The sequence below is a fragment of the Janthinobacterium sp. SUN176 genome, from assembly GCF_030587335.1.
GTDB classification, from domain to species: domain Bacteria; phylum Pseudomonadota; class Gammaproteobacteria; order Burkholderiales; family Burkholderiaceae_D; genus Janthinobacterium; species Janthinobacterium kumbetense.
The window spans coordinates 282,250-339,920 of sequence record NZ_JAPWIA010000002.1; the positions used below are offsets into that span (position 1 = coordinate 282,250).

Annotated in this window: 46 protein-coding genes and 1 tRNA gene (2 of these 47 only partly in view); 33 read left to right on the forward strand and 14 right to left on the reverse strand. The window is 62.6% G+C overall.

The annotated features are described in order from the left end of the window. The 3 genes from minD to metE form a co-directional block, all read right to left on the reverse strand. Positions 1-192: the beginning of a septum site-determining protein MinD gene (gene minD / locus O3299_RS20530; protein WP_034783730.1), read on the reverse strand. 624 nt of this gene lie to the left of the window's left edge; 192 of the gene's 816 nt are visible here — the first part of the coding sequence; the start codon lies at positions 190-192; its stop codon lies beyond the left edge, outside the window. 37 nt (positions 193-229) lie between these two features. After that, positions 230-979 carry a septum site-determining protein MinC gene (gene minC, locus O3299_RS20535; protein WP_251349518.1) on the reverse strand — a complete coding sequence of 250 codons (750 nt, stop codon included), beginning with the start codon at positions 977-979 and terminating at the stop codon, positions 230-232. Positions 980-1,335: 356 nt separating this feature from the next. Beyond that, positions 1,336-3,657, reverse strand: coding sequence for a 5-methyltetrahydropteroyltriglutamate--homocysteine S-methyltransferase (metE, locus tag O3299_RS20540; protein WP_305063091.1), 2,322 nt, complete (start codon positions 3,655-3,657; stop codon positions 1,336-1,338). Positions 3,658-3,775: 118 nt separating this feature from the next. Between metE and O3299_RS20545 the strand changes: the two genes are divergently transcribed. The 5 genes from O3299_RS20545 to O3299_RS20565 all read left to right on the forward strand — a co-directional run bounded on the left by O3299_RS20545 (position 3,776) and on the right by O3299_RS20565 (position 9,184). Continuing rightward, positions 3,776-4,684, forward strand: a complete 909-nt coding sequence (locus tag O3299_RS20545) for a LysR family transcriptional regulator (protein ID WP_305053726.1) — start codon at positions 3,776-3,778, stop codon at positions 4,682-4,684. A 128-nt stretch (positions 4,685-4,812) separates the two neighbouring features. Continuing rightward, positions 4,813-5,298, forward strand: a complete 486-nt coding sequence (gene phaP / locus O3299_RS20550) for a TIGR01841 family phasin (RefSeq protein ID WP_034783725.1) — start codon at positions 4,813-4,815, stop codon at positions 5,296-5,298. A gap of 213 nt (positions 5,299-5,511) precedes the next feature. After that, on the forward strand, positions 5,512-6,690 hold the full coding sequence (locus tag O3299_RS20555) for an acetyl-CoA C-acetyltransferase (protein WP_034783723.1): 1,179 nt from the start codon (positions 5,512-5,514) through the stop codon (positions 6,688-6,690). A 211-nt stretch (positions 6,691-6,901) separates the two neighbouring features. Then, positions 6,902-7,642, forward strand: coding sequence for an acetoacetyl-CoA reductase (phbB, locus tag O3299_RS20560; RefSeq protein ID WP_035823615.1), 741 nt, complete (start codon positions 6,902-6,904; stop codon positions 7,640-7,642). A gap of 117 nt (positions 7,643-7,759) precedes the next feature. Then, positions 7,760-9,184, forward strand: coding sequence for a hypothetical protein (locus tag O3299_RS20565; protein WP_305063092.1), 1,425 nt, complete (start codon positions 7,760-7,762; stop codon positions 9,182-9,184). On the opposite strand, the gene O3299_RS20570 is transcribed toward O3299_RS20565, so the two are convergent. Next, entirely contained in the window at positions 9,121-9,741 is a 621-nt protein-coding gene (locus tag O3299_RS20570; RefSeq protein ID WP_257218786.1) for a LysE family translocator, read from the reverse strand. The genes O3299_RS20565 and O3299_RS20570 overlap by 64 nt on opposite strands. A gap of 153 nt (positions 9,742-9,894) precedes the next feature. On the opposite strand from O3299_RS20570, the gene O3299_RS20575 reads away from it, so the two are divergent. The 4 genes from O3299_RS20575 (at position 9,895) to O3299_RS20590 (ending at position 12,463) form a co-directional block, all read left to right on the forward strand. Next, a complete protein-coding gene (locus tag O3299_RS20575) occupies positions 9,895-10,377 on the forward strand; it encodes an Lrp/AsnC family transcriptional regulator (protein ID WP_034752896.1) in 483 nt (160 codons plus the stop codon). A 78-nt stretch (positions 10,378-10,455) separates the two neighbouring features. Next, a complete protein-coding gene (gene pip, locus O3299_RS20580) occupies positions 10,456-11,412 on the forward strand; it encodes a prolyl aminopeptidase (RefSeq protein WP_099665875.1) in 957 nt (318 codons plus the stop codon). Positions 11,413-11,524: 112 nt separating this feature from the next. After that, a complete protein-coding gene (locus O3299_RS20585) occupies positions 11,525-11,965 on the forward strand; it encodes a DUF2721 domain-containing protein (protein ID WP_034783716.1) in 441 nt (146 codons plus the stop codon). Positions 11,966-12,007: 42 nt separating this feature from the next. Beyond that, positions 12,008-12,463 carry a hypothetical protein gene (locus tag O3299_RS20590; protein ID WP_251349513.1) on the forward strand — a complete coding sequence of 152 codons (456 nt, stop codon included), beginning with the start codon at positions 12,008-12,010 and terminating at the stop codon, positions 12,461-12,463. Between the two features lie 127 nt (positions 12,464-12,590). Here O3299_RS20590 and O3299_RS20595 read toward each other — a convergent pair whose 3' ends face one another. Beyond that, complete coding sequence (locus tag O3299_RS20595; RefSeq protein WP_289899628.1) at positions 12,591-13,172, reverse strand: SRPBCC family protein; 582 nt, start codon at positions 13,170-13,172, stop codon at positions 12,591-12,593. Positions 13,173-13,332: 160 nt separating this feature from the next. Between O3299_RS20595 and O3299_RS20600 the strand changes: the two genes are divergently transcribed. After that, on the forward strand, positions 13,333-15,378 hold the full coding sequence (locus O3299_RS20600; protein ID WP_305063093.1) for an NADPH-dependent 2,4-dienoyl-CoA reductase: 2,046 nt from the start codon (positions 13,333-13,335) through the stop codon (positions 15,376-15,378). Positions 15,379-15,435: 57 nt separating this feature from the next. Here the strand turns inward: O3299_RS20600 and ybaL are convergent, their stop codons facing one another. The 3 genes from ybaL to O3299_RS20615 all read right to left on the reverse strand — a co-directional run bounded on the left by ybaL (position 15,436) and on the right by O3299_RS20615 (position 20,110). Beyond that, entirely contained in the window at positions 15,436-17,148 is a 1,713-nt protein-coding gene (ybaL, locus tag O3299_RS20605) for a YbaL family putative K(+) efflux transporter (RefSeq protein WP_176381492.1), read from the reverse strand. A gap of 210 nt (positions 17,149-17,358) precedes the next feature. Beyond that, positions 17,359-18,480, reverse strand: coding sequence for a beta-ketoacyl-ACP synthase III (locus tag O3299_RS20610; RefSeq protein WP_289912507.1), 1,122 nt, complete (start codon positions 18,478-18,480; stop codon positions 17,359-17,361). A 187-nt stretch (positions 18,481-18,667) separates the two neighbouring features. Then, entirely contained in the window at positions 18,668-20,110 is a 1,443-nt protein-coding gene (locus tag O3299_RS20615) for a S41 family peptidase (RefSeq protein ID WP_099665870.1), read from the reverse strand. A 324-nt stretch (positions 20,111-20,434) separates the two neighbouring features. On the opposite strand from O3299_RS20615, the gene O3299_RS20620 reads away from it, so the two are divergent. The 3 genes from O3299_RS20620 (at position 20,435) to O3299_RS20630 (ending at position 25,512) form a co-directional block, all read left to right on the forward strand. After that, positions 20,435-21,022, forward strand: coding sequence for a hypothetical protein (locus tag O3299_RS20620; protein ID WP_305053729.1), 588 nt, complete (start codon positions 20,435-20,437; stop codon positions 21,020-21,022). Between the two features lie 153 nt (positions 21,023-21,175). Next, positions 21,176-23,248, forward strand: coding sequence for a M13 family metallopeptidase (locus O3299_RS20625; RefSeq protein WP_305053730.1), 2,073 nt, complete (start codon positions 21,176-21,178; stop codon positions 23,246-23,248). 188 nt (positions 23,249-23,436) lie between these two features. Beyond that, positions 23,437-25,512 (forward strand): M13 family metallopeptidase, encoded by a 2,076-nt coding sequence (locus O3299_RS20630; protein WP_305053731.1) that lies wholly within the window; start codon positions 23,437-23,439, stop codon positions 25,510-25,512. Between the two features lie 137 nt (positions 25,513-25,649). Here the strand turns inward: O3299_RS20630 and O3299_RS20635 are convergent, their stop codons facing one another. Continuing rightward, complete coding sequence (locus O3299_RS20635) at positions 25,650-26,213, reverse strand: cytochrome c5 family protein (protein ID WP_099665866.1); 564 nt, start codon at positions 26,211-26,213, stop codon at positions 25,650-25,652. 199 nt (positions 26,214-26,412) lie between these two features. Here O3299_RS20635 and O3299_RS20640 point away from each other — a divergent pair. After that, positions 26,413-26,488 (forward strand) — tRNA-Arg (locus O3299_RS20640). Between the two features lie 107 nt (positions 26,489-26,595). Here O3299_RS20640 and O3299_RS20645 read toward each other — a convergent pair. Continuing rightward, positions 26,596-27,273, reverse strand: a complete 678-nt coding sequence (locus O3299_RS20645; RefSeq protein ID WP_099665865.1) for a type 1 glutamine amidotransferase domain-containing protein — start codon at positions 27,271-27,273, stop codon at positions 26,596-26,598. 298 nt (positions 27,274-27,571) lie between these two features. On the opposite strand from O3299_RS20645, the gene O3299_RS20650 reads away from it, so the two are divergent. The 17 genes from O3299_RS20650 (at position 27,572) to O3299_RS20730 (ending at position 51,119) form a co-directional block, all read left to right on the forward strand. Further along, positions 27,572-30,229 carry a TonB-dependent receptor gene (locus O3299_RS20650; RefSeq protein WP_305063094.1) on the forward strand — a complete coding sequence of 886 codons (2,658 nt, stop codon included), beginning with the start codon at positions 27,572-27,574 and terminating at the stop codon, positions 30,227-30,229. Between the two features lie 109 nt (positions 30,230-30,338). Further along, positions 30,339-31,691, forward strand: a complete 1,353-nt coding sequence (locus tag O3299_RS20655) for an MFS transporter (protein WP_289905915.1) — start codon at positions 30,339-30,341, stop codon at positions 31,689-31,691. A 24-nt stretch (positions 31,692-31,715) separates the two neighbouring features. Then, on the forward strand, positions 31,716-32,663 hold the full coding sequence (locus O3299_RS20660; protein ID WP_305063095.1) for a glycoside hydrolase family 43 protein: 948 nt from the start codon (positions 31,716-31,718) through the stop codon (positions 32,661-32,663). 17 nt (positions 32,664-32,680) lie between these two features. Further along, positions 32,681-33,751 (forward strand): aldose epimerase family protein, encoded by a 1,071-nt coding sequence (locus O3299_RS20665; RefSeq protein ID WP_305063096.1) that lies wholly within the window; start codon positions 32,681-32,683, stop codon positions 33,749-33,751. Positions 33,752-33,947: 196 nt separating this feature from the next. Beyond that, positions 33,948-35,690 carry an IlvD/Edd family dehydratase gene (locus O3299_RS20670; protein ID WP_305063097.1) on the forward strand — a complete coding sequence of 581 codons (1,743 nt, stop codon included), beginning with the start codon at positions 33,948-33,950 and terminating at the stop codon, positions 35,688-35,690. Positions 35,691-35,702: 12 nt separating this feature from the next. Continuing rightward, positions 35,703-36,695 (forward strand): AraD1 family protein, encoded by a 993-nt coding sequence (gene araD1 / locus O3299_RS20675; RefSeq protein ID WP_305063098.1) that lies wholly within the window; start codon positions 35,703-35,705, stop codon positions 36,693-36,695. Beyond that, positions 36,692-38,269, forward strand: coding sequence for an aldehyde dehydrogenase (NADP(+)) (locus tag O3299_RS20680; protein ID WP_305063099.1), 1,578 nt, complete (start codon positions 36,692-36,694; stop codon positions 38,267-38,269). The genes araD1 and O3299_RS20680 overlap by 4 nt, the downstream gene beginning before the upstream one ends. An 86-nt stretch (positions 38,270-38,355) precedes the next feature. Continuing rightward, positions 38,356-39,123, forward strand: coding sequence for an SDR family NAD(P)-dependent oxidoreductase (locus tag O3299_RS20685; protein WP_099665858.1), 768 nt, complete (start codon positions 38,356-38,358; stop codon positions 39,121-39,123). 223 nt (positions 39,124-39,346) lie between these two features. Next, on the forward strand, positions 39,347-40,897 hold the full coding sequence (locus tag O3299_RS20690; protein ID WP_305053753.1) for an alpha-N-arabinofuranosidase: 1,551 nt from the start codon (positions 39,347-39,349) through the stop codon (positions 40,895-40,897). A gap of 68 nt (positions 40,898-40,965) precedes the next feature. Further along, the gene (locus O3299_RS20695) at positions 40,966-42,000 is read left to right on the forward strand and encodes an arabinan endo-1,5-alpha-L-arabinosidase (protein WP_305053754.1); all 1,035 of its coding nucleotides are present in this window, start codon (positions 40,966-40,968) and stop codon (positions 41,998-42,000) included. A gap of 9 nt (positions 42,001-42,009) precedes the next feature. Continuing rightward, on the forward strand, positions 42,010-44,367 hold the full coding sequence (locus tag O3299_RS20700; RefSeq protein WP_305063100.1) for a beta-L-arabinofuranosidase domain-containing protein: 2,358 nt from the start codon (positions 42,010-42,012) through the stop codon (positions 44,365-44,367). Positions 44,368-44,529: 162 nt separating this feature from the next. Beyond that, positions 44,530-45,504 (forward strand): ABC transporter substrate-binding protein, encoded by a 975-nt coding sequence (locus O3299_RS20705; protein WP_077398584.1) that lies wholly within the window; start codon positions 44,530-44,532, stop codon positions 45,502-45,504. Between the two features lie 9 nt (positions 45,505-45,513). Next, the gene (locus O3299_RS20710) at positions 45,514-47,055 is read left to right on the forward strand and encodes a sugar ABC transporter ATP-binding protein (RefSeq protein WP_305063101.1); all 1,542 of its coding nucleotides are present in this window, start codon (positions 45,514-45,516) and stop codon (positions 47,053-47,055) included. Between the two features lie 47 nt (positions 47,056-47,102). Then, the gene (locus O3299_RS20715; RefSeq protein WP_289906101.1) at positions 47,103-48,134 is read left to right on the forward strand and encodes an ABC transporter permease; all 1,032 of its coding nucleotides are present in this window, start codon (positions 47,103-47,105) and stop codon (positions 48,132-48,134) included. After that, positions 48,131-49,105 (forward strand): galactofuranose ABC transporter, permease protein YjfF, encoded by a 975-nt coding sequence (yjfF, locus tag O3299_RS20720; protein WP_070279994.1) that lies wholly within the window; start codon positions 48,131-48,133, stop codon positions 49,103-49,105. Before O3299_RS20715 ends, yjfF begins: the two co-directional genes overlap by 4 nt. A gap of 4 nt (positions 49,106-49,109) precedes the next feature. Then, positions 49,110-50,084, forward strand: a complete 975-nt coding sequence (locus O3299_RS20725) for a glycoside hydrolase family 43 protein (protein ID WP_151092107.1) — start codon at positions 49,110-49,112, stop codon at positions 50,082-50,084. A gap of 93 nt (positions 50,085-50,177) precedes the next feature. Continuing rightward, complete coding sequence (locus O3299_RS20730; protein ID WP_034752932.1) at positions 50,178-51,119, forward strand: LysR family transcriptional regulator; 942 nt, start codon at positions 50,178-50,180, stop codon at positions 51,117-51,119. 211 nt (positions 51,120-51,330) lie between these two features. On the opposite strand, the gene O3299_RS20735 is transcribed toward O3299_RS20730, so the two are convergent. The 4 genes from O3299_RS20735 to O3299_RS20750 form a co-directional block, all read right to left on the reverse strand. Continuing rightward, on the reverse strand, positions 51,331-52,596 hold the full coding sequence (locus tag O3299_RS20735; protein ID WP_305053757.1) for a DUF6445 family protein: 1,266 nt from the start codon (positions 52,594-52,596) through the stop codon (positions 51,331-51,333). A 46-nt stretch (positions 52,597-52,642) separates the two neighbouring features. After that, positions 52,643-53,374: a hypothetical protein gene (locus O3299_RS20740; RefSeq protein WP_305063102.1), complete on the reverse strand. Its 732-nt coding sequence runs from the start codon at positions 53,372-53,374 to the stop codon at positions 52,643-52,645. Between the two features lie 175 nt (positions 53,375-53,549). Then, positions 53,550-54,374 (reverse strand): hypothetical protein, encoded by an 825-nt coding sequence (locus O3299_RS20745; RefSeq protein ID WP_305063103.1) that lies wholly within the window; start codon positions 54,372-54,374, stop codon positions 53,550-53,552. Between the two features lie 85 nt (positions 54,375-54,459). After that, a complete protein-coding gene (locus O3299_RS20750) occupies positions 54,460-55,836 on the reverse strand; it encodes a caspase family protein (protein WP_305063104.1) in 1,377 nt (458 codons plus the stop codon). A 187-nt stretch (positions 55,837-56,023) separates the two neighbouring features. On the opposite strand from O3299_RS20750, the gene O3299_RS20755 reads away from it, so the two are divergent. Together O3299_RS20755 and O3299_RS20760 are read left to right on the forward strand one after the other, a co-directional pair. Then, a complete protein-coding gene (locus O3299_RS20755) occupies positions 56,024-56,788 on the forward strand; it encodes a hypothetical protein (protein ID WP_305063105.1) in 765 nt (254 codons plus the stop codon). Beyond that, positions 56,785-57,671, forward strand: the 5' portion of a protein-coding gene (locus tag O3299_RS20760; protein ID WP_305063106.1) for a hypothetical protein. 148 nt of this gene lie beyond the right edge of the window; 887 of the gene's 1,035 nt are visible here — the first part of the coding sequence; it begins with the start codon at positions 56,785-56,787; its stop codon lies off the right edge, out of view. The genes O3299_RS20755 and O3299_RS20760 overlap by 4 nt, the downstream gene beginning before the upstream one ends.

Sequence of the window (57,671 nt, forward strand, 5' to 3'; positions counted from 1 at the left end):
GATCACATTGATCAGGTCGTAGACGACGCGGCGCTCGCAACCCATGATCAGGTCGAGGTTACGCAGGCCCACGTCGAAGTCGAGCACGGCTGTCTTGTGGCCGCGCATGGCCAGGCCAGTGGAAAAACTGGCGCTAGAGGTCGTCTTGCCGACACCGCCCTTGCCGGACGTCACAACAATAATTCTTGCCACAAATAATCCTTTTCAGATATCTCTTGAATTGTGCAGCTTAAGAGCGGTTCACGGGAGTGACCGGATTGACAGAGTGTATATCGATTCTGTCTCCAGCCAAACGAATTTGCGCGGGTCCGCGCGCCATTTCTGGGGGGAAACCATCTTCGAACGTGCGGTACACGCCGGCGATCGAGACCAGTTCCGGTTCCATGGCCAGCGCGAAGATGCGCGCCTGGGCATTGCCCGAGGCGCCAGCCAGCGCGCGGCCGTACAGCGAGGAATATACGTGGATGCTGCCGTCGGCGATGATTTCGGCGCCATTGTTGACGACGGCGGTGATGATCAGGTCGCAGCCGCGCGCATAGATGCGCTGGCCGGCGCGCACGGGCGTGTCGATCACCATCACCTGGGCGTCGGCGCCCGACTGGGCGGCGGCAGTGGGGGTATCCTTGGGACCATCCTTGGGCGGCGCATCGTCGCGCGTCTTGCCGCTGTCGAGGCTCAAGCCTTGCGCCAGGATGGCGTCATGCATGTCGGCCGGCGCATTGCGCACGGCCACGGCATTCAAACGGTATTTTTTCAGCAGGGCCACGAGGGCGGCCCAGTCGATGGGCACGCTGCCGGGCGGCAAGGCCGCCACGTCCAGCACGGCCAGGTCGTCCTCGAAAAAGTCCGCCACGCCTCCCGTCATGTCGCGCAAGGCGGCATCGAGTGCCTGCGTATCGGCGCTATGCAGAATGGCGGAGACGGCAACGACGGTGGAAATCTTGATTTCGATAGGCTTCTGCGACGGGCTTTTGGACATAAACATTTATCAAAGTGAAACTGCGGCAGGCCAGATGTTCCGTACGGCAACAATGGGAGCAGTAAATTTCTTGCATTCTACTGCAAAAAAATCGGCATCAGGGGCCTGGCGCGTGCTATTCCGCAGGGCAACACCTACTTCATGTCAAAAAAAACGGACGGCGCCCCGGAAAACCGGTGCGCCACCCTGAAAGCAGCCGAGAATGCGGCTTGAGTCCGCCTATCAAAACCTGCTGCGCGTCGTAATTTGCGCTCTGCGATGCTCACTGTACCTTCGTACAGTTGCGCTTCTCAACCACAACTTTCTTCCGCTCGCTACGGTTTTGTCAGGCCTTGCATGATCTTGTCATATTTTCATCACGCCGCGCGCATCTGCCGTGCCGCCGCCACCATGTTTTGCAAGGCCGCCTCCGTTTCCGCCCAGCCCCGCGTCTTCAAGCCGCAGTCCGGGTTGACCCATAAATGCGCCGGAGGAATGACGGCGCTGGCCTTTTGCAGCAATGTCACCATGTCGAGGGTCGAGGGGATGCGCGGCGAGTGGATGTCGTACACGCCGGGGCCGATTTCGTTCGGATACTGGAACTGGCCAAAGCCCGCCAGCAGCGCCATGTCCGAGCGGCTCGTCTCTATCGTGATGACGTCGGCATCCATGGCGGCGATCTGCGGCAGGATGTCGTTGAACTGCGCATAGCACATGTGGGTGTGGATCTGCGTCGTGTCGCCAACGACGCAGGCGGCGATGCGGAAGGCGCGCGTGGCCCAGTCCAGGTAGGCGTCCCACTGGCCGCGGCGCAGCGGCAAGCCTTCGCGCAGGGCCGGCTCGTCGATCTGGATGATGCCGATGCCGGCCCCTTCCAGGTCGGCTACTTCGTCGCGCATGGCCAGGGCGATCTGCAGCGCCGTGGCGGCGCGCGGCTGGTCGTCGCGCACGAACGACCATTGCAATATCGTCACCGGACCCGTCAGCATGCCTTTCATCGGTTTATCGGTCAGGCTTTGCGCGTGCACCGTCCAGGCCACCGTCATGGCGGCCGGGCGCTGCACGTCGCCGTAGATGACGGGCGGCTTGACGCAGCGCGAGCCGTACGATTGCACCCAGCCGTGGCGCGTGAAGACAAAACCGTCCAATTGTTCGCCGAAGTATTCGACCATGTCGTTGCGTTCCGCTTCGCCATGCACGAGCACGTCCAGGCCCAGCGCTTCCTGGCGCCCCACGGCGTGGGCGATTTCGGCGCGCATCTGCCGTTCATACTCGGCGCTCGCCAGTTCGCCCCGCTTGTGGCTGGCGCGGGCGGCGCGGATGGCCGGCGTCTGCGGGAAGGAACCGATGGTCGTCGTGGGGAAATCGGGCAGTTGCAAACGCGCGCGCTGCATGGCCTGGCGCTGCGGGAAGCTGGAATCGCGGCGGTCGATGGTGGGCGTGAGCGCTTGCAGGCGCTGCGCCACTTGCGGGCGGTGCACGCGGGGACTGGCACGGCGGCCGGCGATAGCCAGGCGAGACGCGGCCAGCGCGGCATCATCGGGACGGCCTGCGAGCGCGCCCTTGAGGACGGCGATTTCGGACAGTTTTTCCGTGGCGAACGCCAGCCAGGTCTTGATTTCGCTATCGAGCTCCGTCTCGGCCGCCAGGCTGAACGGCACGTGCAGCAGGGAGCACGACGGCGCCAGCCACAGGTGGCCGTTGCGTTTGGCCGCCAGCGGCTGCAGCACGGCCAGGGCAGCGTCGAGGTCGGTGCGCCAGATATTGCGCCCGTCGACGATACCGACCGACAAGACTTTATGCGCGGGCAGCCAGTCCGTCACGCTGATCAATTCATGCGGCGCGCGGATGCCGTCCACGTGCAGGCCGGCCACGGGCAGGCGGCACGTCAGGCTGAGGTTTTCTTCCAGCGGCGAGAAATACGTGGCCAGCAGGATATTCACGCCCACCTGGTTCAACTGCCAATACGTGCTTTCGAAGGCGCTGCGCCACGCATTGGGCAAGTCCAGGCCCAGGATCGGTTCGTCGAGCTGCACCCACGTCACGCCTTGCCGCTTCAGGCGGTCGAGCAGGGCGCCGTAGACGGGCAGCAATTGTTCCAGCAGGGCCAGGCGGTCGAAGCTTGACTTGCCGGGCGTCTTTTCCTTGCCCAGCCAGAGGAAGGTGAGGGGGCCGATCAGGGCCGCCTTGACCGGGTGGCCCAGCGCCTGCGCCTCGGCCACTTCCGCCAGCAGGCGCTCGCAAGCGAGCGAAAAGCGGGTGTGGGGCGACAGTTCGGGCACCAGGTAATGGTAATTGGTGTCAAACCACTTGGTCATTTCCAGCGCGGCAGTGCCTGCGGCGTGTGCATGGTGCGCGTGGCCGCAGCCGGCATGGGCGGCGTGCGTGTCTGCGCCGCGCGCCATGGTGAAATAGCGCGCCAGCGGCGATTGCTCTGGCGCAAAGTGGAAACGGGCCGGTTCGCAGCCCAATAGCTGGATATGGTTGGCGACCTGGTCGTAAAAGGCGAAGTCGCCCACGGTGACGTAATCGAGGCCGGCGTCGCGCTGCTGGGCCCAGTGGCGCGCGCGCAGTTGCCGGCCCGTCGCTTCCAAGTCCGCCTCGGACAGCTCGCCACGCCAGTGGCTTTCCAGCGCCAGTTTCAGTTCGCGCGCGGCGCCGATACGGGGAAAGCCAAGGACGTGGGTACGAATGGTCATGATGTCATCGAGATTTAATGTGAATGCGCTAGAGTGTGCGGCAACTTGATCTATAATCAAAACGAAACATTTTGCCGAATAACATGAAAATAATTCACGCACAGAATCCATTTCTCCGATGCTAGAAATCCGTCACCTGCGCACCTTGAGTGCCCTGCGTTCGTCCGGCAGCCTGGTGCGCGCTGCGCAGCTGCTCAACCTGACCCAGTCGGCCCTGTCGCATCAGATCCGTTTGCTCGAAGAGCGCTACAAGGCGCCATTGTTCGAGCGCAAGTCGATGCCGATCGCGTTTACGGCCACGGGCAGCCGGCTCTTGGCCCTGGCCGACAAGCTGCTGCCCGAGATCGAACTGGCCGAGCGCGACGTGGCGCGCCTGTCGCAGGGCGACAAGGGGCAGTTGCGCGTGGCGCTCGAATGCCATACCTGTTTCGATTGGCTCATGCCCGTGATGGATGCGTTTCGCCAGCGCTGGCCGGAAGTGGAAATCGACCTGGTCTCCGGCTTTCACAGCGAACCGGCGGACTTGCTGCGCTCGGGCGAGGCGGACCTGGTGATCGGTTCGCCATATGGCCCCGATTTCACCGTGTTTCCCCTGTTCCGCTTTGAAATGCTGGTGGTGATGGCGCAGAAGCACCGGCTGCAGGCGCAGCGCCGGCTGGTGGCGGCCGACTTTACGGGTGAAACATTAATTACCTATCCCGTGCCGGAAGAGCGTATCGACCTGATCCGCGAAGTGCTGCGCCCCGCCGGCATCGCGTTTGAACGCCGCACGGCGGAATTGACGGTCGCCGTGCTGCAACTGGTGGCGAGCCGGCGCGGCATTGCCGCCTTGCCGAACTGGGCCATCAAGAATTACGTCGATTACGATTATGTGGTGGCGCGCCCGGTGGGCGAGCACGGCTTGTGGAGCGACCTGTATGTCTCCGTGCCTGATCATCTGCAGGACAAGGCGTATGTGCGTGATTTCGTCAGCGTGATACGCGAGCAGTGCGCAGCCTCGCTGGACGGTATCAAGTTGTTGTCCTGATCAACGTTGAGTTGGAAACAAACCAACAGCAAAGCTTGATAAATATCAAGGTTCAGCAATGAACCACCGCTTACAGTTGAGTACTGTGCGGCGCAACATGCACCGCCATCAAATTGGAGAGGAACACTATGTTTTCATTTTCCGAGCAATGGGCACTGGCCGGCAAGGCCCTGGTGGAAGCACAATTGATCAGCGCGCAAGCGTATGCCCAGGCCGCTGTCGACAGCGGCGCCAGCGTGCTGGACTTGCAGATCGATGCGGCCCGCGCGGCGCTGGCCGCCGCTACGGTGGCAGGCAATCAGCTGCTGTCCGTGAAGGATCCGCAAGCGCTGCTGGAACTGTCGCGCACGCAGTCGCAACTGGCCATCGAACGCATCGGTGCATATGGCCGCCAGGCAAAGGATGTTGCCCAAGAAACCCAAGAGAAATTCGACACTGTGACAAAGGGTGAGTTTGCTGCATCGCGTCAAAAATTTGGCGAGCTGGTGCAGGTGGTAAAGCAAACGCCTGTGCCCCTGATTATTCCCTTCAATAATTTTCTAAAAACCACTTTCGGCGGCGCCGATGAAGGGTATGATAAAAATAAAAATACGCGTCCTGCTCGCCAGGCGTAAGCGTGTTGCGGCCCGGCAGCGGCTATCCGCCGCGCCAGGCCGCCCGCCGCCACCGCAAGCAGGCTGTCATCGCCGCCGCCTGCGGTGCGGCGCTGGAACTGCGGCGCGTGCCGCGCTAGAATGAAACGCAGCTTGCTGTGTCTTCCCGGATACTCATTGGATTGTATTAACACCTTGACCTTGGCCCTCGTGGCCTGCTTATCGGAGAAATAAATGGATGATGTCGTAATCGTGGCCGCCGGCCGTACCGCAGTCGGCAAATTCGGTGGCAGTCTGGCCAAGATTCCTGCGTCCGAACTGGGCGCGCATGTAATCAAGGGCTTGCTGGCACAAACCGGCATCGACCCGAACCTGATCGGGGAAGCGATCCTGGGCCAGGTGCTGACGGCTGCCGTCGGCCAGAACGCCGCGCGCCAGGCCGTCATCAAGGCCGGCCTGCCGAGCAGCATCCCGGCATTCACCATCAACAAGGTATGCGGCAGCGGCTTGAAGGCCACGCACCTGGCGGCGCAAGCGATCAAGTGCGGCGACGCCAACATCATCATCGCCGGCGGCCAGGAAAACATGAGCGCTTCGCCGCACGCGATGAACGGCTCGCGCGACGGTTTCCGTATGGGCGACTTCAAGATGATCGACACCATGATCGTCGACGGCCTGTGGGACGTGTACAACCAGTACCACATGGGCATCACGGCGGAAAACGTCGCCAAGAAATACGAAGTGACGCGCGCCGAGCAGGATGAATTCGCGCTGCAGTCGCAACTGAAAGCGGAAGCTGCGCAAAAAGCGGGCAAGTTCAAGGATGAAATCCTGCCGCTGGAAATCGCCAATAAAAAAGGCACGGTCGTCTTCGATAGCGACGAATACATCAAGCCCGGTTCGACCCTGGAATCGCTGGCTGGCCTGCGCCCCGCGTTCGCCAAGGATGGCACCGTCACGGCCGGCAACGCGTCCGGCCTGAACGATGGCGCCGCCGCCGTGATCATGATGTCGGCCTCGCAAGCGAAAGAACTGGGCTTGAAGCCGCTGGCGCGCATCAAGGCCTACGCTTCGTCGGGTCTGGACCCGGCCGTCATGGGCATGGGCCCCGTCTCCGCATCGCGCCTGTGCCTGAAAAAAGCCGGCTGGACGCATGAAGAACTGGACTTGATGGAAATCAACGAAGCGTTTGCCGCGCAAGCGATTGCCGTCAACAAGGAAATGGGCTGGGATACCAGCAAGATCAACGTGAACGGCGGCGCGATTGCCATCGGCCACCCGATCGGCGCGTCCGGCGCGCGCATCCTGGTCACCCTGATCCACGAAATGATACGCCGCGACGCCAAGAAAGGCCTGGCCGCACTGTGCATCGGCGGCGGCATGGGCGTCGCCCTGGCCATCGAGCGCGACTAAGTAGCTGGCACCGCACCCAAGCTACTGCGCGGCGTGCTTTGCGGCCTGCGATGCTCACCGTGCTAGAGCACGGTTGCGCTTCTTAGCCACAAATCATCGCCGCTCGCTACGCTTGGGTGCGATGCGGTACGCCGCTGTCATGCGGCGGTTTTGGGCTGCTTTATTTAAATAATTAACTTTTTAGCAACAGAACGACACTGAGGGGATGAAAATGGCAAGAGTTGCATTGGTAACTGGTGGCATGGGTGGTCTGGGCGAAGCGGTGTGTTTCAAGCTGGCGGCGCTCGGCTATCGCGTGGTGACCACATATTCCCCAGGCAATCCGAAGGTCGCGGAATGGCTGGCGACGACCAAGGACATGGGCTACGACTTCAAGGCGTATCCGTGCGACGTGGCCGACTACGATTCGGCGGCGGCCTGCGTGGCGGCCGTGGAAGCGGAAATCGGTCCTGTCGACGTGCTGGTGAATAACGCCGGCATCACGCGCGACATGACGTTCAAGAAGATGGACAAGCCGAACTGGGACGCCGTGATGGGCACCAACCTCGATTCCGTCTTCAACATGACCAAGCCGGTCTGCGATGGCATGGTGGAACGCGGCTGGGGCCGCATCATCAATATCTCGTCCGTGAATGGCCAGAAGGGCGCCTTCGGCCAGACCAACTATTCGGCCGCGAAAGCCGGCATGCATGGTTTCACCAAGTCGCTGGCGCTGGAAGTGGCGCGCAAGAACGTCACCGTCAACACCATCTCGCCAGGCTACATCGGCACCAAGATGGTCATGGCGATTCCGCAGGAAGTGCTCGACAGCAAAATCATCCCGCAAATTCCGATGGCGCGCCTGGGCAAGCCGGAAGAAGTGGCCGGCCTGGTCGCTTACCTGGCTTCCGATGAAGCAGCCTTCGTCACGGGCGCCAATATCTCGATCAACGGCGGCCAGCACATGTCGTAATCGTTGTTGAGGTAAAACAAAAAGACAGCTGCGGCTGTCTTTTTTTATGCTTGCAAGCAAAACAAGGGAATCGCCGGATTTGCCTTAAAATCAGTATTTCTCCACTGCATCATCTCCATGACCCTAGTTCCCGCCTTGCGCCGCGCCAGCGTGGCCGCCATCCTTTTCCTCGGCGCCAGCGCGGTCCAGGCCAGCGTCGCGTTCCACGTCACGGTGGTGACCGAACGTGTCGTCAAACCCGGCGTGAAAACCAGCCTGCCCGCGCGCGCGACGCAGGAAAGCGATGTCGTGCTGGGCCCCCATTACCTGAGCGTGCGCGATGGCATGAGCTTGTCCATGTTCGATTTTGCCACGCGCCGCCGCTACCTCATCGATACGGCGGCGGGAACCTATGACGGTTATTCGCTGTTCGACGCCGTCGGTTTTCGCGCCATCGAGTTGCGCCACCGGCAGGGCATCGCCAGCATCTTGCAGGCCGGCAAGCTGGAACAGCATGCGACCTTGCCCGTGTATGAAGAGCAGGCTTTATCGGTGCAGGCGGCCAGGCGGCGCGGCGCGCTGACCCCCCAAGTGCTCGACGGCGCCGTGCTGTGGTCGCTCGACGGGCAGCCCCTGCTGCGCCTGGGGATAGCAGGCAGCCCTGTCAGCGGCGCCGATGCGACGGCGTTTGCCCAGTTCCTGCGCTATACCTGGGGCGGCCACCCGCTGGTGCTGAAGATGCTGGCCGATGGCAAGCGCATTCCCGCCGACTTTACCTTGCATTACCAGGAGGTGGGCGGCACGGCCACGCGCCATTTCCGCATCGGCGCCATGACGGCGGGGGCGCCCGCCACGTATTCCCTGGACGCTTACCGGCCACGCCCGCTGGCGGCTGACGCGTCGCCGCTCGAGCGCGTGCTGGCGCAGGCGGCGCTGTTGCCGCCGCTGAGCCCGCAGGCGCATCCGGCGTTGCGCACCGAGGCGGAGCGCCTGTTTGCGGCAGAAAAACCCTTCGAGGCTTTCTTGACCTTGCTGGAAGACCATTTTTCCACGGGCGCGCTGGTGGACAAACTGACGCCCCAGCAGCAGCGGGCCATGCAGGAGTGCCAGCCCATCCACGACTTGACGCGCGCGCTGCTGGCCAAGGATAAAGAGGGCGTCGCGGCCGCGCTGGCCGCCGTGCAGGAAGCCAGGACGCAAACGGGGATGCAGCAGCCCGTCCTGGCCCTGTTCGAAGGCAATTTGCGCGCCAAGCTGGGCCAATGGCCGGAAGCGACGGCCCTGTATCTGCAAGTGTTGCAAGCCAAGCCGCACATGGCGGCCGTGTACCAGGACCTGGGCGACGCCTTGCTGGCGCAATTCGATGCGCCGAATGCCTGGCGCAGCTGGGATGCGGGCCGGGCCATGGCGCCAGGTCTGCGGCAATTTCGCAAGGTCAACGACTTTGAGCGCAGCCTGCTGGCCGATTACCCGGCCTTCTTCACGGATGCGATGGCCGATCAGCCCAGCACCAGCCGCCCGGCCAGCAGCACGAACACGGCAGGCAGCACGAACTTGCCGTAAGGCGAAGGCTTGCCGCGCAGGCGGCGCGCCAGGCGCGCGGCCAGCACGGCGTACAGGGCGTCGAACAGCAGGCCCACCAGCACCAGGACGGCGCCCAGGCGCAGGTATTGCATGCCGACCTGCTCGCTGCCGACGACGAATTGCGGCAGGAACATGCTGCAAAACAGCAGTGCCTTCGGATTGAGCAGATTCGTCAGGAAGCCGCGCACCAGGCTGGCGCGGGCGCCATGCGCCGTGGCGGGAGCGGCCGCTTCCTGTGCCGTTTTGCTTGACAGGGCCGACTGCAGCAGGCGCAGCGCCAGGTACAGCAGGTAGGCGGCGCCCGCCCATTTGACCCATTGCAAGGCTTGCGGATGCGTCACCATCAGCGCCGCCAGGCCCGCGCCCGACAGCGCCACGTGGACGGCGCGCGCGCCGGCGATGCCCACGGCCGTCACCAGCGCCGCGGCCACGCCGCGCGCCGCGCCCGTCGCCAGCACCAGCGCCATGTCGGGGCCCGGTAATAAAAAGGCGCCGGCCAGTGCCAGCAGGTACATCAGGAAGGTAGAATCGGACATGGCTCGGTCGAAAAGAAAAGCGGGAGCATGCACACGGTGCGGCCTGCTCGCCGGGTCCCATTATGTTCTTGCAGCGATGAAATGTGCTTGCTTTTCCTGCCCTGCATGCCCTAGTATTCGGGTAGATTCCACTCGTATAAAAACAAAAAATAGATGAAAATTTCAGAAGTTAGCCTCGACGCCACCGATTTGCAGATACTCAGGCTGTTGCAGGATGAAGGACGGCTGTCGAATGCGCGCCTGGCCGAGCGCTTGAAACTGAGCGAAACCCCCGTCTGGCGCCGCTTGCGCCGCCTGGAAGAGGAAGGTTTCATTACCGGCTACCAGGCTTTGCTTAACCGCAAGAAGCTGGGCATCGGCCTGGTGGCGTTCGTGCGGGTCGTGTTTGCCAACCATGGCGGCGAACAGCCGTCGCAGTTCGAGCAGGCGATCGCGACGATTCCCGAGATCTTGTCGTGCCACAATGTGGCGGGTGAAGCCGATTATTTCCTGCAAGTGGTGGCGCGCGACCTGGAAGCGTATGGCGAATTCGTCTCGACCGTGCTGCGCCGCCTGCCCGGCGTGGCGGAAATCCAGTCCAGCTTGTCGATGCGCGAAATCAAGTCGTCGAACCGCCTGCCCTTGCTGCTGGCCTGAGGCGCCGGCGGCGCACTATAATTGGAACAGTTGCCAGGACTCGTGCCTGGCGCCCCGACTGCCATTCTGAGGACCGCCATGCCCGATTCTTTGTCCCCCCTGTTTCCCGTCCTGTCGCCAAACCGGCACGGCATGCTGGCGGTCGATGACATCCACACCATTTATTGGGAAGAGTGCGGCAACCCCGACGGCATTCCCGTGCTGTTCCTGCACGGCGGCCCCGGCGCGGGCCTGTCGCCGCAGCACCGCCGCTTTTTTGACCCGCAGCGCTACCGCGTGATCCTGTTCGACCAGCGCGGCGCGGGCAAGTCCACGCCGCTGGGCGAATGGCGCAACAATACGACGCAGCTGCTGATCGCCGATATCGAACGCTTGCGCGTCCAGTTCGGCATCGACCAATGGCTGGTGTTTGGCGGCTCGTGGGGTTCGACCCTGGCGCTCGCGTATGGCCAGGCGCATCCCGAGGCTTGCCTCGGTTTCGTGCTGCGCGGCATTTTCCTGTGCACGCAGGCGGAAATCGACTGGTTCATCGAGGGCGTGCGCTGGTTCTATCCGGAACTGTATGCGGAATTCGCCGCGCCTATTCCCGCAGAGGAACGGGGCGACTTGCTGGCGGCCTACGTGAAACGCATCCTCAGCAGCGATCCCGCCGTGTACTGGCCCGCCGCGCGCGCCTGGAGCCGCTTCGAAGGCCGCCGCGTCTACCTGATGCCGCAGCCGGAAGATGCGCCGAACGATGCGCTCGACCTGGGCGTGGGCCGGCTCGAATCGCACTACATGGCCAACCTCGGCTTCTTCGAGGAAGACCAGCTGATCCGCAACATGGCGCGCATTGCGCATTTGCCGGCCGTCATCGTGCAAGGCCGCTACGACGCCATCTGCCCGCCGCTGTCGGCCTACCGCCTGCAGCAAGCCTGGCCGGGCGCGCAGCTGGAAATGATCCCGGATGCGGGCCATGGCGCACTCGAGCACGGCATCGCTTCGGCGCTGGTGCGCGCCACCGAGCGCTTCGTGCCGGGGCGCGGTTTCGCATGACGCCAGAGCCCGCCGGTTGGCAAAGCGGCCAGCCGGCGTGCGCCACCTGCTACACTATGGCCTGTGCTGGCGCCACGGTCGGGCGCCGGTGTGAACCTACGACTTTTTATCCATGAACATACAGATCGGCGACATCGGCCATATCATCCAGCTGGCGATTGCGCCGGTTTTCCTGTTGACCGGTATCGGCACCATGCTGGTGGTGCTGACCAACCGCCTGGGCCGCATCATCGACCGCACGCGCGTGCTGGAAGACCGGCTCGACATCGGCTATAACGATTTCTATATGGATGAGCTAGATACCTTGTATCGGCGTACCCATCTGATCAATTACTCGATTTCGCTCAGCACGGCGTGCGGTTTCTTCGTCTGCGTCATCATCGCCATGCTGTTTTTGGGCGATATTCTGAACCTGACCCTGGACAAATACATCGCGGCCTTCTTTGTGCTGGCTGTGATTTGCCTGATCGGCTGTTTTATTTATTTACTGCGCGAAATTTATCTGGCCGCGACGGCCCAGCGCATCCGGCGCCATATCCGCCCGCCACGTTAAGCGGCGCGCCGGTTTACCCTACTATTGAAGAACGAGTCCAGCATGCACGATTACAAACGTCCCCCCACCCTGCACCGCTACGGCCAGCGCAGCGAACTCGAGCTGGCGCTGAGCCTGGGCCAGTTCCGCCTGATGCCTGCGGGCAATTGTTTGACCCTGAGCTTTTCCCAAGTGTGGGACAAGCAACTGTTCGACCTGTTCGCCCCGGCCGACGCCTGTTTGATCATCCACAATACGGAAGAATTCGGCGAACGCCTGCATCGCGCCGTGCAGCGCACCTTGCCCAGCTGGGCCGGCATCGACGGCCTGGTCGAGTATGGCCAGCGCGCCGCCCTGGGTGCCGCCTTCACCAAGACGCGCGCCGAAGCGTTGGAACAGGAATGGCTGTTCGCCTGGCGCTCGATGCAGCCGCAGGCGAGCCTGAATCCCGTCACGGTAAAGCTGGGCAGCCTGGAAAACTTCGCGGAAATCCGCGACCGCGACACCTATTTGGCCTGATTTTTTAACACCGGATGAAACCGTAGCGAGCGGATGGGAGTTGTAGCTGAGCAGCGGAGCTGTGCTTTAGCACAGTGAGCAGCGGAGGCTGCAAATCGCGACGCGCAGTAGGTTTTGTCCGGTGTCGTTATCCGGATTTATCGGCGTACTGGCTGTCGATGCGTGCGAGCACGGCCGCCATCATGCGCTCGATATCGCCGCGTATCATGGTCGTGCCCAGCATGCCGGGCACATAGAAGCCCGGCATCAGCCGGCTGGAAAAGACGATGCGCGTGCCGCCCGTCTCGGGGATGGGGTACAGATTCCAGCGCGATTCGTAATGCCGCATGTCGCCGGAGATCAGGGCGATGTCGATGGCCGTGAACGGCGTTTCCGTGGCCCGCACCACCAGGTGGATGGGGTGGTTCATGAACAGGAAGCGCGCCATGCCCTGCTGTTCGATGATGACTTCATTGCCGTTGCGCGACAGCACGCGGCAGGAACTCAGGTCCGGCACGAATTCATGCATGCGCTCGTAGGTGGTCAGGGTCTTCCAGACGGACGCCGGCGGCGCCTGCACGCTGCCGCTGGCATCGACTTCATACATGCGCTGCCCGTCGACCTCGATGCGCTTGACGTCGACTTTGAGCTTGTCCAGGCGTATCGCCTGCGCCAGCGCGGTAGCGGGGACGGCGCACAGCATCAGCAGGCAAAGGAAGAGTCGCGTCATGCACCTAGCCTACGGGAAACTTGCGCCCGGCACAAGCTGTACGCATCGCCGGCCCGTGCGCCGGGCGATTTAGAACTCCCGGTCTAGAGAAATACGCTGCGGCGAGCGGCAATGCTTGCTACCGTACGGCCTGCATACCACCTCTACCGGACCGATCACCATGACTGCCTATCCCCACCTGCTGGCCCCGTTCGACCTGGGTTTTACCTCTTTGCGCAACCGAGTCATCATGGGGTCCATGCATACGGGCCTGGAAGACCGGTTTTATCATTATGGCAAGCTCGCCGCGTTTTACCGCGAACGGGCACGGGGCGGCGTGGGCCTGATCGTCACGGGCGGCATCTCGCCGAACCGCCAGGGCTGGCTGCTGCCGTTCGGCGGCACGCTCAATTTCCTCGGCGACGTGCCGAACCACCGCAAGGTGACGCGCGCCGTGCACGAGGAGGGCGGCAAGATCGTCATGCAGATCCTGCATGCGGGCCGCTATGGCTATCAGCCGTTCGTCGTCTCGGCGTCGGCGAAGAAATCGCCGATCTCGCCATTCCGCCCCCGTCCCCTGAGCGAACGGGGCATCGAGCGCACCATCTGCGACTACGTGCGCTGCGCGCGCCTGGCGCAAAAGGCTGGCTATGACGGCATCGAAGTGATGGGCAGCGAAGGATACCTGTTGAACCAGTTCCTGTGCGCGCGCACGAACCTGCGCCAGGACCGCTGGGGCGGCAGCATCGAAAACCGCATGCGCCTGCCCGTGGACATCGTGCGCCGCATCCGCGCCGCCGTGGGCCCCAACTTCATCATCATGTACCGCCATTCCCTGCTCGACCTGGTCGAGGGCGGCAATACCTGGGATGACGTGGTGACGGTGGCCAAGGCCCTGGAGCACGCGGGCGTGACGATTCTCAATACGGGCTTCGGCTGGCATGAGGCGAGGGTGCCCACCATCGTCACCTCCGTGCCGCGCGCCGCCTTCGCCTCCGTGGCGGGCCGGCTGCGCCGCGAAGTCGGCATTCCCGTGGTGGCGTCGAACCGCATCAACATGCCGCACGAAGCGAATGCCATCCTGGAGCGGGGCGACTGCGACCTGGTGTCGATGGCGCGCCCGTTCCTGGCCGACCCCCATTTTGTCGCCAAGGCCGCCTCCGGGCGCACGGACGAGATCAACACCTGCATCGGCTGCAACCAGGCGTGCCTGGACCACACCTTCGCCAACAAGCGCGCCAGCTGCCTGGTCAACCCGCGCGCCTGCCATGAAACGGAACTCGTGTACGCGAAAAAGGCCGTGCCGCGCCGGGTGGCCGTCGTCGGCGCCGGCCCGGCCGGCCTGTCCGCCGCCTGCGTGGCGGCCGAATGCGGGCACGAGGTGACCCTGTTCGACAGCAGCGACAGCGTGGGCGGCCAGTTCAAGGTGGCCATGCAAATTCCCGGCAAGGAAGAATTCACGGAAACCATCCGCTATTTTGCCCGCCGGCTGGCGCTGCTGGAAGTCAAGCTGCGCCTGGGCCAGCGCGTCACGCGCGAGCAATTGCTGGCCGGCGGCTATGACGACGTCATCGTCGCCACCGGCATCAAGGTGCGCCTGCCAGCCATTCCCGGCATCGACCACCCGAAAGTGCTGTCGTATCTGGATGTGCTGCAAAGCAAGAAGCCTGTCGGCGCGCGCGTGGCCATCATCGGCGCGGGCGGTATCGGCTTCGACGTGGGCGAATACCTGCTGCACGACCCGGCGCACCCGCTGCCGCTGCCCGTGGCTACCTGGGCGGGCGAGTGGGGCGTGGACCTGGATGCGGCCACCGGCGGCGGCCTGGTGCCGCCCGTGGCGCCTGCGCCCGTGCGGCAAATCTTCCTGTTGCAGCGCAAGACGTCGAAAGTGGGCGCGGGACTGGGCAAGACGTCGGGCTGGGTGCACCGCGCGGCGCTGGCGAGAAACGGCGTGGCCATGCTGGCCGGCGTGAGCTATGACAAGATCGACGAGCAGGGCTTGCACATCACCGTGGGCGGCGAGCAGCGCCTGCTGGCGGTGGACAACGTGGTCATCTGCGCGGGCCAGGACAGCTTGACGGAGCTCATGCCGGACATGGACAAGGATGGCAAGCCGCTGGCGACGGGCGGCCCCCGCTTCCATAAGATCGGCGGCGCCGCGCTGGCGGCCGAACTCGACGCCAAGCGGGCGATACGGGAAGGCGCGGAACTGGCCGCCAGCCTGTAAAAAGAAAGCCTGCCGGCTGGGGAGCGGGCAGGCTTGCTGGACGGAAATGGCGCCGGCTTAATGCCCGCCATGCCCCTTCTTCGCCGCATCAAAACTCTGCAGCACGTGCTCGGCCATGCCATTGGCCAGTTCGTGCTCGCCGATGAACACCTTGCCCGCGTTTTCCGCGCGCAGCAATTCCGCCTCTTCCTCGCTGTGCGTGCGCACCACCGTCATGATGTTCGGGTTCAGCGCGCGCGCCGTCTCGATCATGGCGCGCACGTGGAAGGTGTCCGGCGTGGCGATGACGAGCATGGTGGCGTGCGTGATGTGCGCCTGGATCAGCACGGCCGGTTCGCCCGCATTGCCGGCCACGGCCGGAATGCCCTGCTTGCGCAGCTGGTCGACGATTTCGCGGTTTTCCTCGGCCACGACAAAGTGGATGCCCCGTTCCATCAGGGCGGCAGCGATGCGCCGGCCCACGCGGCCATAGCCGACGAGGACGATCTGGCCCGACAGTTTTTCCTGCGGCACTGTCATCGGCAGCTCGGCCAGCGGGTCGGTGGTGCGTTCGAACTTGCGCGCGAAATCGCTGTTGCTCATCACGCGCAGCAGCGGCTTGGCCATGCTGAACACGAGCGGATTCAAGGCGATGGACAGGATGGCGCCGGCCAGGATCAGGCTTTGGCCTTCCTGCGGCATCAGGCCCAGCGACAGGCCCAGGGCGGCCAGGATGAACGAGAATTCGCCGATCTGCGCCAGGCTGGCCGAGACGATGATGGCCGTTTTCGGCGGGTAGCGCAGGGCCATCACCAGCAGGAAGGCGGCGATCGACTTGCCGAAGATAATGATGGCGCACACGGCCAGCACTTGCAGGGGCTTCTCGATGAGGATGTTCGGCTCGAACAGCATGCCGACGGACACGAAGAACAGCACGGCGAACGCGTCGCGCAGGGGCAAGGACTCTTCCGCGGCGCGGTGGCTGAGTTCCGATTCGCGCAGCACCATGCCGGCGAAGAAGGCGCCCAGCGCGAAGGACACGCCGAACAGCTTGGTCGACGCATAGGCGATGCCGACGGCGGCGGCGATCACGCACAGGGTGAACAGTTCGCGCGAGCCGGTGCGCGCCACTTGCCACAAAATCCATGGGAACAGCTTGCGGCCGACGACCAGCATGAAGACGATGAAGCCGGCTACTTGCCCCAGGGTAATAGCCAGGGTTTGCCACAGGCTGACGGCCTCGGCATCCGGTGCGACCTTGCCGCCCAGTACGCCGGCAAACGCCGGCAGCAGCACCAGCACCAGCACGGTGACGAGGTCTTCCACCACCAGCCAGCCGACGGCGATGCGGCCATTCAGGGAATCGAGGATGCCCCGTTCTTCCAGCGCGCGCAGCAGCACCACGGTACTGGCGACCGATAGGGCCAGTCCAAAGATCAGTCCGCCACCGAGGGTCCAGCCCCACCAGTGGGCCAGGCCCATGCCCATCGCCGTGGCGACGCCGATCTGCAGGATGGCGCCGGGCAGCGCGATCTTGCGCACGTCCCACAAATCCTCGATGGAAAAGTGCAGGCCGACACCGAACATCATCAGCATCACCCCGATTTCCGCCAATTGTCCCGCTATTTCCGCATCCGCCACAAAACCGGGCGTGGCCGGTCCGATGATGATGCCGGCGGCCAGATAGCCGACCAGGGCCGGCAGTTTCAGGCGCGCGGCGATGAAGCCGAAGATGAGGCCGAACCCGAGGGCGGCGGCGATGGTGGTGATCAGGCTGATGTCATGGGGCATGCGTGTGGGGTTCCTTATGGGGACGTGCGGATGGAAAAAGATGTTGCTCAGCGACCAAGTATAAACGCATCAAAGCCCCTGCCGGAAAATTTCCTGCGGCTTTATTGCAAAAAACCTGTGCTATATCTTCGTCCAGGTGGCCACGAACGCATGTTATCCACCCGGATCTTCGCCTAATTCAAGGACTCCACCCTATGCCACCCCGTGTCTCTACACCTTGCGCACGATCACGCAGCCGATGGAATAACCGGCGCCGAACGAGCAGATGACGCCCGTGGCGCCCGCCGCCATGTCATCCTGATACTTATGGAAGGCGATGATGGAGCCGGCCGACGAGGTGTTGGCGTAGGTGTCGAGGATCACGGGCGCTTCGTTGGCTTCCGCGTCGCGGCCCAGGATCAGGCGCGCGATCAGCAGATTCATGTTCAGATTCGCCTGGTGCAGCCAGTAGCGGGAGACTTGCGCCACTTCCACGCCGGCCTTGGCCAGGGTCGTCTTGATCATCTCGGCAGCCATCGGGCACACTTCCTTGAACACCTTGCGGCCTTGCTGGCGGAACAATTTATCCGCCTTGCCCATGCCGGATTCGTCAAAACGGTTGAGGAAGCCGAAATTGTTGCGGATGGCGTTAGAAAAGCGCGTTTTCAGTTCCGTGCCGATGATCTCGAACTGGTGCTGCGAGACGGCCGTGTCTTTCGCTTCGACGATGATGGCGGTGCAGGCGTCGCCGAAAATGAAATGGCTGTCGCGGTCGCGCCAGTTCAGGTGGCCGCTGGTGATTTCCGGGTTCAACACCAGCACGGCGCGCGCCTGGCCGCTTTGCACGGCGGCGACGGCTTGCTGGATGCCGAAGGTGGCGGACGAGCACGCCACGTTCATGTCAAAACCATAACCATCGATGCCCAGCGCATCCTGCACTTCCACGGCCATGGCCGGGTAGGCGCGCTGCATATTGCTGCAAGCCACCAGTACCATGTCGATATCGGCTGGCGTGCGGCCGGCGCGCGCCAAGGCGTCGCGCGCAGCGGCGACGGCCATTTCCGCCTGCAGCGACAGTTCGTCATCGCCACGCTCCGCAATGCGCGACACCATGCGGGCCGGATCGAGGATGCCTTCCTTTTCCATCACGAAGCGCGACTTGATGCCGGACGCCTTTTCGATGAAGGCCACGCTCGACAGGTCCAGCGCCGTCACCGTGCCCGCGGCGATCGCGTCGGCATTGTCGGCATTGAATTTTTCCGCGTAGGCATTGAAGCAGGTGACCAGCTCTTCGTTGGAGATCGAAAATGGCGGCGTGTACAGTCCGGTACCGCTGATGACGACTTGTTTCATGGTTAAACTTTCAAATTTGGCAATCGGCGCGATGCCGATAAGTGAAGCAAATTTTACACAAACGGGCTCGACTGTAGAGAGTTTCGTGTTGCGGGGCAGGGGGAAGTGTGGCGGAAGATTGATTTTTGTCGCGTGGACGGGGTAACGGGGGGCATGGCGCCCCCCGCCGTGCTGCTGGCGCTGCTGTTTACTTCTTCTGTTCTTGCTTGACGTCGGCTTGCACCACCACCGGTTCGGCCTTGGCCAGTTGCACCGGCAAACCTTTCAGGTGGTTCAGCGCCTGGTGCAGCTGGAAATCGTCCTGGCTGCCGAATTCCAGCGGTTTGCGGGTCTTTTCCAGGGCGATGATGCGCAATTGCTCTTCCATCTCGTCGTTGACGGGCGCGGCCTTGGCGCTTTCCTTGTCGCGGTCGTTGCTCAGGTGCTTGGAGAGGTCCGCTTCGCGGATGCGCAAGCCGTTCAAGCCGTCGCCGTCCGCATTTTCATCGACCAGCAGGTCGGGCACGATGCCCTTGGCCTGGATCGAGCGCCCGTTCGGCGTGTAGTAGCGGGCCGTCGTCAGCTTGACGGCCGTGTCGGCAGTCAATTGGCGGATGGTTTGCACGGAACCCTTGCCGAAGGTTTGCGTGCCGATGATGGTGGCGCGCTTGTAATCCTGCAGGGCGCCGGCGACGATTTCCGAGGCCGAGGCCGAACCCGTGTTGACGAGCACCACCAGTGGCACTTTCTTGATGGCGGCCGGCAATTTCGCCAGGGCGTCGCCTTCCGAACGGAAGGTATAGTATTCGGCGCGGCCGTAGAACACCTGCTTCGAGTCCGGCAACTGGCCGTTGGTCGAGACGATGGCCGCATCCTTCGGCAGGAAGGCGGCCGAGACGCCGATGGCGCCTTGCAGCACGCCGCCCGGATCGTTGCGCAGGTCCAGCACCATGCCCTTCAGGTTCGGGTCTTGCTTGTACAGCGCCGTGATCTGCGCGGCCATGTCGTCGACGGTCGGTTCCTGGAATTGCGACACGCGCAGCCAGGCGTAGCCCGGCTCGACCATCTTCGCCTTCACGCTCTTCTGGTGGATTTCCTCGCGCGTGATGGTGAAGGCCAGCGGCTGCGGTTCATCCTTGCGGGCAATGGTCAGCGACACCTTGGTGCCCGGTTCGCCGCGCATGCGCTTGACGTTGTCGTCGAGGCTGACGCCTTTCACGGGCTGGCCGTCGAGGCGGGTAATCAGATCGCCTGCCTTGATGCCGGCGCGGTAGGCGGGCGAATCCTCGATGGGTGAGACGATCTTGATGTAGCCGTCTTCGCTCAGGCCAATTTCAATGCCCAGGCCGACGAACTTGCCTTCGGAGCCTTCGCGCAGTTCGGCGTAGGCTTTCTTGTCCAGATAGGCGGAATGGGGGTCGAGCGAGGCGACCATGCCGGAAATGGCGTCTTCCAGCAATTTCTTGTCTTCGACGGGTTCCACGTAATCGGACTTGATCAGGCCAAACACATCGGCCAGCTGGCGCAGCTCTTCCAGCGGCAGGGGCGGCTCGACGTTTTTTTGCGCCATGGCGGAAAATTGCAGCGACACGGCGACGCCGGCCACCACGCCCAGGCCGATCAAGCCGGTATTTTTGAGTTTGCCCATCATTGCACCTTTGCAGCTAGCGTGTCTTGCACAAGCGCCAGTCCCCGTGGAGCGGCGCTTTCCTGAAAGTATAGACCTGAATCTCTGCCGGCGTGGGCCGGCCGTGGAAAAAGCATGCCTGGGCCCAGTCTACGTGCGAAAACGGGGCGGCCAGCTTGCCATATGTTGCGGTTTTGTATGCGATGTATAGTTACTCTTGAGGGGAGTAAGCATTTGTAAGAGTCGAAAAAAAGCGTGTGCCGCGGCCCTATAGTGGACTCGCATTCTCGACCCGAAGTGGTTTTGCCTGCGTCTGCGGACGCAGGCTTTTTTTTATCCGGAGCCCCCATGACCTCGTTGACCTTTCTCCCCGCCGTGCGCCGTTTCAGCCTGGCCTTGCTGCTGGGCACCACCGCCTTGACCGCCTCGGCCGTGCCGATTGCCGACATGCGCCTGGAAGACTTGCTGCCGATGGCGCCCGATTTCAAGACGGAATTGAAGCTCAATGCGAATCAGACCACCTTGTGGCAGCAGGTGGAAGGGAAATCGCGTCAACTGTTGCGCGAACGCAAGGCGCGCCGCGAACGCCTGCAAGCGGGCGTGGCGCAGGGTTTGCAAACGCCCCGGCTGGAGCTGCGCGACCTGCTCGCCGGCCTGGACATGGAAAGCACGCAGAGCCTGGCCGAGGAAAAGCAGCTGCGCGAATGGTGGCTGAGCGTCAACGATGCCCTGGACGAGAACCAGCGCCAGATGGTGGCCCAGTTCATCGCCGGCCAGATGGCGCGCGTGATGGACGCCGCCATGCCCCGCAGCGAGTCGCGCGGCGCGCCCGGTGGCGAGCACGGCGGGCGCAAGGGTGGTGGCAAGGGGGGCATGGGCGGCGCGGGCGTGAGCATGGGCAGCGGGGGCGCCGGTATCAGCTTGCCCGGCAACTGAGGGTAAGCAGGGGGCAAGCGCGGGGGGCAAGCAAGGGGCAAGGATGGCCAAAAGGCATGCTTGCGTGCTACATTCCTGCAGCGCCTGGCGCGGCAGGCTATCCGCCCGAAGCTATCCGCCCGGTCTTTTTGACATGCCCCATAAGGACAATCCGTGAATCGCTATCTCTTGAGCAGTCTGACCCTGACCCTGTTGGCTGCGTTTGCCCATGCCGCCGAACCCGCATCCGCCGTTGCCGCCCCGACCGTGGCACCTTCCGCACCTGCCGCCGCCGGCGTCGTTTCCGGCATCGATGTGCAGTACATCGACCCCGCCGTGCGCGTGCAGGACGATTTCTTTACCCATTTGAATGGCAAGTGGCTGGCCACGGCCGAGATTCCTGCCGACAAGTCGAGCTGGGGTTCGTTCGCCAAGCTGCGCGATGACACCACGCCACAGTTGCGCGGCATCATCGAAGCCACGCAAAAGGACAAGAACAGGAAAGCCGGTTCCGAAGCGCAGAAAATCAGCGACCTGTACGCCAGCTACATGGATGAAGTCAAGCTCGAGGCGCTGGGCACGAAGCCGCTGGCCGGCGAACTGAACCGCATCCGCTCGCTGCGCGACAAGAAGGGCGTGCCGGCCCTGATCGCCCACCTGAGCCAGACGGGCGTGGCCACGCCGTACGCCGTCTACGTGGGCCAGGATGCCCGTGCTTCGACGAAATATGCGGCCTACGTGAGCCAAAGCGGCCTGGGCATGCCGGACCGCGACTACTACCTGGAAGCCAAGCAGGCTGGCGTCAAAGAAAAATACCAGGCGCACGTGGAAAAGATGCTGGCCATGGCGGGCGACAAGAACGCCGCCGCCCGCGCCAAGGCTGTCGTTGCGCTGGAAACGGCCCTGGCCGAAGTGCAATGGACCAAGGTCGAGAACCGCGACCCCGTCAAACGCTACAACAAGACCGACATCAATCAACTGAACGAGCTGACCCCGGGCTACGACCTGAAGTCCGGCCTGGCCGCCCTGGGCATCGCCAACAAGGTCGATTACGTCATCGTCAACCAGCCGAGCTACCTGGCCGGCTACAACAAGGTGCTGGCGTCAAGCGACCTGGACACCCTGAAAGCGTATTTCGAATGGCAGTTGCTGCGCAGCTATGCCAGCTACCTGTCGAAAAACTTCGTCGATGAAAGCTTTGCCTTCTACGGCACGGTACTCAGCGGCGTGACGGAAAACCAGCCGCGCTGGAAGCGTGGCGTGGGCGCCGTCGAAGGCGTGCTGGGCGAAGCCGTCGGCAAACTGTACGTGGCGCAATACTTCCCGGCAGAACGCAAGGCGCACATGCAGGAACTGGTGAAAAACGTGCTGGCCGCCTACAAGGACAGCATCGACACCCTGGACTGGATGAGCCCGGAAACCAAGAAGGAAGCGCAAGCCAAGCTGGCCAAGTTCACGCCGAAGATCGCGTATCCGAACAAATGGCGCGATTACACGAAGCTGCAAATCGTCCAGGGCGACCTGGTGGGCAACATGATGCGCGCCGCCAACTTCGGCTCCGCGCGCCAGGTGGCCAAGCTGGGCAAGCCGATCGACCGCGAAGAGTGGGGCATGACGCCGCAGACGGTGAACGCCTATTACAGCTCGACGATGAATGAAATCGTCTTCCCGGCCTCCATCCTGCAGCCGCCGTTCTTCGACGCCAACGCGGACGACGCCGTCAACTATGGCGCCATCGGCGCCGTCATCGGCCATGAAATCAGCCACGGCTTCGACGACAAGGGCAGCCAGTCCGATGGCGACGGCAACCTGCGCGACTGGTGGACCCCGGCCGACCGCAAGAATTTCGCCGCCAAGGCCGACGCGCTGACCAAGCAATATGACGGTTACAGCCCATTGCCTGGCTACCACGTCAACGGCGCCCTGACCCTGGGCGAGAACATCGCCGACAACTCGGGCGTGGCGATCGCCTACAAGGCCTATAAAATCTCGCTGGGCGGCAAGCCTGCACCCGTGCTCGACGGCTTGACGGGCGACCAGCGCTTCTACATGGGCTTTGGCCAGGTGTGGCGCAGCAAGATGCGTGAAGCGCAGCAGATCGTGCAGATCAAGACCGACCCCCATTCGCCGGGCCAGTACCGCGCCAATGGCACCATGGTCAACCAGCCTGGCTTCTACGAAGCGTTTGGCGTGAAACCGGGCGACAAGATGTATGTTGCGCCGGAAAACCGCGTCATCATCTGGTAAGCGCATGCGCGTCGTCGTGAAAAACGTACTACTGTAACAACAGAAAAGGCCACCTCGCGTGGTCTTTTTTGCATTCTGGCCAAAGTTCTTTCTGTCGTTTCGGCCTGTATGCTACAGTCAAAAACCGGGCCAGAAGCCCTGGGCCTTCTGACCCTTATATTTCACACAATACAATATAGAGGACAACCGTGAATCGTTATTTGTTAAGTGCATTGACCCTGAGTTTGCTGGCCGGCGTGTCCGGCATGGCTGGCGCCGCTGATACGGCCAAGAAAGCCGCCGCCGCTCCCGCCACGGCTGTCGCCGCCGCCGCGCTGACGTCCGGCATCGCCGTCGAATACGTCGACCCTGCCGTGCGCGCGCAGGACGACCTGTTCCAGCACCTGAATGGCAAATGGCTGGCGGAAACGGTCATTCCTGCCGACAAGTCGAGCTGGGGCAGCTTTGCCAAGCTGGCTGACGATACGCAAACGCAGCTGCGCGGCATCGTCGAAGGCGCGGCCGCCGACAAGGCCCGCGCGGCCGGTTCGAATGCCCAGAAAATCGGCGATTTCTATAACAGCTTCATGGATGAAGCCAAGCTGGAAAGCCTGGGTCTGACACCGTTGAACGCGGAGCTGGCGAAGATCGCCGCGCTGCAGGACAAGGCGGAATTGCCGGCCGTAATCGCCCACTTCAGCAAGCTGGGCGTGACTTCGCCTTACGACTTCGGCATCCACCAGGACGCCAAGGATTCCACCAAATACGTGGCCGACATCGTGCAAAGCGGCCTGGGCTTGCCTGACCGCGATTACTACCTGGAAGCAGGCAAGGCCGATACGCGCGCCAAATACCTGGCCCACGTGGAGAAAATGCTCAGCCTGGCCGGCGACGCGAACGCTGCCGCGAATGCGAAAGCCATCCTCGCGCTGGAAACAGAGCTGGCCAAGGCGCAATGGAGCAATGTGCAGAACCGCGACCCCGTCAAGACCTACAACAAGGTGGAACTGGCGAAACTGGCCGCCGTGGCGCCAGGCTACGACTGGGCCCGCTACCTGAAGGACACGGGCATCGCCGGCAAGGTCAATTACGTGATCGTCAGCCAGCCCAGCTATCTGAAGGGTTTTGCCGAGATCGCCAACAAGACGCCGCTGGAAACGTGGAAAGCCTACTTCCAGTGGCACTTGCTGCACGCCAACGCCGGCTACCTGCCGAAAGCGTATGTCGATGAAAACTTCGCGTTTTATGGCACCACCCTGACGGGCGTGACGGAAATGCGTCCGCGCTGGAAACGCGGCGTGGGCGCCGTCGAAGGCGCGCTGGGCGAAGCCGTAGGCCAACTGTACGTGGAGCAATATTTCCCGGCCGAGCGCAAGGTACGCATGGAAGCGCTGGTGAAAAACCTGATGACGGCCTACCAGCAAAGCATCGACAAGCTCGACTGGATGAGCCCCGTCACCAAGAAACAGGCGCAGATCAAGCTGTCCAAGTTCACCACCAAGATCGGCTATCCGAACAAATGGCGCGATTACTCGGGCCTGACGGTGGCGTCGGACGATTTGATCGGCAACATCCAGCGTTCGCACTTGCTCAACTACAACCGCGAGTTGAACAAGCTGGGCCAGCCTATCGACCGCGACGAGTGGGGCATGACGCCGCAGACCGTGAACGCTTATTACAACCCGGAACTGAATGAAATCGTCTTCCCGGCCGCCATCCTGCAAGCGCCGTTCTTCGACGCCAACGCGGACGACGCCGTCAACTACGGCGCCATCGGCGGCGTGATCGGCCATGAAATCAGCCACGGCTTCGACGACCAGGGCGCCCAGTACGACGGCGACGGCAACTTGCGCGACTGGTGGACCAAGGCCGACCATAAAAACTTCGCCAAGAAAACCAAGCAGCTGGTGGCGCAGTACAACAGTTTCAGCCCCGTCAAGGGCCACTTCGTCAACGGCGAACTGACCCTGGGCGAGAACATCGCCGACAATTCCGGCGTGGCAATCGCGTATAAAGCGTACAAATTGTCGCTCAATGGCAAGAAAGCCCCCGTCATCGACGGTTTCACGGGCGAGCAGCGCTTCTATGCGGGCTTTGCCCAGGTCTGGCGCATGAAGATGCGCGAAGCGCAGCAACTGGTCTTGCTGAAAACGGACCCGCACTCGCCAGGCCAGTTCCGCGCCAACGGCACCATGCGCAACCAGCCCGGCTTCTACCAGGCGTTTGACGTGAAACCGGGCGACAAGATGTATCTGCCGCCGAAAGACCGCGTCATCATGTGGTAAGACGCTAGTCCCAGGCATAAGTTGCCAGCCGCCCCGCGCAAGCCGGGCGGCTTTTTTACGCCGTGTGATCTGGCGCAAACGATGGGTAAAAAAAAACCGCCCTGGCGGGCGGTTCCTGGAAACGGGTGTGACGCTGCTTACTTGGCCGGTTCCGCGGCTGGTGCGGCGGCGCCATCAGCGGCAGCGGCAGGTGCCGGCACTTCCGGTTCCTTGAACTTGCCGCCCGACGCGTTGGCGATGTAGACGACGGCGCGCGCCACTTCCACATCGTCGAGGTCGGGATTGCCGCCCTTGGCCGGCATCGCGCGCAAGCCTTCGATCGCGTGTTTCAGGACCGTATCGTAGCCCTGGGCCAGGCGGGCCGACCAGCTGCCCGCATCGCCAAACTTCGGTGCACCGGCCACGCCGGCGCCATGGCAAGCCACGCAGGTGGCCGTGTACACGGCTTCGCCGCTTTGCAACACTTTCGGACCGCTGGCATCCTTGAAGGTAAAGCCGGCGTTGGCCACTGGGCTCAGGCGCTCGGCGATGGCTTCCGGCGACTGGCTGTCCGTACCGGCGCCCGTCAGTTTTTGCGCCGTGACGAACTGCACCAGCAGGATGATGCCGATGACGGTGATGAGGAAGAAGCCAGCTACGGCGGCAAGCAATTGTTTAGGCGTTTTGATCGCTGATTGTTGTTCGTTATGTGCGTCGCTCATGATGTCCTTAGTCCAGATTTGAAACTGATGGCCGTGTAAGGTAGCATTTTTACATGCTTGTATGTAAACCTTTATGAAACCCACAATTATAGGCACAAAAATTGAGCAGTGACATGCAATTGCCAGCGATACGACAGTTTCCGTAGACGTAGGTAAAGAAAAACGGTATCCTTCGCATCACTTCAGAAATTCCCCCTACGCGGCTGTAGCTCAGTGGATAGAGTATTGGCCTCCGAAGCCAAGGGTCGTGGGTTCGATCCCCGCCAGCCGCACCAGACAAATCAAGACTTGCCGTTTCTTTCGCTAGCATTGTGCGCATTGCCGTGCGTGATAGTTATGGCTGCGCCTGCCGCTGCGCAGCCACCCGTCTCAGCCACTAGCCTTACTTCAGCAATTTCAGCAACGCCTGCGCCGCCGCCTCCGATGAGGCCGGATTCTGCCCGGTGATCAAGATGCCGTCCGTCAGCACATATGGCGCCCAGTCCGCGCCCTTCGAGTAGATGCCGCCGTTATCCTTGAGCATGTCTTCCACCAGGAAGGGCACGACTTTCGTCAAGCCCACGGCGTCTTCTTCCGTATTCGTGAAACCCGTCACCTGCTTGCCCTTCACCAGCGGCTGGCCATCGCCGCCTTTGACGTGGCGCAAGACGCCGGGGGCGTGGCAGACGGCGGCGACGGGCTTGCCGGCTGCCTGCAGCGCTGCGATGAGGGCGATCGAGTCCCGGTCTTCGGCCAGGTCCCACAGGGGGCCGTGGCCGCCCGGATAGAACACGGCGTCATGGTCGGCCGCTTTCACGCTGGACAGCAGGACGGTGGAAGCGAGCGCGGCCTGGGCGGCCGGATCGGCCTTGAAGCGGGCCGTGGCGGCCGTCTGCGATTCGGGGGCGTCGCTCTTCGGGTCCAGCGGCGGCTGGCCGCCCTTGGGCGAAGCCAGGGTCAGGTGCGCGCCCGCGTCTTTCAGCACGTAATACGGGGCGGCGAATTCTTCCAGCCAGAAGCCGGTCTTGTGGCCCGTGTCGCCCAGCTGGTCGTGCGAGGTCAATACCATTAAAACGTTCATGCGAACTCCTGTGCAAGCGGTGGGGGAGTGTTACGCCATCAGCTTAGTCCTGTTCGCACTTTCATGCTGCACGCCAGTGCTGCCTGTTTTTGTGCACGTCTGTGATGAAAATGCCCGCGACGCCCCTGCCGTTGTCCATTTGCAACCTCCAAAGTCCTCTTGCCGCCGATATCAAAATTGATATCGAAACAGTGGAAAAATTGATTGGAGAGATTATCGCCCAGCCCCTAAGATAAACGCCGAGCATGCGAACGACATGCAAGCAGTGCAAAAATATCAATACAATATCTGGAGATTCATGATGCGCAACGCCACCGGTCCGCTCGCGGCCACTTTCCCTCGTCCATTCACCTTGAAGGCAGCCGTTGCGGCATTGGCCGGTATTGGCTTGCTGAGCACGGCTTCGGTATGGGCGCAGGAGGCGGTGGCGGCCGATGCCAGTGCCGAGCCTGCGGCGGAAGTGTCGGTCGTGACCGTCAGCGGCGTGCGCCGCTCGGCGCAAAATTCGCAGCAGATCAAGATGCGCTCGGACCAGGTCATCGATTCCATCGTGGCCGACGACATCGGCAAATTCCCTGATAACAATGTGGCCGAAACCCTGGCGCGCATTTCCGGCATCCAGATCCGCCGCGATTCGGGCGAAGCCAGCGCTGTCATGATCCGCGGCTTGCGCGATGTCACGACCCTGCTCAACGGCCGCGAACTGTTCACCACCACGGGCCGCTACGTCAACCTGGCCGACATTCCTGCCACCATGCTGCAGCGCGTCGACGTGTACAAATCGCAGGGCGCGGACCAGGTCGAAGGCGGCGTGGCCGGCATCATCGACGTGCGCACGAACCGCCCGTTCGACTTCAAGGAATTTACGGCCAGCGTGAATACGCGCGCCGTCTACAGCGACAAATCGAAAGCCACCGACCCGAACATCAGCGGCATGGTGGCGAACCGCTGGAAGACGGGCATCGGCGAAGTGGGCGCGCTGCTGGGCTTGTCGCAGCAGCAGCACCGTTACCATGAAGAACGCGCATTCAATACGGCGCCCGTGGATAAAAGTTTCCTGTTGCCCGGTTTGACGGGGCCGGACCAGGTGGGTTTGCTGCCGATCAAGGGCGACCGCCGCCGCAGCACCGCCAATGCCGTGCTGCAATGGCGTCCGAACGCCGACGTCGAGCTGTACGCGGAAGGCATGGCCACGCGCTTCCTGCTCGATGCCGAGTCCGATTACTTCGTCGGCTTGCCATGGTGGGGCACGCCCGTGTCGGCCACAAAAATTCCTGGCACCAACCAGCTGCAAACATTGACCTCGACCAACGTCAACACCATCATGTCGACGCAGGCGAACAAGAACGAGACGAAGACGCACCAATTTGCCGTGGGCGGCTTGTGGGAGATCAATCCCGAATGGCGCTTCACGTCGGAAGTGGCCAGCACCAAAAGCAGCTATACCTGGCGCAACCCCATCCTCGACGCCATCACGCAAGTGCCGAACGCCACCATCAATACCAACCAGAACGGCACCTTGCACGTCGATTACACGGGCATCGACTTGCAAGACCCGTCGAATTACTATTTGAAGGGCTTTTTCGACCGCTACGGCCAGGACCAGGGCAGCTCGAACGATGTGCGCGCCGACCTGGCCTACACGCCGAGTGCCGGCGGCATCTTCAAGGAAATCAGCGTCGGCTTGCGCGGCGTCAAGCGCGAAGCCGAATCGATCAAGAGTTTCGAGGGCAATGCGGAAGCACCGGACGTGTCCGGCGCCGCATTTCCATTCGGCCGCCAGGGCGTGACGTCGATTCCAGGCCTCAATTGCTTGTCGGAATCGATGTCCAGCGGCGGCCCCGACTACGGTTTGAAGCAGTGGTACACGCCATGCGCCAGCTTCTTGCTCAATAACACGGGCACCGTGCGCCAGGCCGTCACGGGCAGCAGCGCGGCGCGCGCCATGGACCCGGGTTCGTTCTTCAAGGACACGGAAAAGACGTATTCCATCTACACCAAGGCAAAGGTCGCCTTCAAGCTGGCTGACTATCCCGTCGACGGTACTCTGGGCGTACGCGTCGTGCGCACCGAGCAAAGCTTGCAAGGCAACAGTTCGCAGGATGGCGTCTACACGCCCGTCATCAGCGACACGTCCAGCACCGATGTGCTGCCGAGCGTGGCCCTGAAAATCAAGCTGCGCGCCGACCTGGTCGGCCGCTTTGCGGCGGGCCGCACCATCAGCCGTCCCGGCTTTGCCCAGCTGAACCCGGGCGTGGCCCTCGTCAACTCGACGGAAACGGTGAAGGCGACGGGCGCGGGCGGCAATCCGAATTTGAAACCGGTCGTGGGCGACAATGTCGACGCGGCACTGGAATGGTATTTCGCGCCGGCCGGTTCCGTCACCGCCACCGTGTTCCACCACAAGTTCGACGGGTATATCCAGCAACGCATTTCCAGCGAAACCATTGCCGGCAAGACATATGACGTGGACCGCCCGTACAACACGGCGGCCGGCAAGCTGCAGGGCCTGGAAATCGGCTACCAGCAATTCTATGACGGCTTGCCCGGCATCTTGAGCGGCCTGGGCTTGCAAGCGAACGGCACCTACATGAGCGGCACCACCGACGACGAGACGGGCAGCCATGCGATCACGGGCGTGTCGCGCTACGCCTACAATCTGGTGTTGCTGTACGAAAAAGACGCCTGGTCGGGCCGCCTGGCCTACAACTGGCGCTCGAAATTCATCGACAGCTACAACCAGGGCGGCCCCGGCCTGGACTTGAAGGTGGCGCCGACGGCCCAGCTCGACGGTTCGTTGTCGTACAAGATCAACGAGCAGTTCACCGTGACCCTCGATGGGAATAACTTGCTCGATACCAAGTTCAAGGATTACTGGAACGAACCGGGCGTGTATGCGCGCGATACGCGGCGCTATGACCGCACGGTAGGTCTTTCTTTACGCTGGAAAATGTAAGTTGATCGCACAGTAAAAAATCAAGGGCGTTGCCATGGTTTCGGCCGGCAACGCCCCTGTCAGTTGGACAGTCACGCACGATTCATCATAAAAAGAATGGACGGAAAGCATGGAGACGCAAAAATTATCCACCGTTGAAAAGGTCGGCTTCGGCGCCGGCGACATGGCGCTCAATGTCGTCATTTCGTCGATGATGTTGATCATCACCTTTTTCTATACCGATATCTATGGCTTGAAAACCACGGACCTGGCCCTGCTGTTCGTGGCCGTGAAAGTCATCGGCGCCATCGCCGACCTCGTCATGGGCCAGATCACGGACCGCTACAGCTTTGCCTCGGGCCGCTACCGTCCGTATCTGCTGTGGCTGGCCGTGCCGTATGGCGTCAGCGTCTTCTTTGTCTTCAGCACGCCCGAGTGGCAGTACGACGCCAAGCTGATCTGGGCATATTCCACATATATCCTGATGACGATCATGACGGCCGGCGTGGGCATCCCGTATATTTCCCTGATCAGCGGCTTGACCAGCGACCCGCAGGACCGCCTGTCGGCCAACGGCTACCGCCTGTTCTTCGCCAAGATCGGCGCCTTCATGGTGACCATCGTCGTGCCGGTCCTGTCGCAGCGCTGGGGCGGCGGCAATCCGGCCGTCGGCTACCAGGCGGCCATGGCCGTGATGGCCGTCATGGGCGTGGCCCTGTTCCTGTTCTGCTATTTCTCCACCACCGAGCGGGTCGTGCACGTAGTGGAAAAGCAACCGTTGCTGGCGCAATTGAAAGTGCTGTTGCAGAACGACCAGTGGCTGGTGCTGTGCGGCGTGTGCGTCACGGGCACCATCGGCTATGTGGTGCGCGGTTCCGTCGCCATTTATTACGCGAAATACTATCTGGGCGGCAGCACGGAAACGGTGGCTGCCTTTTTGACCACGGGCGTGGTGGCCGCCATCCTGGCCATGATCGCCTCGACCTGGATCACCAAGTTCTATTGCAAAGTTAAACTGTTCCGCTACACGCAGATCGGCGTCGCGCTGATCAGCCTGGCGATCTATTTCTTTGTAAAACCGAGCGATACCGTGCTGGCTTTCGCCCTGTATTTCCTGCTGTCCTTCGTGGTGGACTTGCATGCGCCCGTGTTCTGGTCGGCCATCGCGGAAACCATCGACTATGGACAGGTGAAGACGGGCAAGCGCGTTTCCGGCTTCGCCTTTGGCGGCATTTCCGTCTGCCAGAAGGCGGGCATGGCGGTGGCGGGCGGCCTGGTGGGCGTGCTGCTCGCGTATTTCGACTACCAGCCCAACCATGAGCAAACGCAATTCGCCCTGAACGGCATCGCCCTGATGCTGTCGATCATCCCCGGCTTTTTCCACTTGCTGATGGGCTTGCTGATGTTCAAGTACCGCATCAGCGATGCGTACTACAGCGGCGTCAAGTCGGAAATGCACAAACGCGGTTTTGTCGCCGCGTAAGAATAACTGAATGGAGTAAGCAACATGGCAGACGTCTTGAAACCGTTGATCGAACAACGGGCCGACCCGCATATCTACCGTCACAGCGACGGCTATTATTACTTTACGGCTTCCGTGCCCCAGTATGACCGCATCGAACTGCGCCGCGCCGACAGCATCGCCGGTCTGGCCGACGCGCCCGCGGTCGACGTGTGGCACAAGCCGGAAACGGGGTCGTACAGCGAACTGGTGTGGGCGCCGGAATTGCACTTCAACCAGGGCGCCTGGTATGTGTATTTCGCCGCCGCGCCGAGCCGCGAAATCAAGCATAAGTTGTTCCAGCACCGCATGTATGCGATCCGCAATACGAATGCCAACCCGCTGGAAGGCGAGTGGGAATTCATGGGACAGATCGATACGGGCATCGACACCTTTTGCCTGGACGCCACCACGTTCGAGCACGACGGCGTGCTGTACTACCTGTGGGCGCAGAAAGATGTGGCCATCGAAGGCAATTCGAACCTGTATATCGCGCCGATGGCCACGCCGTGGCAGCTGGCCGGCCCGCCCGTGATGCTGAGCAAGCCGGAATTCGACTGGGAAATCCGCGGCTTCTGGGTCAACGAGGGGCCGTCCGTGCTGAAACGCAATGGCAAGATCTTCATCAGCTATTCGGCCAGCGCCACCGATGAAAATTATGCGATGGGCTTGCTGTGGGCCGATGCGTCGGCCGACCTGCTCGACCCGTTCTCGTGGAGCAAGTCGCCCGAGCCCGTGTTTGCCACCTGCTACGAGCACGGCATCTACGGCCCCGGCCACAACAGCTTCACGACGGCCGAGGACGGCGACGGCGTATTGCTGGTGTACCATGCCCGCACCTACACGGAAATCGTCGGCGATCCGCTGTGGAACCCGGATCGCCACACGTTCGTCAAACCGCTGCGCTGGGATGCGCAAGGCATGCCCGTGTTTGGCCGCTCATCGACCCTGTAAAACCTGGACCCGACGCCATGACCCCAGTTGATTCTGTTTCAGTGACGCAAGCGCCGTTCGGCACCCTGCCCGGTGGCCAGCACGTGACCGTATTTACCCTGACGAACCGCCAGGGCATGCAAGTCAAGGTGCTCGACTTTGGCGCCATCATCAGCGCAATCCACGTGCCGGACCGCGCCGGCACGTTGGCCGACGTGGTGCTCGGTTTCGAGCGCCTCGAACCCTATCTGGCCAATGGCGCTTTCCTGGGCGCCGTCATCGGGCGTTTCGGCAACCGCATTGCCGAGGGACGTTTCAGCCTCGACGGCAAGGATTACCAGCTGGCCGTCAACAATGCACCGAATCACTTGCATGGCGGCAACCAAGGCTTTCACCAGGTCATGTGGCAGGCCGAGCCTTTCACCCGGGACGATGCCGCCGGCGTCACGTTCACGCGCAGCAGCCCGCACGGCGAAGATGGCTATCCGGGCAAGCTGGACGTGACCGTCGTGTACGAACTGGACAACGACAACGCCCTGAGCCTGCGCTACCACGCCGTAACGGACCAGGCCACGCCCGTCAACTTGACCAACCACAGCTATTTCAATCTGGCGGGGCAGGGCGATATCCTCGGTCACGAGGTGACGATCAACGCGGACCGCTACCTGCCCGTGGACGCGGGTTCGATTCCCACGGGCGAACTGGCGGACGTGTCCGGCACGCCGTTCGACTTGCGCCAGAGCACCGTCATCGGCCACAGCATCGATTTACCGCACGAGCAGCTCCGCATCGGCCGTGGCTACGATCACAACTTTGTGCTGAATCAACAGCCTGGTCAACTGCTCAGCCTGGCCGCCACCGTGCGCGATCCCGTGTCGGGGCGGGCGATGCAGGTGTACACGCAGGAGCCCGGTGTCCAGTTCTATTCCGGCAATTTCCTCGACGGCAGCCAGCCCGGCAAGCTGCGCGCCAACGGCTACCGCAGCGCGCTATGCCTGGAAACCCAGCATTTCCCGGATTCGCCGAACCAGTCCCACTTCCCGAACAGCATCTTGCGTCCGGGCGAGGAGTATCGGACGCACACCGTGTACCGCTTTTCCGCCGGGTAAGCACGCCAGGTAAAACAGCCCACGCCCTGCCGCCACGTGCCCGCAGGGCGTTTTCATTACGGCATGTTGATACCGTTTTCGGTATCGGAACGCATTAAAAATTGATTGGAAAGGCATGGCAGGATTCTTTAGTATTCCAACATCGCTGCCCGGGCCGACGACATTAGATCCGGCATGGCACAACCAGGAGAATGGCATGTCTGAGACAAAAAAGAAGGTTTCCCTGCGCTCTGCCGAGTGGTTCGGCTCGCAGGACAAGAACGGCTTCATGTACCGCAGCTGGATGAAAAACCAGGGCATACCTGACCACGAGTTTCATGGCAAGCCCATCATCGGCATCTGCAATACCTGGTCCGAACTGACTCCCTGCAACGCCCATTTCCGCCAGCTGGCCGAACACGTCAAGCGCGGCATCCTGGAAGCGGGCGGTTTCCCCGTGGAATTCCCCGTCTTCTCGAACGGCGAATCGAATCTGCGCCCGACGGCCATGCTGACGCGCAACCTGGCTTCGATGGACGTGGAAGAATCAATCCGCGGCAACCCGATGGACGCCGTCGTGCTGCTGGTCGGCTGCGACAAGACGACGCCGGCGCTGCTGATGGGCGCGGCCAGCGTCGACATCCCCACCATCGTCGTCAGCGGCGGCCCCATGCTGAACGGCAAGTTGAATGGCAAGGACATCGGTTCCGGCACGGCCGTATGGCAGTTGCACGAGCAGATGAAGGCCGGTTCCATCACCTTGCACCAGTTTATGTCGGCCGAATCGGGCATGTCGCGCTCGGCCGGTACCTGCAACACCATGGGTACGGCCTCGACCATGGCCAGCATGGCTGAAGCGCTGGGCACGTCGCTGCCGCACAACGCCGCCATCCCTGCCGTCGATTCGCGCCGCTACGTGCTGGCGCACATGTCGGGCATCCGCATCGTCGAAATGGTGCACGAAGACCTGCGCCTGTCGAAAGTGCTGACGCGCGAAGCGTTTGAAAACGCCATCAAGGTCAACGCCGCCATCGGCGGTTCGACCAATGCCGTGATCCACCTGAAGGCGATTGCCGGCCGCATCGGCGTGCCGCTGGAGCTGGAAGACTGGACCCGTGTGGGCCGCGGCACGCCGACCATCGTCGACTTGCTGCCGTCGGGACGTTTCCTGATGGAAGAGTTTTACTATGCGGGCGGCTTGCCGGCCGTCATACGCCGCCTGGGCGAAGGCGATTTGTTGCCGCACAAGAATGCGCTGACCGTCAACGGCAAGTCGCTGTGGGACAACTGCGTCGAAGCGCCCATCTACAACGATGAAGTGGTGCGCACGCTGGACAACCCGCTGCTGGCCGATGGCGGCATCTGCGTGCTGCGCGGCAACCTGGCGCCGCGTGGCGCCGTCTTGAAACCGTCGGCCGCTTCGCCGAACCTGATGCAGCACCGCGGCAAGGCTGTCGTGTTCGAAGATTTCGAGCACTATAAATCGCGCATTCTTGATCCGGATCTCGATGTCGATGCCGATTCCGTGCTGGTGATGAAAAACTGCGGCCCGAAAGGCTATCCGGGCATGGCCGAAGTGGGCAACATGGGCTTGCCGCCGAAACTGCTGGCGCAAGGCATCACCGACATGGTGCGCATCTCGGACGCGCGCATGAGCGGCACGGCCTATGGCACCGTCGTCTTGCACGTGGCGCCGGAAGCCATGGCGGGCGGCCCGCTGGGCATCGTCAAGGATGGCGACATGATCGCCCTCGATTGCCACAACGGCAGCCTGAACATCGACATCAGCGACGGGGAAATCGCCGAGCGCCTGGCGGCCCGCGAACTGGGCAGCGCGCCTGGGCCGAAGAGCGGCTACCAGCAACTGTACATCGAACACGTGTTGCAGGCCGACGAAGGCTGCGATTTCGACTTCCTGGTCGGCAATCGCGGTTCCGCCGTGCCGCGCCACTCACATTAAGCGGAGAATTCCATGCTGTTGCTGCAATTTACGAATGAACATGGCGGCCGCCTGGTCGGCCTGCTGCAGGATGACCAGATTCGCGTCATCGAAGGTTACAACACGACGTATGCGCTGGCGCAAGACGCCATCCGCAAGCGTATCAATCTGGCGGAATTGGTCAATGCTACCGTCGGCAACACCACGCATTCCTATGCGGACGTGGCCGCCGGCGGCCATGTGCTGCCGCCGCTCGATCACGCGGACGAGGCGCACTGCTACGTGACGGGCACGGGCCTGACCCACCTGGGCAGCGCCGGCGCGCGCGACGCCATGCACAAGAAGATCGGCGGCGACGCCGAGTCTTTGAGCGACTCCATGAAAATGTTCCGCCTGGGCATGGAAGGCGGCAAGCCGGCTGACGGCACGGCCGGCGCCCAGCCCGAGTGGTTCTATAAAGGCGACGGCTCCATCGTGCGCGCGGGCGGCCAGCCGCTGCGCATGCCGGACTTTGCCCTGGACGGTGGCGAAGAGCCGGAAATCGCCGGCCTGTACGTGATCGGCGACGACGGCCAGCCCTACCGGGTCGGCTACGCCATCGGCAATGAATTCTCGGACCACGTGACGGAGCGCCAGAACTATCTGTACCTGGCCCACTCGAAGCTGCGCGCCTGCAGCGTGGGCCCCGCCCTGCTGGTGGGCGAATTGCCCGCGCACATCGCCGGTACTTCGCGCGTGCTGGACGCGGCGGGCAATGTGCGCTGGGAAAAGGCCTTCGTCAGCGGCGAAGAGAATATGTCGCACACGATTGCCAACCTGGAACACCATCACTTCAAGTATCCGCTGTTCAAGCGCCCCGGTGACGTGCACGTGCATTTCTTTGGCACGGCCACCCTGAGCTTTGCCGATGGCGTCAGCGTGGCGCCGGGCGAAACCTTTGAAATCGAAGCGCCGGCCTTTGGCCCTGCCTTGCGCAACCGCCTCGACGTCTTCCCAACCGAATTTGCGAAAGTGAGCACATTATGAGTTTCCATATCACCGGTGAAGCCTTGATCGGCGGCGTGGCCGTCAAGGGCAATGGCGGTTCCTTCGAAGCGTGGGACCCGGCCGCGCGCGCCCACATCGCGCCCGCCTTCCACATGGTTGACGTAGCGCAAATCGACGAAGCGTGCCGTCTGGCGCAAGCCGCGTTCGACCCGTTCCGCGCCACCACGGATGTGGAACGCGCCGACTTTTTAGACACCATCGCCGCGCAAATTCTGGACCTGGGCGACGACCTGATCGTGCGCGCCATGACGGAAAGCGGCTTGCCGCGCGCGCGCCTGGAAGGCGAACGCGGCCGCACGGTGGGCCAGTTGAAACTGTTCGCCGGCTTGCTGCGCGAGGGGTCCTGGACGGATGCGCGCATCGACAGCCCGCTGCCGGACCGCGTGCCGCCCCGTCCTGACTTGCGCTTGCGCATGATCGGCCTGGGTCCCGTTGCCGTGTTTGCGGCCAGTAACTTCCCGCTGGCCTTTTCCGTGGCCGGCGGCGACACGGCCTCGGCCCTGGCGGCCGGCTGCCCCGTCGTCCTGAAAGCCCATTCGGCCCATCCGGGCACGTCGGAACTGGTGGCGCGCGCCATCGTCAAGGCGATTGCCATCTGCAAGCTGCCGGCCGGCGTATTTGCCTTGCTGACGGGCACGGGCAATGGCATCGGCCAGGCGTTGGTCGCCCATCCGGCCATCCAGGCCGTCGGTTTCACGGGCTCGCGTTCGGGCGGCATCGCCCTGATGAAGGTGGCGGCCGAGCGTCCGCAACCGATTCCTGTCTACGCGGAGATGAGCAGCATCAACCCCGTGTTTGTGCTGCCGCAAGCCTTGGCCGCCCGTGGCGCGGCGATCGCCGGCGGTTTTGCCGCCTCGCTGACGATGGGCGTGGGCCAGTTCTGCACCAATCCCGGCCTCGTGCTGGGCCTGGAAGGCGCCGACTTTACGGCCTTTGCCGCCGCTGCCGCTGAAGCGCTGGCGCCCGCGCCGGCCGCCACCATGTTGACGGCCGGCATCGCCAGCAGCTATGCCAAGGGCGTCGCCGCCCTGGCGCAGCACGCGGACGTGACGCCGCTGGTGCAGAATACGGGAGAAGAGGGCAAGGGCGCCGCCGCCCTGTTCGTCACGTCGGGCGAGGCTTTCCTGGCCAAACACGACTTGCGCGACGAAGTCTTCGGCCCCGCCTCGCTGCTGGTGGCTTGCCGCGACATGGAACAATTGCTGGCGATTACGGAAAGCCTGGAAGGCCAGCTGACGGCCACCCTGCAGATGGATGCGGGCGACCTGGCGGACGCGCGCCGCCTGCTGCCCGTGCTGGAACGCCGCGTGGGCCGCATCCTGGCCAACGGTTTCCCGACGGGCGTGGAAGTGTCGACGGCCATGGTGCACGGCGGCCCGTTCCCGGCCACGTCGGACGGCCGCAGCACCTCCGTCGGCACGGCGGCCATCAACCGCTTCCTGCGCCCTGTGTCGTACCAGAACCTGCTGCAGGACTTGCTGCCGGAGTCGCTGCGCGACGATAATCCGCTGGGGATCTGGCGCCGCAAGGATGGCGTTCTCGGCAAGGAGTAAAAAGCTGCTGCGCGGCGGGGCCGAAGGCCTTGCCGCGCCAGCTTGCGTTGTACGTTGTACATAAAAAATAAACAGGTGGAGACAAGATGAAGCAATTGGCGAAATATGGCAGCTTGCAGGGCAAGCGCGTGTTCATCACGGGTGGCGGCAGCGGCATCGGCGAATCCCTGGTGGCGGAATTTGCCGCCCAGGGCGCCGTGGTGGCGTTTGTCGATATCGCTGTGGAAGCGAGCGAGGCCCTGTGCCGCCGCCTGGCTGAAGCGGGCTGGACGGCACCCGTGTTCCGCCATTGCGACATCACGGATATTGCCTCTCTGCAAGCCGTCATGGCCGAACTGGCCGATCAATTGGGCGATTTCGATATCCTCGTCAACAATGCCGCCAACGACCAGCGCCACCAGGCGCAGGATGTCACCCTGGAATACTGGAACGAGCGTATTGCGATCAATCAACGTCCCATGTTCTTTACGTGCCAGGCCGTCTTCGAGGGCATGAAGCGCAAGGGCGGCGGTTCCATCATCAACGTCAGCTCGATTTCGTGGCACATGAAGTCGGGCGGCTACCCCGTGTATGCCACCACCAAGGCGGCCGTCGTGGGCCTCACGCGGGGCCTGGCGCGCGATTACGGCGCGCACAATATCCGCGTCAACACGGTGACGCCCGGCTGGGTCATGACGCAGCGCCAGATCGACCTGTGGGTCGACGAGGCAGCGGAAGTGGAAATCAAGAAAAGCCAATGCTTGCCAAGCAAGCTGATGCCACAGGACATCGCCGCCATGGTGCTGTTCCTTGCCTCCGATGACGGCGCGATGTGCTCGAGTCAAGAGTTCATCGTCGACGCCGGCTGGGTCTGACAAAACGTCCAGGGCGTTGTTGCAGGGTCTTGCCGTACTAGCGTACTGTCTGCGACCCTGCGCCTAGCCCTGGGCGTTTTGTCGGCCGCGGGTTTGCCCCCAGCCATCCCCCTCCTTTGAAATACCGCTCTTGCCGCCCCAACCCCGCGGCAGGAGAGGCATCGCCACATCCATTGCCGGGTCGATCCCGGCCCTTGCTTTTCACTTAAAAACAGGAGACAGCATGAAATGTATCAACACCAGCATCGTGGCCTTCAGCCTGGCCATGGCCGTCGGCGGCGCTTTTGCCGCGCCCGTCAGCGTCACCATCGATGCGGCCAAGCCTGGTTCCGTGATCAATAAAAACATCTACGGCCAGTTCGCCGAACACTTGGGCACGGGCATTTACGAAGGCATGTGGGTGGGGCCGGAATCGTCCATTCCGAATACCAAAGGCTGGCGCAACGACGTGCTGGGCGCGCTGAAGCAGTTGCACGTGCCCCTGGTGCGCTGGCCGGGCGGCTGCTTTGCCGATGAATACCACTGGAAGGATGGCATCGGCGCGCGCGCCCAGCGTCCGACCAAGGTCAATACCAACTGGGGCGGCGTGGAAGAATCGAACGCCGTCGGCACGCATGAATTCTTCGATCTGGCTGAGTTGCTGGGCGCACAGACCTATATCAACGGCAACCTCGGTTCCGGTACGCCGCAGGAAATGTCCGAATGGCTGGAATACATGACGTCGGACAGCAAGTCCACCCTGGCCGAACTGCGCCGCAAGAATGGCCGCGCCCAGCCGTATAAAGTCGATTACTTTGGCATCGGCAACGAAGCCTGGGGTTGCGGCGGCAATATGCGCCCGCAGTACTACGCCGACCTGTACAAGCACTATCACACCTTCATGAAGACGCCGGAAAGCGCGCGCCCGAAATTCATCGCCAGCGGCGGCAATGACGACGACATCAGCTGGTCCAGCACCCTGAGCCGCGAAATCAAGCCGAACATGATGGACGCCATCAGTTTCCACTACTACACGGTGCCGACCGGCGTGTGGGAAAAGAAGGGCGCGGCCACGGGCTTTGGCGAAAATGAGTGGATTTCCACCTTGAGCCGCACCCTGCGCATCGATAGCTTGATCAAGAACAATCTCGCCGCCATCGACAAGAACGATCCCTCGAAAAAGACGGGCTTGTACGTCGATGAATGGGGCACCTGGTACGACGTCGAGCCGGGCACCAACACGGGTTTCCTGTTCCAGCAAAACAGCTTGCGCGATGCACTCGTCGCCGCCTTGAATTTCAACATTTTCCACGCCCATGCGGACCGGGTGCGCATGACGAATATCGCGCAAATGGTCAATGTGCTGCAAGCGATGATCATCACGGACAAGGATAAATATTTCCTCACGCCCACGTATCACGCGTTTGAAATGTACGTGCCGTTCCAGGATGCCACATCGTTACCGGTCGCCATCAATGGCAATGGCAAGTACAGCCTGGGCAAGGTCAGTATTCCGGAAGTGAGCGCCTCGGCCGCGCGCGCCAAGGATGGCAAGGTGTACTTGTCCTTGGTCAACACGAATCCGCACAAGGCCGTCGACGTGAGCGTGGCGCTGGCGGGGCAAAAAGTGACCGCCGTGACTGGCCGCGTGCTGACCGCAGGCAAGATGGATGCCGTCAACAGCTTTGCGCAACCGCAAGCCGTGCAGCCCGTGGCGTTTAATGCCAAGGCGCAAGGCGGCAAGCTGACCGTGTCGGTGCCCGCCAAGGCCGTCGTCGTGGTGGCGGTCGACTAGCCTGCCACCCCTTGTCATTCATCAAGCCGGCCCGCATGATGGGCCGGCTGACCATTTTGGAGAAGACGATGCACATGTTGACGCGCGGCGCGGCCGCCATCCTGAGCACCCTGGCGATCATGGCTGCCGCGCACGCGGCCCAGGTCAGCGTGCACGACCCCGTGATGGCCAAGGAAGGCGACACGTATTATTTGTACAGCACGGGGCCCGGCATCACCTTTTACAGCTCGAAGAATATGCTCGACTGGCAGCCGGAAGGGCGCGTGTTTGCCGGCCAGCCGACCTGGGCCAGGACGGCCGCGCCATCGTTTGACGACCATATCTGGGCGCCCGACGTGCAATTTCATGACGGAAAATATTACCTGTACTACTCGGTGTCCGGCTTCGGCAAGAACACGTCGGGCATCGGCGTGACCGTCAACACCACCTTGAATCCCCGTTCGCCCGACTACCGCTGGGTGGACCAGGGCATGCTGCTGCAATCCGTGCCCGAGCGCGACGAGTGGAACGCCATCGACTCGAACATCATCACCGATGCCAAGGGCACGCCATGGATGTCGTTCGGCTCGTTCTGGAATGGCATCAAGCTGGTAAAACTGACGCCCGACTGGACCCGTATTGCGGAACCGCAAGAGTGGCATTCCCTGGCGCGACGCGTGCCCTTGCCGCCAAGGGCCGGCGAATTCAAGCCCGCACCGGAGGAAATCGAAGCGCCGTTCATCTTCCAGCGCGGCAGCGATTATTTTCTCTTTGTTTCCTGGGGCTTGTGCTGCCAGAAGGAAAAAAGCACGTATCACCTGGCCGTGGGCCGCTCGACCAGCGTGACGGGCCCTTACCTGGACAGGGATGGCCGCGACATGGCGCAGGGCGGCGGCACGGTGCTGCTGAAAGGCGACAAGGACTGGAAGGGCCTGGGCCACAACAGCGCCTACACGTTTGACGGCAAGGATTACCTGGTGCTGCACGCATATGAAACGGCGGACAATTACTTGCAGAAGCTCAAGATCCTGCCCATGACGTGGGACAAGGACGGCTGGCCGCAAGTCGATCCCCGCGACTTGAACCGCTATCGCAGCCGCGAATTGCCGGCCGCCAAACCCTAAGGACGCGCCATGCAAAAGACCTTGTTGACGCTGGCGCTGGCCGCCGGCGGCCTGGCCACGCCTGTCCTGCAGGCAGCGGAACTGTTTCCCCTCTCGTCCGTGCGCCTGGGGACGGGACCGTTCCTCGATGCGCAGACGACGGACTTGCACTACCTGCTGGCCTTCGAGCCGGACAAATTGCTGGCGCCGTTCCGCCGCGAGGCGGGCTTGCCGCAGGTGCAGCCCAGCTATGGCAACTGGGAGTCGACGGGCCTGGATGGCCACCTGGGCGGGCATTATCTGTCCGCGCTGGCGCTGATGGTGGCGTCCACGGGCGATGCGCAGGCGCGCGAACGCCTCGACTACATGCTGGCGGAGCTGAAGCAATGCCAGGACGCCAATGGCAACGGCTACCTGGGCGGCATTCCCGACGGCAACGCTGCCTGGCAAGCCATCGCCAAGGGAGACATGCAGGCCGACACCTTTTCCGTCAACGGGCGCTGGGTGCCGTGGTACAACCTGCACAAGGTGTTTGCCGGCTTGCGCGACGCGTATCAGCAGGCGGGCAGCGAGCAAGCAAAAACCATGCTGATCGCCTTGTCGGACTGGGCCGTGAAACTCTCGGCCTCGCTCACGGATGCACAGATGCAAGCGATGCTGCGTGCCGAGCACGGCGGCATGAATGAAGTGCTGGCCGACGTCTACGCCATGACGGGCGAGCAGCGCTACCTGGACCTGGCCGTGCGCTTTTCGCACCAGGCCATATTGCAACCGTTGGTGGCGCAACAGGACAAGCTGACGGGCTTGCATGCGAATACGCAAATCCCGAAGGTGATCGGCTTCGAGCGCATCGGCGCGCTGACGGGCCGGCGCGACTGGCAGCAGGCGGCGCAATTCTTTTGGCAAACCGTGCACGACAAGCGCACGGTGGCCATCGGCGGCAACAGCGTCAAGGAACATTTCCACGACGAGCACGACTTTTCCTCGATGGTGGAAGAGGTCGAAGGGCCGGAAACGTGCAATACCTACAATATGCTCAAGCTGACGGAACAGCTGTTCCAGCGCGACGAACAGGTGCGCTACGCGGATTACTACGAGCGCGCCCTGTACAACCACATTTTGTCGTCGCAGCGCCCCGGCACGGGCGGCTTTGTCTACTTTACGCCCATGCGCCCGAACCACTACCGCGTGTATTCGCAAGTGGACAAGGGCATGTGGTGCTGCGTGGGTTCCGGCATCGAAAGCCAGGCCAAGTATGGCGAGTTCATCTACGCGCATGAGGGTGACGCGCTGTACGTGAACCTGTTCATGGCGTCCACCCTGGACTGGAAAGAGCAGGGCGTCAGGATCGTCCAATCGACCCGGTTCCCCGACCGTGACACGACGCGCATCACGGTGCAAGGAAGTAAAACGTTCAGCCTGAAGATCCGCTACCCGCGGTGGGTAGCCAAGGGCAAGCTGCGCGTCAAACTCAACGGCAAGGCGCTGCGCGTGAATAGCGTGCCGGGCGAGTACGTGACGATCACGCGCGCGTGGAAGTCGGGCGACAGCGTCGATGTCGTGCTGCCGATGACGACGCGCCTGGAACAGATGCCGGACCAGTCGAATTACTATGCCGTGCTGCATGGTCCCATCGTGCTGGCCGCCAAGACGCAGCCGTTCGCCCATGAACAACTGAACTATTTTGCCGACGACACGCGCATGGGGCATATCGCCCAAGGGCAAGTGTGTCCGCTGGAATCGTCACCGCTGTTCGTCAGCGACGAGCAGGATTTCATGCGCAAAATCAAACCCGTGAAGGGCCAGCCGCTGACGTTTACGGCGCCCGGCTTGATCCAGGGCAAGGATGCGGCGAGTATAAAACTGATCCCGTTCTTCCGCCTGCATGACTCTCGCTACATGCTGTACTGGCCAGTATCCACGCCGGCCAGGCTGGCGCAGCTGCAGGAAAGCACGCGCCAGGCGGAATCCGAGCGCCTGGCGCTCGACGCGCTCACCATCGACCAGGTGGCGCCCGGGCAGCAGCAGCCGGAATCCGACCACAACTTCCAGGCCGAAGGGGGAGAAAACGGCGTCAACAAGGGCCGGCACTGGCGCCATGCGACGGGCTGGTTCAGCTATGAACTGAGCGACCCGCAAGCCGAAGCGAAAACCCTGCGCCTGACCCTGTCCACCCTCGATGCGGGCCGCGTATTTGACGTCTTGCTCAACGGCACGAAACTGCAAACGGTCACCGTGGCGGCCGATGCGCCGCAGGAACTGCACACGCTCGATATCGCCATTCCCCAGGCCCTGGTGGCGGCTGGCAACGGCAAACTCAGCGTGAAATTTGTCGCCGACAAGGATTCCGTGGCGGGCGGCCTGTACGGACTGCGCCTGTTGCGCTGAGGGAAGAAGGACCCGGCTCGTTCTACCGATACGCAAATCGGTATCGCAAGCGAAAAAGAATTGATTGGATGGCTATGTTGCTTTCTCCTACCATGGGTTCATAAAAAACCGCCCATCCGGCATCCGGCTGTGATGGTATTCCAAAAAAAACTGGAGACAAGAATGACATTGACACGCCGCACACTCCTCGCCAGCGCCATGCTGCTGGCCGCTTCTGCCACCACCTTGGCTACTTCTTCCGCTTTCGCCGCCAAGCCCCTCGTCATGGGCTTTTCGCAGGTGGGCGCCGAAAGCGAATGGCGCACCGCCAATACCGTCTCCATCAAGGATGCCGCCAAGAAAGATGGCGTCACCCTGAAATTTGCCGATGCCCAGCAAAAGCAGGAAAACCAGGTCAAGGCCCTGCGCTCGTTCATCGCGCAAAAAGTCGATGTGATCGCCTTCTCGCCGGTCGTTGAATCGGGCTGGGATACCGTCTTGCGCGAAGCCAAGGCCGCCAAGATTCCCGTCATCTTGACGGACCGCGCCGTCAACGTGGCCGACAAATCGCTGTACGTGACCTTCATCGGTTCCGACTTCGTGGAAGAGGGCCGCCGCGCGGGCCAATGGCTGCTCGAACACGCCAAGAAAACCCCGGATGCGACGCTGAACATCGTCGAACTGCAGGGCACGGTCGGTTCCGCGCCGGCCATCGACCGCAAGGCGGGCTTCCTGGAAGTGGTGGGCAAGAATCCGAAGATGAAGATCATCCGTTCGCAAACGGGCGACTTTACGCGCGCCAAGGGCAAGGAAGTGATGGAAGCGTTCCTCAAGGCCGAAGGCAAGAAGATCAACGTGCTGTACGCGCACAATGACGACATGGCCATCGGCGCCATCCAGGCCATCGAAGAAGCAGGCATGAAACCGGGCAAGGACATCATCATCATCTCCATCGATGGCGTCAAAGGCGCGTTCGAGGCCATGATCGCCGGCAAGCTGAACGTGACCGTCGAATGCAGCCCGCTGCTGGGTCCGCAACTGATGTCCATCGCCCGCGATGTGGTGGCCGGCAAGCCCGTGCCAGCGCGTATCACGACGGTGGAAGGCGTGTTCCCTGCCGAGGTGGCCGCCAAGGAATTCCCGAACCGTAAGTACTAAGCTTGCCGCATGATGAAGACGCAAGTGAAACACAATGCCGCGCCAGCTCCCTTGCTGGAGTTGCGCGGCATCAGCAAGTCCTTTCCCGGCGTCAAAGCCCTCAGCGACGTAGCCCTGCGCCTGTATCCGGGTGAAGTGCACACCTTGATGGGACAGAATGGTGCCGGGAAATCGACCCTGATCAAGGTGCTGACGGGCGTCTACACGCCCGACAGCGGCCAGATTTTGCTCGATGGCAAGCCCATTGCGCCCGCGTCCACCTCGGATGCCCAGGGACTGGGCATCAGCACCGTGTACCAGGAAATCAATCTGTGCCCGAACCTGTCGGTGGCGGAAAATATCTTTATCGGCCGCTATCCGCGCCGCTTTGGCGCTATCGACTGGCGTGGCATGCAGCAACAGGCGCGTGCCTTGCTGCAGCAATTGCAGATCGATATCGATGTCACGGCGCAACTGTCCAGCTTTCCGCTGGCCATCCAGCAAATGGTGGCCATTTCGCGCGCGCTGAACATTTCGGCCCGCGTGCTGATCCTCGATGAACCCACGTCCAGCCTGGACGAGGCGGAAGTCAATCTGCTGTTTTCCGTGCTGCGCCGCCTGCGCGAGCAGGGCATGGCGATTCTGTTCGTCACCCATTTCCTCGACCAGACGTATGCCATTTCCGACCGCATCACCGTCATGCGCAATGGCGAGCGCGAGGGAGAGTATGCGTGCAGCGAACTGTCGCGCCTGGCGCTGGTGAACAAGATGATCGGCGTGGCGGCCGACACCGTGGCGCAAGAGCTCGATCTGGCGCAAGACGCGGGCGCCGCCAGCTTTGGTCCCACCGTGCTCGAAGCGCAGGGACTGGGCCGCAAGGGCGCCTTGCTGCCCATGGATTTCCATATCCGCCAGGGTGAACTGCTGGGCCTGGCCGGCTTGCTCGGTTCGGGCCGCACGGAACTGGCGCGCCTGCTGTTTGGCGCCGACAAGGCCGATTCCGGCACGATCACGATGCAGGGCCAGCCACGCCACTTCAGCGTGCCGCGCGATGCGATTGCCCGGGACATCGGCTTTTGCTCGGAAGACCGCAAGCATGAGGGCGCGATTTTGTCGCTGTCCGTGCGCGAAAACATCATCCTGGCCTTGCAGGCCCGCACGGGCTTGCTGCGCGCCATCCCGTTCAAACGCCAGCAGGCGCTGGCCGACGAATATGTGAAGGCGCTGGGCATCAAGACGGCCAGCATCGAAACCCCCATCGGCAGCCTGTCGGGCGGCAATCAGCAGAAGGCCTTGCTGGCGCGCTGGCTGGTGACGTCGCCGGCCATGCTGATCCTCGATGAACCGACGCGCGGCATCGACGTGCGCGCCAAGCAGGAAATCATGAGCTATGTGGCCAAACTGTGCCGCAAGGGCATGGCCATCCTGTTCATCTCGTCCGAATTGCCGGAAGTGCTGCGCTGCAGCGACCGCATTCTCGTCATGCGCGACCGCAAGGCCTGCGGCGACTATGCGCGCGGCGAGCTCGACGATAGTTCCGTGCTGCAAGTGATCGCCGGAGACGCCACATGAGTTTATCCACGCCATCGAGCGCGCCGCTGGCGCGTCCGGCTTCCACTATGGGTACGTCCGCCTTGCATACTGTTTTACATCACCCCCTGAGCCGGCCGCTGGCCGCGCTGTGCTTGCTGCTGCTGGTCGATTTCTTTGCCATCCCCGGCTTTTTCCACTTGGAAATCCGTGACGGCCATTTGTACGGCAGCGTGATCGACATCGTCAACCGCGCGGCGCCCCTGATGCTGGCGGCGCTGGGCATGACCCTGGTCATTGCCACGCGCGGCATCGATATTTCCGTGGGCGCCGTTGTGGCCCTGTCCGGCACCGTGGCCGCCATGCTGATCGGCGGCACCATGGTGATGGACAACGGCGTGCCGACCTATGTAAGCAACATTCCCATGGGCTGGGCTCTGGCGGCCGCCCTGGGCGCGGCCCTGCTGTGCGGCGCCTGGAATGGCGTGCTGGTGGCGGGCCTGGGCTTGCAGCCCATCGTCGCCACCTTGATCCTGATGGTGGCGGGGCGCGGCCTGGCGCAATTGTTGACGGATGGACAGATCGTCACCGTCTACTATCAGCCCTTCTTCTTCATCGGCAGCGGTTATTTGTTCGGCTTGCCGTTCTCGCTGTTCCTCGTGGCGTTGGTGTTCCTCATCACGGCCGTGCTGATGCGGAAAACCGCCCTGGGCCTGTTCATCCAGGCCGTCGGCATCAACCCCGTCGCCGCGCGCCTGGCCGGCATCAAGACGGCGACCTTGATCTTCTTCGTGTACGTCTTTTGCGCCGCCTGCGCGGGCCTGTCGGGGCTGATGATCAGCTCGAACATCAAGAGCGCCGACGCGAACAACGCGGGCCTGATGCTGGAACTGGACGCCATCCTGGCCGTGACCCTGGGCGGTACGTCCCTGGCTGGCGGCAAGTTCAGCTTAGTCGGCAGCATGATCGGCGCGCTCATCATCCAGACCCTGACCTACACCATCTATTCGCTGGGCGTGCCGCCGGAAGTCAACATGGTCGTCAAGTCGGTCGTCGTCTTCCTCGTCTGCCTGTCGCAATCGTCGGAATTCAAGCAATTGCTGCATCGGAGAAAAGCATGAAGGGCTTGCTGCACACCCCGTATTTCACCTCGCTCGTCACGGTCTTGCTGCTGGTGGTGATGCTGGGCCTGGGCGGCGCCGCCTACCCGGGCCTGCTGTCGACGCAGGTCATTTTTAACTTATTGATCGATAACGCCTTTTTGCTCGTTATCGCCGTCGGCATGACCTTCGTCATCGTGTCCGGCGGCATCGATCTGTCCGTCGGTTCCGTGCTGGCCCTGTCGACCATGATTGCCGCCTGGCTGCTCAACGTGGCGCACTGGCCGCCGCTCCTGGTGATCGTCACCGTGCTGGCGCTGGGCACCGTATTTGGCGCCAGCATGGGCGCGCTGATCCATTATTTCAAATTGCAGCCGTTCATCGTCACCCTGGCCGGCATGTTTCTGGCGCGCGGGCTGTGCTACTTGATCAGCATCAACTCCATCACCATCGATGATCCGCTGTTCGTCGCCATGTCGCAGACGCAGTTGCAATTTCTCGGTGGTTTTGTCTCGCCGGGCGTGGTGATCGCCGTGGTCACTTTGCTGCTGGCCATCTGGCTGGCGCACGCCACGCCGTTCGGCCGCGCCGTGTATGCGATCGGCGGCAATGAACAATCGGCCTTGATGATGGGGCTGCCTGTCGGCCGCACCAAGGTGCTGATCTATGCCTTCAGCGGTTTTTGCGCCTCGCTCGGCGGCGTGCTGTTTTCGTTCTACATGCTGTCCGGCTATGGCTTGCATGCGCAAGGCACGGAACTGGACGCGATTGCCGCCGTTGTCATCGGCGGCACCCTGCTCAGCGGCGGCTACGGCTATGTGGCGGGTGCGCTGTCGGGCGTGCTCGTGCTGGGCACCATCCAGACCCTGATCGCCTTCGACGGCACGCTCAGCTCGTGGTGGACCAAGATCGTCATCGGCGGCCTGCTGTTTGTCTTTTGCGTCGTGCAAAGACTGATGGCCATGGGCCAGAAAAATACCAACGGGAGTTAATCTGATGTTCAAGCAACACACACTTGCCGCAGCCATCGGCATGGCGGCGGCGCTCGCCTGCGCCCCATTCGGCGTGCAGGCGGCCAACCCCATCGTGAAGAATATCTACACGGGCGACCCGGCCGCGCTGGTCGACAATGGCAGAGTGTACCTGTACGTCGGCCACGATGAAGCGAGCGCCACGGATACGGATTACCGCATGAACGAGTGGCGCGTGTATTCCTCGTGCGACATGGCGAACTGGACGGACCACGGCTCGCCCGTGCGTTACTCGACCTTCGCGTGGGCCGGCAAGGATGCCTGGGCCGGTGACATCGTCAAGCGCGGCAACAAATACTATTTTTATTCGACCGTCGACCACAAGACCATCGCCGGCAAGGCCATCGGCGTGGCCGTGTCCGACAGCCCGACCGGGCCGTTCGTCGATGCGCGCGGCAGCGCCCTGATCACGAACGACATGACGAAGCAGACGGCCATTCCCTGGGACGACATCGATCCGGCCGTCTTCATCGATACGGACGGCCAGGCCTACATCTACTGGGGCAACACGGTCTTGAAATACGCCAAGCTGAAAGCGAACATGACGGAGCTGGACGGCCCGATCCTGACCTTCGGCATGGATGCGTTTACGGAAGCGGCCTACATGCACAAGCATGCGGGCACCTACTACCTGTCGTACTCGCGCAACTTCCCCGAGGAAACGGCGTATTCGACAGGGCCGACGCCGACAGGTCCCTGGCATTTCCGCGGCACCATCATGGACAAGAATGCCGTCGTGAAAACCATTCACCAGGCCATCATCGAATTCAACGGCAAGTCCTACATCTTCTATCACAACGACAAGTTGCCCGGCGGCGGAGAATACCGGCGCTCCGTGGCAGTGGAAGAGCTGAAATACAAGCCCGACGGCACCATTGAATTCATCCAGCAGACGGCCGGTCCGGCCGCCAATCCCAGCGCCGCCTGCAAGGCATCCTGAACGCTCGTTGACTACGCACAAAAAGGAGACACACCGATATCTATAACATCGATATTGAGTTAGAACCGATATCGATCATGATATGATTTATTCATGGATACCCTCAACCCCAACTGGTTCTTGCGAGCCCGCCTGAAGACGCGGCAATTGCTGCTGTTGATCGCCCTTGACGAGCAGCGCAACATCCACCGCGCGGCGGAAGAATTGCACATGACGCAGCCGGCCGCGTCCAAGCAAATCAAGGACCTGGAAGAGATGCTGGACGTGCGCCTGTTCGACAGGTTGCCGCGCGGCATGGAGCCGACCATTTACGGCGAGACGATGATACGCCACGCGCGCATGGCCCTGACGAGCCTGTCGCTGGCGCATGACGACATCGTCGCCCTGAAGTCGGGCTTGACGGGCCAGGTGGAAGTGGGCGTCATCATGACGCCGGCCATGGCCTTGCTGCCGCGCGCGATCGCCCGCATCAAGCAGCAGGCGCCGCTGATGCGCATCGGCGTGCACCTGGAGCACAGCAATACCCTGATGGACATGCTGCAGCACGGCACCCTGGACTTCATGATCGGGCGCATCCTGGAAAAGGAAAGCAGCGCCGGCCTGATCTACGAGGAATTGACGGAAGAGCCGGCCAGCGCCGTGGCGCGCAATGGCCATCCGCTGCTGTCGCGCAAGAATCTGCAATTGAAAGACCTGGCGGGCCAGCCGTGGATCTTGCCGCCGCAAGGCAGCATCCTGCGCCACCGCTTCGACATGATGTTCCGCCGCGCGGGACAGGAGCCGCCTGTCGACGTGGTCGACACGACGGCTTTGTTGCTGATTACGTCCTTGCTGCAGCAAACGGACTCGCTGCACGTGATGCCGACGGAAGTGGCCCATTACTACGAATCGTTGAACGTGCTGAGCATTTTACCCATCGAGTTGCCGTGCAAGATGGATGCGTTCGGCATCATCCGCCAGCAGGATCATCTGTTGTCGCCGGGCGCGGACATGTTGTTGAAGGCAGTACGCGCCACGGCTGCAGACATGTATTGACGATCACCGAATAAAACGTCCATGGCGTTGTTGCCGTGCCTTGTCGTACATTCGTACTGCCTGCGGCACGGCGCCTAGCCCTGAACATTTTCTTCGGCGCCGTCACCAACTTCGGAAATTTTTTTACCGCCAATTAATCGGGCACTTCAAAAAAGACAGGTAGGTCGGATTAGCCCGCAGGGCGTAATCCGACAATACCCGCGCAGCATGCTTAATCGGGCACTTCAAAGAAAAACAGCTGCACCAGCCGGCCATTTTCAGGCGTGTCGCCAAACACATTGCTGATCGAGTGAAAGTAATGGCCCTTGTAGACGATCAGGCGGTTGTGGCGCATCGGTACTTCCAGCAGCGCTTGCCAACTGTCGCGCTGTTCTTGTAAGTCGTTGAATTTCTGTACTTTACTGTTCGGCAGCCAGCGTTTCTGGAAATCCTTGAAGCTGGCGTAGCCGCCCGCCTTGACGTCCGCTTCGGGCAGTCTCCGGTACCAGCCGCTGGGCTGGTGGCGCCAGAAGGTGGTGCCGCCCCGGCACTGCTCGGGCGGGTTCAGATACAGCACGCCCGCATAGAAATTGAAATTGTTGCCCGTCTCATTGTCCACGTGGATATCCGTGCGCGCCATGGCGTCCGCATAGCTGAGGCGGTACGAGCCATTGTCGGGCGAAATGAAACGGATGGGGCGGCCCAGGGCCGTGGCGATGCGCTCCATGATGGCTTGGCTGGGCTGGCCCGCCGTCTGGCTGCCCGGATAGTTTTGTCCCGCATAGCGCTGCTGCTCGAACGGCAACGCCAGCGCCTGCGCGCGCCAGGCGGCCGGGTCGGGCAGGAAATCGTCGAGGATGTGCAAGTCCGTTTCGCGGATAAAATCGTGCAGGGTGGCCGCGACATTGAGCGGCGTCAATGTTTCTGCCTGTTCCGCTTGCGGACTGGCAAAGCCGATGCAGCACGTTTGCGCCAGCGCCGGATGCAGCGCCAGGCCTTGCGCGTAGCGGGCCAGCGCCAGTTCCTGCTGTCCCGTGCGGTAATACAGCTCCGCCAGTCCCTGCAGGGTTTGCCAACGCTGCGGGCGCAGGGCGTGGGCCCGTTCCAGTTCGGCGATGGTTTCCAGCAAACGCTGTTTCCCCAACAGCAATTCGGCGTGGCTGATGGCGAAATCGTGCTCGTGCGGCGCCAGCCGCGCCGCCGTGGCGTAGCTGGCCAGCGCCGCTTCGCTGTCCGTGCCGCGCAGCACGTTGCCCAGGTTGTAGTGGAACAGGGCGTTGTCGGGCTGTTGCTTGAGCGACAGTTTTAACAGGCCCAGGCCGATGGCGCCCTGGCCCAATTCCAGCATGGCCAGGCCCTGGAAATGCTGCGCTTCGGCCAGGGCCGGGTCTTGCTTGTACGCGGCCTGGTAGGCATTGATCGCTTCGATCAGCTTGCCCGCCTGTTGCAGCCGTTGCCCGTTTGCCAGATGTTGTTCCGCCAGTGTCTGTTCGCCCATGTCGCTATCCCGATGCAATGTGGCGAACAGTGTAACCGAGGCCGTTCTACTGCGCCTGGTTGACGGGAATTTCTTCCCCATTCAATTTCACCGCCACCTTGACGATCTGCGCCTTGACCTGGTTGCTGGCCATGTCCGCTTCCTGGGCGTAGGCGTACACGACGATGGCGAAGTCCTTGTAGCCGCTGCGCGCCGCCTCGATCTTGCGGGCCGCATCCTGGTCCACCTTCAGCAGCGAATAGCCGTCGCCATTCGTGAACGCCAGCTTGTAGTCGCCATTGTCGTACATGTAGTAATACGTGCCCGCTTCGGCGAACTTGGCCGGGAAGGCGGCCTTGTCCATGGCGTACGGCGACAGCGCGCCCTGGCCATTGATCTGGTAGCGCAGGTAGCGCCGGGTTTTCGCCTCATTGACCTTGGCGTCGATCTGCGGTTTCAGGGCGTCGAGCACTTCCTGCTTGCGGAAGGCATCGTTGCTGCCCGCATATTCGCGCGAGATGCGCTGCGCCACGGCCGCATAGTCGGGCGGCACGCCGGACAGGGCGATGTAGCTGTACATCAACTGGTTGCCGCTGGTGATGTCGACATAGCTGGACGTCGGCGTGGCAGCGTCCGCTTGCGGCAGGCTGGCAGCCACCGCCTTTACTTGCGCCTTGGCGGCCAGGTCCGCGACATTCGCGGCGACGGGGGCAGAAGCGGCTGGTGTGGCGTTATCCGTCTTGCCGCAGGCGGACAGGAGCACGGCGATGGCGAGCAGGGCGGGGAAAGTGCGGTTCATGGTATTTCCTTCAAAATGAGTTAAACGGTAATGACGGGTTCAATTTTTAGAGTTATGAAAGTCACGGCAGCGCTGAAAACCGTAGCGAGCAAGCCCAATGCCGGGTTGAGTAGCGGAACCGTACTTTATGTACGGTGAGCAACGCCGACCCGGAAGTGGGCTGCGCAGTAGGTTTTCAGTGCTTGCCTCCTAAGCGTTTGTATTCGCCGACGCCGTAGGCGGCCAGGACGATGGAAGACGCCAGCACCAGGTAAAAGCCGATGCCGAACGAGAGCCCTTGCCACACCTGGCCCAGCATTTCGCTGGCCATCTGCTCGGCCATGCGGGCCGCGCGGCTGCCCATGATGCCGCCCATGGCGTTGCCCGCGTCGCTGACGGCGCCCTTGATCTTGATGAACAGCAAACTGCTGTGGATGACGATGAACAGCAGCGGCGCGCACTTGCCCAGCGCCGCTTTCGGGTGGTTGCTGGCCATGGTGGCGCAGCAGGCGGCAATGGCCAGCAGGAAGAAAAATTGCGCCGAAGTAAAACCGCCGCCGCCATCGCGGGCAAAGCTTTCCAGGCTGTCGGCGGACAGGCCCAGCAACTGCCAGTAAGTGCGCGACACGGAGGCGAACAAACGGATGCCGATGGTGTTGAAGACAAAGGCGCTGGCGATCAGCACGCCCAGGCTGGCCAGCACCTTGATGCCCAGGGCCGAGACGGCCTGACCCCACAGCTGCTGGCCCTTGTCGCGCGCCAGTTTCGCCGCGCCGGCCATCTCTTCCTGCGCCAGTTGCTGCGTCGCCACGGCGCTGACCGTGTCGAGGCCGCCTGACTCGTTGAAGCGCACGTCGACGACGGCGTTGATGGCGGGCGCCACGTCGGAGCGCCAGTGGGTAGCGACGTCGAAGGCATGTTGAATGCCGGCCACGCTGACGGAACCTTGTCCGCTGGTTTGGTAGGCGAGGATGCGGCCCCGTTGGCCGGTGGTGATTGCTGCTGGGCTGGATGCTTGCATGGGATTTCCCTGGTCACTGTCATGCTGTATTGCATGTACCCACGGATAACGGGGGCAGTTCAGGGAAATCCAAAATTATTTGAAATTATTTTTTGGGCGGCTGCATCAGGTCTTTGGCGGCGCCCTGGTAATCCTTCATCAAGCCCATGAAAGCGTCCTGCAAATGCCGGGCCGCATCCTGCGGCGGCGCGCCCGTGCGCCGCGCCAGGTCGAATTTATACGCATGGGCGGCCGTGTAGCCCGCCTGCGAGGCGGCGTCCAGCAGCGCGCCCGCCCGCTTCAGCGAGGCGGGGTCGCCCTTGACCATCAGCAATTCGGCCAGATAGGTCTGGGCAATCGGAAAATCCTTGGCGGCCGCCTTTTCCAGCCACTGCATGCCGATCTTCGGCTGTTTGATGCCCGCGTCGCCGCCGCCGATGCCATAGCCGAGGGCCGTCAGCGCCACCAGGTCGCCGCCCCGCGCGCGTTTCTCCAGTTGCTGGCGGGGAAACGGGCGGGCCGCGATCTGCATGCGGATTTCATAGTTGATGTCTTGCAATACGTTGCCTGGCCACACCTTGACGCCCGGTGCGGCCGGCTTTTCCATGGCTGGCGCTGGCGCGCGCATGCCGCTGTTGCCCGAGGCCAGCACGCCCGGTGTTGCCTGGCTGACACCCTTGCCGCTGCCCATGTTCAGCACCAGGCGCGCCGACGTTTCGCCGAACGAGACGCGGGGCTTTTGCACGTCGTGCGTCATGGCCGCGACGCGTGCCGCCACTTGCGAAAACACGTCGCCCATGGGCAAGCCCGGAGCGTCCAGCGCGTCGAGCAGGGCGCTCGTGTAGGGGCTGTTGCGCGAATCGGGCGACCAGAAATCGCGGGCCAGGGCGCCGGGACCGGCCGAATAGGCGATCACCACGCCCCGTGGCGCGGCCGTATCGGCAAAGCCGTGGCTGGCCGCATTGCCGCCGGGGACCACCACCGCACCGCCGCGCGTATATTCCTGGCGGCAAGCGTCGAGGATCAGCACGGCACCGCGCGCGCCCGTGCGCTGCAAGTCGCCCGCCAGGCTGGAAACGGACACGCCCTGCGCGGCGATGGCGGACGCACTCAGCGCATTCATGTTGGCGCCCAGCGGCAATACATAATTGGCTTCGCCCGCCTGCGCGCCGTGGCCCGCGTAAAACACGAGGGCGATATCGGCGCCGCGCGCCTGCGTGGAAAACTCGGCCGACGCCTTTTGCAGCTGCGCCGCATTGATGTCCGTGCGCAGCAGCACTTCAAAGCCCAGGCGGCGCAGGCGTTCGGCCATGGCGCGCGCGTCATTCACGGGATTTAACAGGGGCTGCGGATAGGCCGCGTTGCCGATCACCAGCGCGATGCGCTTGCCGGGACCGCTGGCGGCATTCCCCGTGGCCGCTTGCACGCCATTACCGCAGAGTAAAAAGATAAGGCTGAAAAACAGGGAAATCAGGCGATGCATCGGCGTCTCGGGAATTGTCGTGAAAGTAACAAAAGTTAGCGATTTTGACGGTGATATGAGAAAATTGCTTAAATGCATTTTACCTTACTGACAAGTTTCTCTTGTCTGGCCAGCGTATTGCTTGTTTGCCGGTGCGCGTCGTCGCCGGCCAGTGGCGCGTGGCGCCCAACACACGATCGGACCGGCTGTGCAATCGGAACAATTTGAACGGATTCATGCTTTCTGGACCCGCCGCCCGCAGCTGACACAAGGCGAACTGGGCGAGTTTTACCAGCGCGTCATCGCCGCGCTGACCCCGTGCCGCCCGCGCGAAGCGGCGTCGCTGGGCGATTCCCTGGCCGATCTGCGCCACCAGTTCTTCATCGAAAAAGTCTTGCACAGCGACAGCGACGCCGCGCCCCACCACGTCGGTGCCTTGTTTCTATACTTCAAGCGCTTCATCATCGACCAGCTGCGCAAGCAGCGTGACGACGACGATGCGGATGCGCAAGAGGGCTGCGAGCTGCGCGCCCCCGACGCCTATGCGGAGCCGCTGCGCGACTACCAGCTCACGCCGCAGCAAGTGCGCGAGGCGGCCGACAGTTTCATTACGACCTTGCCCCGCGACTTGATCTTGCTGCTGCGCCATTGCGGCTGCGGCGGCATGCCCGTCAAGGAACTGGCCGAGCAGATTGCCTCCGCGCACTACCACGGTGGCAAGCTGGGCCTGGTCCACAGGCAGAAGGGCGAGCCTGCCAGCGCGGGGCGCCAGGTGGTCGAGCCGGCCCACCGCGCCACCTTGCTGGGCAGCTGGGTCTTGAGCCTGCTCAAGCTGCGCGTGGGCGATACCCTGGCCGCGCGCGACATGCAGGCGGCGCAAATAGTTTTGGATATCTTGTGCGTGGCCGCGTTATCCCTGCACCTGGACCCCGCGTCCCCTCCCTCGAACCAGGATGAAAGGCCACCGGCATGAATGCATTGACGCCCACCCTGGCCATCGTTGCCGCGCGCCTGCCGTCGCCCCCGTCTTCCATCGACGTGCTGGACGACGAGGTGGCGGGCGCTACCCCCGACTGGCGCGGCGTCGCCGTGCCGGAACACGTGATGCAGCGTTTTGCGCGCCGCAGCGACGCCGCGCCGCTGGCCGGGCGGCCCATCGCGGGCGGACAGATCCACCTGCTGGCGCGCCGCCCCGGCTTCGGCGCCGTGCTGCTCGATGCCTGGGACAGCACGCGGCAGCGCTGGCGCGGCTGGCTCGTCACGCCGGACACATCGTATGCGGACGCCTGCGGCCTCGTGGTCGAGGAGCGCGACGCGCCCGTCGACCCGCGCGCGGGCCTGGTGCTGTGCGACATGCCGGTGACGCTGGCCGTGACGGACCTGGGCGCCTGCCTGGGTGTGTTCAGCCAGGAGCGCCTGCAGGCGGCGCGCTGGCTGGAGCTGCATGGCCGCGCCAACGGGGCCACTAGCGCGCCGGGCGTGATCGCCCGCGTGGCCTTGCCGGGCGACGATTACGCCTTGACGGGCACGCCCTTGTCGAGTGAGCTGGGCACGGATGGCCGCGTGGCGTATCGGCAATTGTTGCGCCAGGGGCTGCAGCAGTTGCAGATCGCTCCGGCCGATGCTACTGCGCCACCGGTGAAGGTGCCAATGCAGGCGGCAAATTCCAGCCGCTGGCTCAAACTTGTCACGGCCGTGGCCGCCAGCGTGATGGTGGTGCAATCGGCGTGGCTGTTCCTGCCGAAAGAGGGCGCCGTCGTCGGCAATGCGGAATTCCGCAATGGTGCTCCACAGGGCAGCGGCGTCGAGACGGGCGTGCGCACGCGCGTGCTGTTCCGCGCCGAGGCCACGGAGGC

Excerpts from the sequence above, each read along its gene's own strand:
- metE (WP_305063091.1), bottom strand. The coding sequence starts at position 3,657 with ATGACCATTCGTACCCACGTCCTTGGCTTTCCCCGTATCGGCGCCGCG.
- O3299_RS20665 (WP_305063096.1), top strand. The coding sequence starts at position 32,681 with ATGACCCCAGTTGATTCTGTTTCAGTGACGCAAGCGCCGTTCGGCACC.
- O3299_RS20685 (WP_099665858.1), top strand. The coding sequence starts at position 38,356 with ATGAAGCAATTGGCGAAATATGGCAGCTTGCAGGGCAAGCGCGTGTTC.
- O3299_RS20745 (WP_305063103.1), bottom strand. The coding sequence starts at position 54,374 with ATGCAAGCATCCAGCCCAGCAGCAATCACCACCGGCCAACGGGGCCGC.
- araD1 (WP_305063098.1), top strand. The coding sequence starts at position 35,703 with ATGCTGTTGCTGCAATTTACGAATGAACATGGCGGCCGCCTGGTCGGC.
- O3299_RS20635 (WP_099665866.1), bottom strand. The coding sequence starts at position 26,213 with ATGAGCGACGCACATAACGAACAACAATCAGCGATCAAAACGCCTAAA.
- O3299_RS20725 (WP_151092107.1), top strand. The coding sequence starts at position 49,110 with ATGTTCAAGCAACACACACTTGCCGCAGCCATCGGCATGGCGGCGGCG.
- O3299_RS20700 (WP_305063100.1), top strand. The coding sequence starts at position 42,010 with ATGCAAAAGACCTTGTTGACGCTGGCGCTGGCCGCCGGCGGCCTGGCC.
- O3299_RS20695 (WP_305053754.1), top strand. The coding sequence starts at position 40,966 with ATGCACATGTTGACGCGCGGCGCGGCCGCCATCCTGAGCACCCTGGCG.
- O3299_RS20650 (WP_305063094.1), top strand. The coding sequence starts at position 27,572 with ATGATGCGCAACGCCACCGGTCCGCTCGCGGCCACTTTCCCTCGTCCA.
- phbB (WP_035823615.1), top strand. The coding sequence starts at position 6,902 with ATGGCAAGAGTTGCATTGGTAACTGGTGGCATGGGTGGTCTGGGCGAA.
- O3299_RS20660 (WP_305063095.1), top strand. The coding sequence starts at position 31,716 with ATGGCAGACGTCTTGAAACCGTTGATCGAACAACGGGCCGACCCGCAT.
- O3299_RS20740 (WP_305063102.1), bottom strand. The coding sequence starts at position 53,374 with ATGAACCGCACTTTCCCCGCCCTGCTCGCCATCGCCGTGCTCCTGTCC.
- O3299_RS20585 (WP_034783716.1), top strand. The coding sequence starts at position 11,525 with ATGAACATACAGATCGGCGACATCGGCCATATCATCCAGCTGGCGATT.
- O3299_RS20670 (WP_305063097.1), top strand. The coding sequence starts at position 33,948 with ATGTCTGAGACAAAAAAGAAGGTTTCCCTGCGCTCTGCCGAGTGGTTC.
- O3299_RS20600 (WP_305063093.1), top strand. The coding sequence starts at position 13,333 with ATGACTGCCTATCCCCACCTGCTGGCCCCGTTCGACCTGGGTTTTACC.
- O3299_RS20565 (WP_305063092.1), top strand. The coding sequence starts at position 7,760 with ATGACCCTAGTTCCCGCCTTGCGCCGCGCCAGCGTGGCCGCCATCCTT.
- O3299_RS20715 (WP_289906101.1), top strand. The coding sequence starts at position 47,103 with ATGGGTACGTCCGCCTTGCATACTGTTTTACATCACCCCCTGAGCCGG.
- O3299_RS20610 (WP_289912507.1), bottom strand. The coding sequence starts at position 18,480 with ATGAAACAAGTCGTCATCAGCGGTACCGGACTGTACACGCCGCCATTT.
- O3299_RS20735 (WP_305053757.1), bottom strand. The coding sequence starts at position 52,596 with ATGGGCGAACAGACACTGGCGGAACAACATCTGGCAAACGGGCAACGG.
- O3299_RS20595 (WP_289899628.1), bottom strand. The coding sequence starts at position 13,172 with ATGACGCGACTCTTCCTTTGCCTGCTGATGCTGTGCGCCGTCCCCGCT.
- O3299_RS20655 (WP_289905915.1), top strand. The coding sequence starts at position 30,339 with ATGGAGACGCAAAAATTATCCACCGTTGAAAAGGTCGGCTTCGGCGCC.
- O3299_RS20730 (WP_034752932.1), top strand. The coding sequence starts at position 50,178 with ATGGATACCCTCAACCCCAACTGGTTCTTGCGAGCCCGCCTGAAGACG.
- O3299_RS20710 (WP_305063101.1), top strand. The coding sequence starts at position 45,514 with ATGATGAAGACGCAAGTGAAACACAATGCCGCGCCAGCTCCCTTGCTG.
- O3299_RS20620 (WP_305053729.1), top strand. The coding sequence starts at position 20,435 with ATGACCTCGTTGACCTTTCTCCCCGCCGTGCGCCGTTTCAGCCTGGCC.
- O3299_RS20645 (WP_099665865.1), bottom strand. The coding sequence starts at position 27,273 with ATGAACGTTTTAATGGTATTGACCTCGCACGACCAGCTGGGCGACACG.
- O3299_RS20575 (WP_034752896.1), top strand. The coding sequence starts at position 9,895 with ATGAAAATTTCAGAAGTTAGCCTCGACGCCACCGATTTGCAGATACTC.
- O3299_RS20570 (WP_257218786.1), bottom strand. The coding sequence starts at position 9,741 with ATGTCCGATTCTACCTTCCTGATGTACCTGCTGGCACTGGCCGGCGCC.
- yjfF (WP_070279994.1), top strand. The coding sequence starts at position 48,131 with ATGAAGGGCTTGCTGCACACCCCGTATTTCACCTCGCTCGTCACGGTC.
- O3299_RS20590 (WP_251349513.1), top strand. The coding sequence starts at position 12,008 with ATGCACGATTACAAACGTCCCCCCACCCTGCACCGCTACGGCCAGCGC.
- minC (WP_251349518.1), bottom strand. The coding sequence starts at position 979 with ATGTCCAAAAGCCCGTCGCAGAAGCCTATCGAAATCAAGATTTCCACC.
- O3299_RS20615 (WP_099665870.1), bottom strand. The coding sequence starts at position 20,110 with ATGATGGGCAAACTCAAAAATACCGGCTTGATCGGCCTGGGCGTGGTG.
- O3299_RS20705 (WP_077398584.1), top strand. The coding sequence starts at position 44,530 with ATGACATTGACACGCCGCACACTCCTCGCCAGCGCCATGCTGCTGGCC.
- pip (WP_099665875.1), top strand. The coding sequence starts at position 10,456 with ATGCCCGATTCTTTGTCCCCCCTGTTTCCCGTCCTGTCGCCAAACCGG.
- phaP (WP_034783725.1), top strand. The coding sequence starts at position 4,813 with ATGTTTTCATTTTCCGAGCAATGGGCACTGGCCGGCAAGGCCCTGGTG.
- O3299_RS20545 (WP_305053726.1), top strand. The coding sequence starts at position 3,776 with ATGCTAGAAATCCGTCACCTGCGCACCTTGAGTGCCCTGCGTTCGTCC.
- ybaL (WP_176381492.1), bottom strand. The coding sequence starts at position 17,148 with ATGCCCCATGACATCAGCCTGATCACCACCATCGCCGCCGCCCTCGGG.
- O3299_RS20750 (WP_305063104.1), bottom strand. The coding sequence starts at position 55,836 with ATGCATCGCCTGATTTCCCTGTTTTTCAGCCTTATCTTTTTACTCTGC.
- O3299_RS20680 (WP_305063099.1), top strand. The coding sequence starts at position 36,692 with ATGAGTTTCCATATCACCGGTGAAGCCTTGATCGGCGGCGTGGCCGTC.
- O3299_RS20555 (WP_034783723.1), top strand. The coding sequence starts at position 5,512 with ATGGATGATGTCGTAATCGTGGCCGCCGGCCGTACCGCAGTCGGCAAA.
- O3299_RS20690 (WP_305053753.1), top strand. The coding sequence starts at position 39,347 with ATGAAATGTATCAACACCAGCATCGTGGCCTTCAGCCTGGCCATGGCC.